We start from the raw sequence: 52,995 nt of genomic DNA, 5'->3' as shown, positions 1-52,995 counted from the left end.
CATAGCGTGGGGGAAACGCCCGGTCCCATCCCGAACCCGGAAGCTAAGGCCCACTGCGCCGATGGTACTGCACACTGGAGTGTGTGGGAGAGTAGGTCGCCGCCGGACACTATTTGGTAGAGAGGGTATCAAGCCCGGTCCCCTTCGGGGGACCGGGCTTGACCTGTATCCAGGGTAGGAATCACGGTCCGCGTCGGAAGAACAAGGCTGCAGCGAGCAGCGATATCTTCCATCGGCAGAGCCCACTTTTACCAACAGCTTTTCGCATTCATTGCGGATCATCATGGCCGTCCGGAGATTCCTCCGGCACGGCCTTTTTTTGTTTCTACGCCGGCCCGATACGTGGTCGCACCGTCCTCGACCTGCGCTTCGCGTCCACAGCAGCTGCCAGGCGTCCTTCACCGCTCAAGGCGGTATCCTGGGATGGCCCTGCGCACGTAATCCAAGGAGAACCACGAACCTATGCATGACGAGTCCTACGGAGACCGCCCAAGGCCCCCGCGCAATCCGCGCGACCTCCGCCGGTCCAACAGCGACGATCGCACGCGTTCTCCTGAGATCGATGAGGATGTCACGGGCAAGGAGCTGGACCGCGCGGCCCTGCTGCAGCTGCGCACCCTCGACGACACGAACCGCCCCTGGGTTGCCAAGCACCTCGTGATGGCGGGCCGACTTGTCGACATCGCTCCTGAAGTTGCTTTCCAACATGCACTCGCCGCCTCCCGCCGCGGGGGACGCCTCGGCATCGTCCGCGAAGCTGTGGGCCTGACTGCCTATGCCGCGGGAGACTTCGCTGAAGCGCTGCGCGAACTGCGCACCTACCGCCGAATCAGCGGAGACCAGACACACCTGCCCGTGCTTGCGGACTGCGAGCGTGGACTCGACCGGCCTGAGAAGGCCATCGAGCTCTCCCAGTCCGAAGAGGTCGCTGGGCTCACCGGTCCCGTACGCGCCGAGATGGCGATGGTCGTCTCCGGGGCCTACACCGACCTCGGTGACCACGCCTCGGCCGTGACCGCGCTGGAGGTTCCGGAGCTGGACATCAACCGCGCCTTCAGCTTCTCCCCACGGCTGCTCACCGCATACGCCGCGGCACTCGAGACCGTGGGCCGCGACGAAGAGGCCCAGCGTTGGCGCGAACAGGCCTTCGCGGCGGAACGAGCACTGGGCTCTGGGGCCTTTGAAGACCCGGAGATCCTCGACTTCGACGACGAACCCGCTGATCTGCCGAAGGTCAAGGACGTGCTCGGCCGCTCCAAGGGACGCCATCAGGACCGCGATCAGGACCGCGGCCGCGGAGGACGTGGATGAGCCTGGGGCTCATCGACTCCTACGACGGGGTCCTCTTCGACCTCGACGGGGTCCTCTACGCGGGACCATCGGCGATCCCCGGCGCCGCGCGGGCCGTGGACGAGCTGGTCCGCCGGGGCATCCCGCGCGGTTACGTCACCAACAATGCGTCTCGCTCCGCTGAACAGGTCGCCGCCCACCTCAATGAGCTCGGGATCCCCGCGCTGACGGAAGAGGTCGTGGGTTCCGCCCCCGCAGGGGTCACCCTGCTGGGAGCGGCGCTCGAGCCCGGGGCGAAGGTGCTGGTCACCGGCAGCGAGTACCTGCGGAACCTGGTGGGGGAGGCCGGCTTCACCGTCGTCGACTCTGCCGCCGAGAAGCCCGCCGCTGTAATCCAGGGATTCGACCCGGGACTGTGCTGGGCCGACCTCGCTGAGGCGGCCTACGCCGTCAACGACGGGGCCCAGTGGTTCGCGACCAACCTTGACCTCAGCATCCCCCGGGAACGCGGGATCGCCCCGGGCAACGGCGCCCTCGTCGAAGCAGTGGGGCGTGCCACCGGGAAGACCCCGACCGCCGCCGGCAAACCAGAACCGGTGATGTTCACCCAGGCCGCGAACACGCTCCAGATACAGCGTCCACTGGTGATCGGAGACCGCCTGGACACTGATGTTCTCGGCGGCAACCGGGCCGGGTTCGACACAGCCCTGGTGCTGACCGGCATCGACACCGCCGCCTCGGCCGAGCAGGCACAGGACGGTATGCGGCCCGACTGGATCCTGACGGACCTCGCACAGATCTTCGACGGGACCCACCGCGCGCTGCAGGAGCGCGTCGGAGCATGACCGGGCAGCCGCCGCACCATGCCATGTCCGAGGCCAGCGTCAGCCCCGAACCGATCGTCAGCCCCGAACCGATCGTCAGCCCCGAACCGATCGTCAGCCCCGAACCGATCGCCGGCGCTGAACGTACCGCGGGTCTGAGCTCTCCGCGCGGCCCGGAGCTGACCATCGAAGAGCTCGAGTCCGAGATCGCCGAGTCCGAGGCGCTGGTCCAGAACCTGAATCAACGGCTGAAAGAAACCGCCGAGGGCGCTCGATGAACGAGTCACTCCGCCTGGACAAGGCCATGGTCGCCCGCGGCCTGGTTCCCAGTCGCACCCGCGCAGGGCAGCTGATCGCCCAGGGACAGGTCAGCGTGGACCGGACCGTCATCCAGAAGGCCGCCACCAGCGTGGCCGGGCATCAGACCATCGAGGTCCGCGACCAAGATCCCTGGGTCAGCCGGTCCGCACACAAGCTCGACGGCGTGCTGGTCGCCTCCCCACAGATCCAGGTGCAGGGCCGCCGCTGTCTCGACGCCGGAGCCTCCACCGGCGGCTTCACCCAGGTGCTGCTCGAGCGCGGGGCCCAGCAGGTGGTGGCCGTCGACGTCGGCCATGATCAGCTGCACCCGCAGCTCGCCGCAGATCCGCGGGTGCAGAACCACGAGGGCCTGAACCTGCGCCACCTGAATCCACAGGACCTGGGGGAGCCCTTCGACCTGATCGTCGCCGACCTCTCCTTCATCTCCCTGCGCCTGGTGCTCCCCGCCCTGGCCGGGCAGGCGAGCAAGGACGCGGATCTGCTGCTCATGGTCAAACCCCAGTTCGAGATCGGCCGCGAGAGGCTGGGCCGCACCGGAGTGGTCTCCAGCCCGCTGCTGCGCCGCGAGGCCGTGGAGGCCGTGCTCACCGCCGCCGAGGCCCAACGGCTGCAGCTGGTCGAGATCCACCGCTCCGGACTGCCCGGCCAGGACGGCAACGTGGAGTTCTTCCTCCACCTGCGCAGCACCGAACATGCTGCCCCCGCCTCCGCCGAGGCAGACACCCTCAGGAGCGATAGGCTGGGCTCGGTCGAGTTCGACTGAAGGAGGCTCCATGACCAGAGAGATCCTGCTGCTGGCCCACACGGGTCGGCGCGACGCCGTGGAAGCGGCTGTCACCGTCGCTGAACGGCTGCACAGCGCGGGGCTGCGCCCCGTGATGATGGAGCGGGACATCGCCTCCTTGAACCATGTCATCGGGGACCGGCTGCGTGGCGTGCCGCTGGCGGTGGCCGAACGCGAGGTGCCCCTGACTGACTGCGAAGTCGGCATGGTGCTCGGCGGTGACGGGTCCATCCTGCGCGCCGCAGACCTGGTGCGCGGAGCCGGACTCCCGCTGATGGGCGTCAACCTCGGCCATGTGGGCTTCCTCGCCGAATCCGAGCGCACCGAACTCGATGCCTCCGTGCAATGGGTGGTGGACCAGAACTACACCGTGGAGCGCCGGATGGCGCTCGACGTCCAGGTCTGGCACGCCGGACGCCACGTCGGCAGCAGCTGGGCGCTGAACGAGGCCAGCATCGAGAAACAGTCCCGCGAACGCATGATCGACCTGATCATCGAGATCGACGGCCGGCCCGTCTCCGCCTTCGGCTGCGACGGGGTCGTGATGGCCACCCCCACCGGTTCGACCGCATACGCCTTCTCCGCCGGCGGCCCGGTGGTCTGGCCCGAGGTCCAGGCCCTGGTGATGGTGCCCATCTCCGCCCATGCGCTCTTCTCCCGGCCGCTGGTGGCCGATCCCGACTCCATCATGGCTGTCGAGGTTCTGCAGCGTGAGGACGAACAGGGCGTGCTCTGGTGCGACGGGCGCCGCTTCATGGAGCTGCCGCCCGGCTCCCGCGTGGAGGTCACCCGTTCCGCCGAGCCGGTGCTGCTGGCCAGAGTGCACCAGACTCCTTTCTCCGAACGACTGGTGGACAAGTTCAACCTCCCCACCACCGGGTGGCGCGGACCGGTCGACCCGGCGAACCAGGTCGAGACCCCCGACGCGTTCCATCGCGGAGAGGCGACCCAGCGGTGATCGACTACGTCACCATCAGCGACCTCGGCGTGATCGAACACGCCGAGCTCCCGCTCAATGCCGGACTCAACGTGGTCACCGGTGAGACCGGCGCGGGCAAGACCATGGTGGTCACCGCGCTGGGACTGCTGCTGGGCGCCCGCGCCGAAGCCACCGCGATCCGCTCCGGAGCGCCGCAGGCCGTGGTCGACGCAGGCCTCACCGTGCCTGCGGGTCACCGCTGCGTGGGACTGGCCCGTGAGGCCGGTGCCTGGCTGCAGACTCCCGAAGATACGGCGGATACGGCGGATACGGCAGACGCGGCAGACACGGCGGGGGCGGAGCCCCCGTCCTCCGGAGACCGCGGCGCCCTCGAGGCGGCAGAAGCATCGAGCCCGCAGCAACAGCGCGGCGAGGTCGAGATCCTGCTCGGCCGCACGCTCAGCGCCAAGGGCCGCAGCCGCGCCAGCGTGAGCGGACGCAATGTGCCGATCGCGCTGCTCGGCGAGATCGGCAGCTCCCTGGTGACCGTGCACGGGCAGAGCGATCAGCTGCGGCTGCGCTCGGCCACCGCCCAGCGCCGCGCCCTGGACCGCTACGCCGGCGCCGAGTTCGCCGCTCAGCTCGCCCAGTACAAGCAGAGGTTCACCGGCTACCAGGCCAAAGTCGCCGAGCTCGAAGAGATCACCACCAACGAGCGTGAACGCCTCCGCGAGGCGGAGCAGCTCCAGCTCGCGCTGGAACAGATCGACGCCGTGGAGCCCCAGCCCGGAGAGGACCACGAGCTCAAGACCGAATCGCTGAAGCTGGAGAACGTCGAGTCGCTGCGCGACGCCGCCCGCTCCGCCCAGCTCTCACTCTCCGGCCCCGACGCCGCCGAGGCGCTGGACGACGTCCCCCATGCGGTGGCCCTGGTCGAATCCGCCGCCACCGCGCTGGCCGCCGTGCAGGACCAGGACCAGGAGCTGGGCCAGATCGCCGAGCAGATCTCTTCGGTCTCCAGCCTGCTCAACGACGCTGCGTCAGAGCTCGGCATCTACGCCGCGCACCTGGATGAATCCGGCCCCGAACGCCTAGCCGCGGTCCACCAGCGCAGAGCAGACCTCGAACGATTGATCAGGCTCTACGGACCCGACATCGATGCGGTGCTGGGCTGGGCGCAGGAGGCCCGCGCCCGGCTGCACAACCTGCAGTCCGACTCCGACCGGATCGAGGAGCTCAGCGCCGAGATCGATGAGCTGCAGGCACGGCTGTGGACCGAGGCCGAGGAGCTGCGTCGTCGTCGTGCGGAGGCGGGGGAGCGGCTGGGAGCCGCCGTCGGTGCGGAGCTGGCCGCCCTGGCCATGCCGCGGGCGCGGATGGTCCTGGAGGTCACCGCGACCGACGAGCTGGGACCCGAAGGTGCGGACACCGTGGCGATGCTGCTGGCCCCGCACCCCGGGGCGGATCCGCTGCCGCTGGGCAAGGGCGCCTCCGGAGGTGAGCTCTCCCGAGTGATGCTGGCCCTGGAGGTGGTCCTCGCCGAAGGTTCCGACACCGAGACGTTCATCTTCGACGAGGTCGACGCCGGAGTGGGCGGCAAGGCCGCCGTGCAGATCGGACGCCGACTGGCGATGCTCGCGAAGCACCGCCAGGTCATCGTGGTCACCCACCTGCCCCAGGTCGCGGCGTACGCGCAGAACCACATCCGGGTGTTCAAGTCCTCGGTGCGCGATGATTCAGCCTCCGGGGGCTTCACCGCCTCCGATGTCACCGCCCTGGACGAGGAGCAGCGGGTCAGCGAACTCGCCCGGATGCTCGCCGGCCAGGAAGACTCAGAATCGGCCCGCGCCCACGCCCGGGAGCTCATCAGCGGCGCGGCTGCGCCGTAGCTCACGTCCGTGGCACTACATCCACCTCTCGTTGACTGTTAGGATCGAACTCCGTGGTGCAGAGAAACAGTTCCAGGAACCAGAACAGCCTCCCTACTAGTCGACAGATCTTTGTCACGGGGGGTGTGGTCTCCTCCCTCGGCAAGGGTCTGACCGCCTCCTCCCTGGGGCATCTGCTCCGGGCCCGTGGCCTTTCAGTGGTCATGCAGAAGCTGGATCCCTATCTCAATGTGGATCCCGGCACGATGAACCCGTTCCAGCACGGCGAGGTCTTCGTCACCGAAGACGGCGCCGAGACGGATCTGGACATCGGACATTACGAGCGCTTCCTCGATGAGAACCTCGATGGGCTCAACAATGTGACCACCGGTCAGATCTACTCAACCGTCATCGAGAAGGAACGCCGCGGCGATTATCTCGGCGACACCGTGCAGGTCATCCCGCACATCACCAACGAGATCAAGCGCCGGATGCGGCTGCCCGCCGAGGGCAAGGACGCCCCGGACGTGATCATCACCGAGATCGGCGGCACCGTCGGTGACATCGAGTCCCAGCCCTTCCTCGAAGCGGCCCGCCAGGTCCGTCAGGACATCGGCCGGCAGAACGTCTTCTTCCTCCACGTCTCCCTGGTGCCCTACATCGGCCCCAGCCAGGAGCTGAAGACCAAGCCCACCCAGCACTCGGTGGCCGCGCTGCGCTCGATCGGCATCCAGCCCGACGGGATCGTGCTGCGTAGCGACCGTGAGCTGCCGGCAGAGATCCGCGGCAAGATCTCACGGATGTGCGACGTGGCCGAGGACGCGGTCATCAACTGCCCCGACGCCCCGAGCATCTACGACATCCCGCGGATCCTGCACCGCCAGGCCATGGACGCCTACGTGGTCCAGGCGCTGGACCTGAAGTTCAAGGACGTGGACTGGTCGAAATGGTCCAAGCTGCTCAACGTGGTGCACAACCCCGACCATGAGGTCGAGGTCGCGCTGGTCGGAAAGTACATCGATCTGCCCGACGCCTACCTCTCGGTCACCGAGGCGCTGCGCGCCGGCGGCTTCGCGCACAGCACCAAGACCAAGATCCGCTGGGTCGCCTCCGACCTGTGCGCTTCCGAGGAGGGCGCGGCCAAGGCGCTCGACGGCGTGGACGCGATCTGCGTGCCCGGCGGGTTCGGCGTGCGCGGACTCGACGGCAAGATCGGCGCGCTGCGCCATGCCCGGGAGCATGGCATCCCGGCGCTGGGCCTGTGCCTGGGTCTGCAGACCATGGTGATCGAATACGCCCGCAACGTGCTGGGCCTGAGCGAGGCGAGCTCCACCGAGTTCGACCCGCAGACGGCCTACCCGGTGATCGCCACCATGGCCGAGCAGGAGGCCATCGTCGACGGCGCCGGCGACCTGGGCGGCACCATGCGACTGGGCTCCTACGCGGCGAAGCTGACCGAGGGCTCCGTGGTCGCCGAGACCTACGGCAGCACCGAGATCACCGAACGGCACCGGCACCGCTACGAGGTCAACAACGCCTACCGCGGGCAGCTCGCCGAGGCGGGGCTGGTCTTCTCCGGCACCTCCCCGGACGGCACGCTCGTGGAGTTCGTGGAGCTGCCCAGGGAGACGCACCCGTACTACGTCTCCACCCAGGCGCACCCGGAGCTGAAGTCCCGCCCGACCAACGCCCATCCGCTCTTCGCCGGTCTCATCCGGGCAGGGCTGGACCGGCAGCTCGCGCAGGGCGGACGCGGCTAGAGTCATGCCCGCCCAGGACGGGTCCACCGCTCCTGATCAGGCACGGGAACGGCACCTCCAGCGACGCGCGGAGGTGCCGTCCTCGTCTGTGGGCGCGGAGATCGAGGACTACCTCACCCATCTGCGGATCGAGCGCGGCTCCGCGGCGAACACGCTGAGCTCCTACCGCAATGACCTGCTGCGCTACGGCGCATTCCTGCTCGAGCGTCGGATCACCGCGCTGCCCATGATCGATGAGACCCTGATCGGTGATTTCCTGCAGCGGCTGAGCACCGGCGACGACGGCGGATCGGCCCTGTCCCAGCGTTCGATGGCCCGGGTGCTGGCCTCGGTGCGCGGGGCGCATCGGTACTGGGCGGGGGAGGGCCGGACCACCCACGACCCGGCCAAGCATGTCGCGGCACCCAAGCCGCGCCAGTCCCTGCCCAAGGCGCTCAGCGTTGACGAGGTGTCACGGCTGCTCGACGCGCCGAGCCGGGACACCGAGCTCGGCCGCCGCGACCGGGCGCTGCTGGAGTTCCTCTACGCCACCGGAGCCCGGATCACCGAGGCGGTGAGCCTGGACGTCGATGACATCCACGAGGTCCGCGCCGCCCCGTCGGGTCTCGCGGACGCGACGACGGACGGGCTGGTGATCGTGCGGGTGACCGGCAAGGGCGACAAGCAGCGGATGGTCCCGGTGGGGCGCTATGCCCAGCAGGCGATCAACGACTACCTCACCGCGGGTCGTCCTGGCCTGGCCGCGCGGATCGGGCGGCGCGCGCCGTCGCCTGCTCTGTTCTTGAACAAGCTCGGCGGCAGACTCTCCCGGCAGTCGGCCTGGACCGTGCTGCAGACCCACGCGACCGCCGCCGAGATCACCCAGGAGGTCTCCCCACACACGCTGCGCCACTCCTGCGCCACCCACCTGCTCGAGGGCGGCGCCGGGATCCGGCTGGTCCAGGAGATGCTGGGGCACGCATCGGTGACCACCACGCAGATCTATACCAAGGTCACCGCCGAGGCGCTGCAGGAGAGCTACGCCACCGCCCACCCGCGGGCGCGCTAGGGGGAGCACCCGCAGGAGCCGCTCGCAGGCGGGCGTAGGCTCAGAGGTGGCGCTCGTCCGGACCGTTATAGGCGCTCAGCGGGCGGATCAGCGCGTTGTCGGCGCGCTGCTCGGCGATATGCGCCGTCCAGCCGGTGATCCGTGCGGCGATGAACAGCGGGGTGAACATCTCGGTGTCGAAGCCCATCAGGTGATAGGTCGGCCCGGCGGGATAGTCCAGGTTCGGCAGGATGTTCTTGGCCTCGCCCATCGCCGCCTCGAGCCCGTCGTAGAGCCCCATCAGCTCACCGCGGCCGTAGTACTCGACCATCGCGTCCAGGGCCTGCTTCATGGTCGGCACCCGGGAGTCACCGGACTTGTACACCCGGTGGCCGAAGCCCATCACCTTGCGCTTCTCGGCCAGAGCCTGCTCCATCCACGCCTTGGCGCGGGCGGCGGCGTCCTCGCGGGTCTCGGCTGTGTCGATGCCGATCTCCTCAAAGGTGTGCATCACCGCTTCATTGGCACCGCCGTGCAGCGGACCCTTCAGCGCGCCGATCGCCGCGGTGACCGCCGAGTGCAGGTCTGCCAGCGTGGAGGTCACCACCCGGGCGGTGAACGTGGACGCGTTGAAGGAGTGCTCGGCGTAGAGCACCATCGAGACCCGGAAGGCGTCGACCACCTCCTCGGGGGCCTCCTCGCCGAAGGTCATCCAGAGGAAGTTCTGCGAATAGTCCAGATCCTCGCGGGGCTCGACGAGCTCCAGCCCACGACGCCGGCGCTGGTCATAGGCGACCACGGCGGGGAATGCGGCGAAGAGCTCCTTGGCCTTGGTCAGCTCCGCCTCAGGGGAGGAGTCTTCCGAGAGCGGGTGGTTCGCGCCGAGCACCGACACCGCGGTGCGCCCGACATCCATCGGGTGGCAGTCCAGCGGCAGCAGGTCGATGGCTGCCCTGACCCGAGGGTCCAGGGCGCGGTGGGACCGCTCGAAGGCGCGGAACTCGTCCTTCTCGCCCGTGCTGGGTAGTTCGCCGTTCCAGAGCAGCAGCGCCACCTCCTCGAAGGAGAGCTTCGCGGCCAGCTCCTGGACCGGGTATCCCCGGTAGAGCAGCGAGTTGGATTCGGGGTTCACCTTCGAGACGGCGGTGTGATCGGCGACCACACCAGCCAGTCCCTTATAGATCTGCTCGGTCATGAGTGACCTCCTCAGGTCATTGCGGGGTCTTTAAGAGTTCTTGCCGTGCACGTCGGGGACATCGAAGTTGAAGATTCCGGTGTCGAAGGCGTTGTACGCCTCATAGTCGACCAGTTCGTAGAGCCGTGCCCGGGTCATCATCTGATCCACCGCGCCCTGCTGGGAACCTTCGGCGGCCAACACGTCCAGGGTGCGCTCGATCGCGCCCATGGCGGAGCGCAGCGAGGTCACCGGATAGATCACCATGGCGACGCCGGTCTCGGCCAGCTCCTCGCGGGAGAACAGCGGAGACTTGCCGAACTCGGTCATGTTGGCCAGCACCGGCACATCCACCGCCGCGCAGACGGCGGCGAACTCGCTGAGGTCCTTCATCGCCTCGGGGAAGATCGCGTCGGCCCCGGCGTCGACCAGGGCCTTGGCCCGCTCGATCGCGGCGTCAAGACCTTCGACTGCGCGCAGGTCGGTGCGCGCCATGATCAGGAAGTTCTCGTCTCGTCTTCCGCGAGCGGCTGCGGCCACCCGCTGGGTGGCGGTCTGCAGGTCCACCAGGTTCTTCCCATCCAGGTGGCCGCAGCGCTTGGGGTTGAACTGGTCCTCGATGTGGCAGCCCGCGAGCCCGGCGTCCTCGAGCTCCTGGACCGAGCGTGCCACGTTCATCGGTTCGCCGAATCCGGTGTCGGCGTCGACCAGGGCCGGCAGATTGGTCGCCCGCGCGATCTGGCCCGCCCGCTGGGCGACCTCGCTCAGCGTGGTCAGCCCGATGTCGGGCAGACCCAGCTCGTTGGCCAGCACTGCGCCGGAGATGTAGATCCCGTCGAAGCCCTTCTGCTCGATCAACGGAGCCGAGAGCGGGGTGAAGGTGCCCGGGAACTGGCGCGCCGCCCCGGGGGTCAGCATGGCGCGCAGGTCGAGGCGCTTCTGCGCGGGGGTGATGGTGGAGTAGAGCATGGCCTAGAACAGTCCCTTCGGTGCCGCGGCCGGATCGATGACCCCGGTGGCCGCGAAGACGTTGAGCTGATCGAGCTCACCGGAGGCCAGCGTCTCCAGGGCCTCGACCGCGCCGAGGAACCTTTCGATCTCCGCGTCGGCGATGACCCCGTCCGCCAGGGTGCGGAACTTGGCGATGTACTGCTCCCGGGAGAAGGGCCGCGCACCCAGCGGGTGGGCGTCGGCGACGGCGATCTCATCGGTGATCACCTCGCCGTCGTGCAGCCGGATCTCCACGGACCCGCCGAAGGCCTTCTCGGCGATGTCGGTGGAGTGATAGCGCCGGGTCCACTCCGGATCCTCCTCGGTGGTGACCTTGTGCCACAGCGCGACGGTGTCCTCGCGCTGCGCGCGCTCGGGGGTGTAGGAGTCCACGTGGTGCCAGGCGCCGTCCTGCAGCGCCACGGTGAAGATATACGGGATGGAGTGATCCAGCGTCTCGCGGGAGGCGGTGGGGTCATACTTCTGCGGGTCGTTCGCCCCCGAGCCGATCACGTAATGGGTGTGGTGGCTGGTGCGGATCAGCACCGACTCCACCAGCGCGGGATCGGTGACCTGCGGGTGCGCGTGGTGCAGCCGGCGGGCGAGGTCGATCCAGGCCTGCGCCTGGTACTCCGCCGAGTGCTCCTTGGTATAGGTGTCCAGGATCGCCCGCTTGGGCTCCCCGCTGGCCGGCAGCGGAACGTCGTAGGAGGCGCTGGGCCCGTCGAGCATCCAGGCGATGACGCCGTCCTCACCTTCATAGATGGGCACCGGCGAGGTCTGTCCGCGCATCGCCCGGTCCACTGCTTCGACTGCCATCTTCGCGGCGAAGGCCGGGGCGTGGGCCTTCCAGGTGGAGATCTCGCCCTTGCGGGACTGCCGGGTGGCGGTGGTGGTGTGCAGCGCCTGGCCCACGGCCTGGAAGATCGTCTCGGCATCCAGGTCGAGCAGGGTGCCGATGCCTGCGGCCGCCGAGGGGCCGAGGTGGGCCACGTGGTCGATCTTGTGCTTGTGCAGCGAGATCGCCTTGACCAGGTCCACCTGGATCTCGTAGCCGGTGGCGATGCCGCGGATCAGCTCGGCCCCGGAGGCTCCGGTGTGCTGTGCCGCTGCCAGCACGGCAGGGATGTTGTCCCCGGGGTGGGAGTACTCCGCGGCCAGGAAGGTGTCGTGGTAGTCCAGCTCGCGGACCGCGACGCCGTTGGCCCAGGCCGCCCATTCGGGACTGGACTTGGTCTCGATGCCGAAGATCGAGGCGCCGGAGCCGTTTGCGGAGACCGAATGGTCCAGCGCCTGGGCGCGGGCGGCGATGATCGGGGCGCGGTTCAGCGAGGCCACCGCCACAGCCGCGTTGTCGATGATGCGGTTGATCACCATCTCGGTGACCTCCGCGTCCACTTCCACCGGGTCGACGGCGACCTGGGCGATCTTCCAGGCGAGCTGGTCCTGTCGGGGAAGGTTCTCGTCGCTGCGGTAGACCCGTACGTTGTGGCTGATCATGCTGGTGGTTCCTCTCGATTGGGAGTCAGGCTTCGGTGCTGCTGTGCGGACTGGGCTGTCTCGTGCTGGGCGGTGATGTAGGCGAGGCTGCGGCGCAGATGGATCAGCATCGCGGCACCGGCGGTCTCGGCGTCTCCGGACGCGATGGCGGTGCAGACCTCGCGGTGTTCGCGGGCTGAGGCCGCGAGCCGCTCGGGCTCATGCTGAGCCAGCCTGCGGGCGCGGACCAGGTGGGCGCGCATGCTGCGCAGCGAGTGGCTCAGATAGGGATTGGCCACGGCGTCGGAGACCGCCTCATCGAGCTCCTCGGTGAGGGCGTAGTAGTGCTCGTCCTCCTCGGCATGGTCCTGGGTGTGGTCCCGCTGGCGCTCTCGCGACCGCAGGATCTTCTCCGCCGCGCTGAAGCGTTCCGCGAGCGCGCTGAACCGGCGGGGGTCTCCGCGCTCGGCGGCCAGCCGCGCCGACTGGACCTCCAGCGGGAGGCGGAGCTCGAAGAGCAGGTCGACGTCGGCCGCGGAGATGGAGCTGACCAGCGTGCCGCGCCCCTTGGTCTGATCGGCGAGCCCGTCGGCGATCAAGCGGGACAGCGCCTCGCGCAGCGGGGTGCGGGAGAGGCCCAGCCGTTCGGCCTGATCGACCTCGCCGAGCAGGGTCCCCGGGGTCAGCACCCCGTCGAGGATCTCCTGCCGCAGGGTGTCGTAGGCACGGTCACTGGCACGCATGATTTGAGTGTATACAACGAGGGGTGCTCTGTGGAGTCTTTCGGGAGAATATTCCACTATCTAGTCAACTATGTATACATAGGGCTTTACCTTCTGTGATCCAGCTCATATCCTTGGATGTGTCACGCGTCCACGCCGATGAGCAGGAGCACTCCCATGACCGGTACGTCCTACCGCGAGCTGCACGCACGATCACTGGCCCAGCGTGAGGAGTTCTGGCTCGCCGCCGCCGAGCAGATCCACTGGGACCGCGCGCCGGAGCGCGCACTCGACGACTCGGCGGCCCCGATCTACCGCTGGTTTCCCGAGGCGGAGCTGAACCTGAGCTACAACTGCCTGGACCGCCACGTCGAGGCCGGCCGTGGGGAGCAGACCGCGCTGATCTATGACTCCGCCGTGACCGGGACCGTCCAGAGCTACAGCTACGCCGAGCTCACCGCCGAGGTGGCCCGGTGTGCCGGAATGCTGACCGAACTCGGCGTGGGTGCCGGAGACCGGGTCATCATCTACCTGCCGATGATCCCGCAGGCGCCCATCGCGATGCTCGCCTGCGCCCGGATCGGAGCGGTGCACTCGGTGGTCTTCGGCGGCTTCGCCGCAAAGGAGCTGGCCTCACGCATCGACGACGCGTCCCCCGACGTCGTGCTCACCGCCACCGGAGGCATCGAACCCACCCGCAAGGTGGAGTACCTGCCAACCGTGGCCGAGGCGCTGCGCCTGGCCACCCACGACGTCCGCCACGTGGTGGTCCAGGAGCGCGAGGGCTTCGCCCACAGCCTCGGAGAGGTCGCCGCGGACGCAGGGACGAGTGTGACTGCGCAATGGCACGACTGGTCCTCCCGGTCAGCCCAGGCTGCGCCCGCAGCCCCGGTCACGGTGCGCGCCACCGACCCGCTCTACATCCTCTACACCTCCGGGACCACCGGCCGGCCCAAGGGCGTGGTCCGTGACCAGGGAGGCACCGCCGTCGCGCTGAGCTGGTCGATGCAGGCGATCTACGACGTCGGCCCGGGGGAGACCATGTTCACCGCCTCCGACGTCGGCTGGGTGGTCGGGCACTCCTTCATCGTCTATGGACCGCTGCTGGTCGGAGCGACCACCGTGCTCTACGAGGGCAAACCGGTCGGCACCCCTGATGCGGGCGCCTTCTGGCGGATGATCCAGCAGCACCGGATCACCGCGCTGTTCACCGCACCCACGGCGCTGCGCGCGATCCGCAAGACCGACCCGGAGGCCGCGCTGGTCGGCGACTACGACATCTCCTCGCTGCGTCACCTCTACGCCGCCGGGGAGCGGCTCGACCCGGTCACCCAGCGCTGGATCACCGACGCCCTGCAGGTGCCGGTGATCGACAACTGGTGGCAGACCGAGACCGGCTGGCCGATCGCGGCCAACCCGGTGGGGATCGAGGCGCTGGAGGTCAAGGAAGGTTCCGCCACGCTGCCGATGGCCGGCTACGACGTGGTGATCCTCGACGCGACCGGGGAGGAGCTCCCGGCGGGGGAGGAGGGCAACATCGCGCTGCGACTGCCCATGCCCCCGGGCACCCTGCCCACCCTCTGGGGCGACGACCAGCGCTACATCGATTCGTATCTCGACGCCTTCCCCGGGTTCTACGCCACCGGGGACTCCGGCTACCTGGATCAGGACGGCTACCTCTTCGTGATGGGCCGCACCGATGACGTGATCAACGTGGCCGGTCATCGGCTCTCGGCCGGTTCCATCGAAGCCGTGGTCGCCTCCCACCCGGCAGTGGCCGAATGCGCGGTGATCGGACTGCAGGACGAGCTCAAGGGTCAGCGCGCCTCGGGATTCGTGGTGCTCAAGGCTGGACGAGAGGACGACCCGAAGACGCTGCAGGCGGAGCTGACCGCCCTGGTGCGCCGAGACATCGGACCGGTGGCGGACTTCAAGACCGTCGCGGTGGTCGCCGCGCTGCCGAAGACCCGGTCGGGCAAGATCCTGCGCAAGACCATGCGCCAGATCGCCGACGGCGAGCAGGCGCGGGTGCCCTCCACCATCGAGGACGCCTCGGTGCTCGATGACCTGATCCCGGTGCTGCGACCCCAGCGGTAGGCTTGTCGGCGGCGCGCGACCGCGCGCCGCACAAGTCTCCGCGGCGCCAGCGCGCCGCGGACGTGTCGCGTGCAGCTGCTCCCCGGCTGACGCAGGGGGAGAGCGATGGACCTCGCGCTGTTGGCCGTCGAGCTGCTGGGCACCTTCGCCTTCGCCGTCTCCGGGGCGCTGCTCGCCGCCCGCAAGGGCTTCGACGTGGTGGGCTCGCTGCTGCTGGCCTCCATGGCCGGACTCGGCGGCGGCGTCACCCGGGACATCATCATCGGCGAAGGACCCCCGGCCGCCTTCCTGCAGCCGATCTACCTGGCCCCGGTGCTGGTGGCAGTGATCCTGGTGCTCACCGGGCTGCTCCATGAGACCCGGCTGCGCCGGACGCTGCTGGTCTTCGACGCCGTCGGACTCTCGCTGTTCTGCCTCACCGGCACGGTCATCGCGTTCAACGCCGGGCTCAATGAGATCGCCTGCGTCCTGCTCGGGGTGACCACCGCGGTGGGCGGCGGTGCGATGCGCGACGTGGTGGCCAACGAGACCCCACAGATCTTCAACCCGCGCGGCGTCTATGCGGTGCCGGCGATGTTCGGCGCGGGGCTCATCGTGATCGTGCTGAGCTTCGAGCTGCCGCTGATCTGGGCGGGACTCGTGGTCTCCTGCCTGGTCTTCACGCTGCGCATGATCTCGCTCAAGCGCGGCTGGCGAGTGCCGCTGGCCGGACGCCGGTCCAGCGGCAGCGCAGCAGCCTGACCCTGCCGCCCGAGCCTGACGCGATGGCGAGGCGAACCTTCGAGTGCTACTTGGCCTGCACATCTTGCCTCGATGAGGACACGGGGTAACCTGGATAAGTTGTTGTCCGCAGGAGGAAGTTGAGGGATCACGTGAGCGAGCCGGGTGCCCGGATGGGCGAAACGCCTGACCGGGAGGTCAACGCGTCGCACAGCGATCAGCCGACCGAACTCTTCACCATCTACGGCGACGCGATCATGGGCCCCACGGGCCGGCCGAAGCATGACTTCGCCGAACCCGCGCCGCTGAGCAGCCACGGCCCCGCGCGAGTCATCGCCATGGTCAACCAGAAGGGCGGAGTCGGCAAGACCACCTCCGCGATCAACCTGGGCGCCGCGCTCGCCGAATACGGCCGCCGCGTGCTGATGGTGGACTTCGACCCGCAGGGCGCACTCTCCGCCGGCTTCGGCACCAGCCCGCATGAGCTGGAGACCACGGTCTACAACGTGCTCATGGAGCGTGAGGTCAAGACCCGCGACGCCATCGTCTCCACCCACGTGGAGAACATCGACCTGCTGCCGGCGAACATCGACCTCTCCGCCGCGGAGGTGCAGCTGGTCAACGAGGTGGCCCGCGAACAGGTCCTGGACCGCGCGCTGCGCCAGGTCCGGAACGACTACGACGTCATCATCATCGACTGCCAGCCCTCGCTGGGGCTGCTCACCGTCAACGCGCTCACCGCCGCCCACGGCGTCGTCATCCCGCTGGAGGCTGAGTACTTCGCGCTGCGCGCCGTGGCGCTGCTGGTCGACACCATCGAGAAGGTCCAGGACCGGTTGAATCCGGACCTGGAGATCGACGGCGTGGTGGTCACCATGGTCGATCTGCGCACCCTGCACGCCCGCGAGGTCATCGCCAGGATCGTCGAGGCCTTCGGCGACAAGGTCTTCGAGACCGTCATCAAACGCTCGGTGAAGTTCCCCGACGCCACCGTGGCCGCGGAACCGATCACCGCCTACGCGCACAAGCACGAGGGCGCCAAGGCCTACCGCCAGCTGGCCCGCGAACTGATCCTCCGAGGTGGATCGCCCTAGTGGCGCACCCGGCAGCCGGCGCCGCGGCGCTTCAGCATGCCGACGCCGCCGCGAATCTCGAGAGCCTCGAGGCAGACGCCCGGCACGATTCCCCCACAGCGACCGGGTTCACGGTCTCGCTGGCGAACTTCGACGGCCCCTTCGACCTGCTGCTCGGCCTGATCGCCAAGCGCGAGATGGACGTCACCGCGGTGGCGATCTCCGCGGTCACCGACGAGTTCATCAGCTATGTCCGAGGCCTCTCCCACCACCAGGCGTTGGACGAGTCCTCGAACTTCATCCTGATCGCCGCCACCCTGCTGGACCTCAAGGCCGCGCAGCTGCTGCCCGGGGGCGAGGTCGAGTCCGAGGAGGACCTCGCCGCCCTGGAGGCCCGCGACCTGCTCTTCGCCCGACTGCTGCAGTACCGGGCGTTCAAACACATCGCCGGGCACATCGCCGAGCAGATCCAGGAGCACTCGGACCGCTTCCCGCGCCAGCCCGGCACCCACCCCGAGCTGGCCCAGCTGCTGCCCGAGCTGGTCTTCAAGACCACCCCGGCGGACCTGAAGGCCATCGCCGAGCGCGCCTTCGCCCGTCCGGCGATGGAACCGGACCACATCAGGTTCGAGCACCTGCACTCCCACGCGGTGGACATCCGGACCGAGATGGCGGTGATGACCGCTGCGCTGCGCGAGGTCGGCGCGGCCAGCTTCACCGAACTGGTCCGCGAGGCCGGGAGCCGGCTCGTCGTCGTCGTGCGGTTTCTCGGTCTGCTGGAGCTCTACCGCGACCGCGACGTCGCGTTCGAACAGGATGCGCCGCTGGGGGAGCTGCGAGTCATCTGGTCCGGTCCTGCCAGCGGTGAGATCGCGGCGCTGGACCGCGCGGCTGCCGAATGGGCCGATCCGGCCGGCACCGGGGTCGACACCCCTGCGCCCGACATCTCCTCGCCCGACACCCCCGCGCCCGAGAAGGAGGATCCCGATCATGGCTGAGCCGATCAGCGAGGACCTGCTCGCCGCCGCCGAGGCCGTGCTGATGATCATCGAGGAGCCGGTCTCCGCGCTGGAGCTGGCCCAGGTCCTGGAGATCCCCGAGCACCAGGTCATCACGGTGCTCGATGCGCTGCGCCTGGACATCGACGGGATCAGCGAGGGCTCCCGGCGCCGCGGCTATGAGCTGCGTGAGATCGCCGGGGGATACCGCTACTACTCCCGCGCCGACTACGCCGAGCAGGTCTCCGCCTTCGTCCTCGGCGGCGCGACCACCCGGCTCTCCCAGGCCGCGCTGGAGACCCTGGCCGTGATCGCCTACCGGCAGCCGGTGGCCCGCTCCCAGGTCGCCGCGATCCGCGGGGTCAACGTCGACGGCGTGGTGCGCACCCTGGTCCACCGCGGTCTGGTCGACACCGCCGGCACCGATCCGCTCACAGGAGCCACCCTGTATGTCACCACCGCGGACCTGCTGGAACGCCTCGGGATCAACTCCGTGCAGGAGCTTCCACAGCTCTCCCCACACCTGCCGGGCATCGAAGCAGCCGGAGAGCTGGGCCCGGAAAGCTGAGTGGCCGGAAGGATTGGACACTCCCCATAGAATGGAGATCATGAAATCTTCGGGCCCAGACCGCCGCGCGCGCGAGGCGCAGCGGCGGGAGCCACGCGCTGCCACCGCAGCACGCACCCCGAAGGCCGGTCAGTCCGGGGGGCCCTTCTCCTCCGAGGACCCCCAGCGGATGATCTCCACCGGTCCGAGCCGGGCCAAGCCCCGCCGTGACGAGGCCGAGGAGAACTTCGCGGCAGTCCATGACCCCGAGGGTGTGCGGCTGCAGAAGGTGCTCGCCCAGGCCGGCGTCGCCTCCCGGCGGGTCTGTGAGGCGCTGATCGCCGAGGGTCGGGTGTCGGTGGACGGCAAGGTCATCATCGAACCCGGCATCCGCGTGCAGCCCGACGACGTCAGCATCCATGTCGACGGCGTGCGCATCCAGCTCAGCGTCGAACACCAGTATGTGATGTTCAACAAGCCCACCGGCGTGGTCACCACGATGTCGGATCCGCACGGCCGGCCCTGCATCAACGACTACCTCACCGAGGAGATGAAGGCCGCCAGGCTCTTCCACGTGGGCCGCCTCGACGCCGAGACCGAGGGCCTGCTGCTGCTCACCAACGACGGCGAGCTGGCCAACAAGCTCACCCACCCCTCCTACGAGGTGCCCAAGACCTACGTGGTCGAGGTCGCCGGACCGGTGTACAAAGAGGTGGGCAAGAAGCTGCGCGCCGGCATCGAGCTCGAGGACGGGCCCATCGCCGTGGATGACTATCGGCAGCTGGGCAGCGACGGCCGCCGCACCATGATCCAGGTGACCCTGCACTCAGGACGCAACCGGATCGTGCGCCGCATCTTCGACCACGTCGGACACCCGGTGCTGCGCTTGGTGCGCACCGCCCTGGGCGAGATCACCATCGGGGACCAGCAGCAGGGCACCGTGCGCCCGCTGGGCCGGCTGGAGCTGGGCCACCTGCTCGACCTGACCAGCCGCGACGACCCGGCTGCCAGCGACACGACCAGCAGCGACACGACCAGCCGCGACGACCCGGCTGCCAGCGACACGACCAGCAGCGACACGACCAGCAGCGACACGACCGGTGACACCGCCGGCAGCGACGGCGGAGCGCGATGAACCTCTTGACCGCCACCCCGACCAGCGTGCGCCAGACCCCCACCGTGCTCATCCGAGGCACCGGACTGCTCGGCGCCAGCATCGGGCTCGGGCTGCGCGCCGACGGCCACCAGGTGCTGCTCTCCGACCCCTCCGCCACCGCCCAGGCCATCGCCGCCGACATCGGCGCAGGCACCATCCTTGAGAAGGCCCCCGCGGGGACCACCCCGGAGATCGTCATCGTCGCGGCACCCCCGGAGGCCACCACCGTGGAGGTGGCGGCCGCGCTGGTGCGGTATCCCGACGCCGTCGTGCTCGACATCGCCTCCACCAAGGCCGAGATCCTTGACGGCCTGCTGAACCTCACCGAGGACGACGACGCCGCGCTCACCCGGGCCGACCTGACCCGCTATGTGGGCACACACCCGATGGCGGGCCGGGAGAAGTCCGGCCCCGTGGCCGCCCGCGGCGAGCTCTTCACCTCCATGCCCTGGGTCATCTGCCCCGCGGTGGACCCGAACACCGGAGACCAGCTCTCGGCACGTGAGGCCGTGGAATGGGCCGGGGAGGTGGGACGTCGACTCGGCGCCACCGTGCACCACATGAACCCCGTGCGCCACGACGAATCCGTGGCGCTGATCTCGCACCTGCCCCAGATCGCCGCCTCGCTGGTGGCCTCCCGGCTGCAGGACGCGCCGGTCTCGGCCCTGGCGCTGGCCGGCAACGGGCTGCGCGACGTGACCCGGATCGCCGCCTCCGACCCTGGACTGTGGGTGCAGATCCTCTCCTCCAACGCCCGGCCGGTGGTGGAGATCCTCTACGGGCTGCGCCAGGACATGGAACGGCTGATCAGCACCCTGGAGGAGCCGCGGGCCCCGGGCGGGCAGGCCGACATCGCCCAGCTCATCGCCGAGGGCAACTCCGGGGTCACCCGGGTGCCCGGCAAGCACGGCGCCCCGCCGCAGTCCTTCGCGGTGCTCACCGTGATCGTCGACGACAAGCCGGGACAGATCGCCGCGGTGCTCAACGACGTGGCCACGGTCGGGGTCAACGTCGAAGACCTGCGCATGGAGCACTCCGCCGGCCACCAGGTCGGCATGGTGGAGCTCTCCGTGCTTCCCGGACGGCGTGACGAGCTCGCCGAAGCCATGACTGAATTTGGATGGAAGGTAGTGCTCTCGTGAGTCAAGGACAGCGCCTGATCATTGCGGTGGACGGACCCTCAGGGTCCGGAAAGTCCAGCGTCTGCCGCGCCGTCGCCAGCCAGCTCGGCGCCGCGTATCTGGACACCGGGGCGATGTACCGCGCCGCCACCTGGTACTGCCTGGCTCAGGGAGTGGACCTCGCCGATGAGCAGGCCGTCGCCCTGGCCGTGGAGGAGGTGCCGCTGACGATCTCCACCGACCCCGCGCACCAGATCATCGCCGTGGGGCAGAGCGACGTCACCGCGGCGATCCGAGAGACCCGGATCTCCGAGCGGGTCTCCGAGATCGCGACCAACCGAGCGGCCCGCGCGCTGCTGATCGCCGCCCAGCGCAGGATCATCGACAACGCCGGCTTCATCGTGGCCGAGGGCCGCGACATCACCACCGTGGTGGCTCCCGACGCGCAGGTGCGCGTGCTGCTCACCGCCTCCGCCGAGGCCAGGCTGCGTCGCCGCGGCCTGCAGCTGGGAGGCACCGAGACCGCCGAGTCGCTGCGCCGCCAGGTGATCGACCGCGACGCCCGCGACTCCACCGCGTCGAACTTCACCGAGGCAGCCGACGGCGTCGCCGTGCTGGACTCCTCGGACCTGACCTTTCAGGAGACCATCGACGCGCTGATCCAGCGCGTGGAACAGGTCTCCGCCGAACCACTCTCGATCCCATCTGCAGGAGCATCCCGTGGCGAATAACGCTGACACCTTTCCCTCCGACTCCCCGGAATACATTCCGGCCGTGGAGGACGATCGACTGGCCGAACGGCTGGCCGCCATCACCGAGGAGGAGGCCGCCGCGCGCGCCGCCGCGCTGCGCGCGGGACTCTCCGACTACGAGCTGGCCGAGGAGGACGCCGCCGTCCTCGACTATGACGAGGACGACGAGGACTACGAGCCCTACGTCGCCGCCCCACCGGCGCTGGCTGTGATCGGGCGCCCCAACGTGGGCAAGTCCACGCTGGTCAACCGGATCACCCGCTCCAAAGAGGCCGTGGTCGAAGACGTGCCCGGCGTGACCCGCGACCGCGTGTCCTATGACGCGGAGTGGAACGGCAAAGACTTCACCCTGGTGGACACCGGAGGCTGGGAGCAGGACGCCCGCGGGATGCACAAGCGGGTGGCGGAACAGGCCGAGATGGCCGTGGACGAGGCCGACGCCGTGATCTTCGTCGTCGACGGACTCGTCGGCGCCACCGCCGTGGACGAGGCCGTGGTGCGGATGCTGCGGCGCAAGAAGAAGCCGGTGCTGCTGGTCGCCAACAAGGTCGACGCCCCCTCGCACATGAGCGAGGTCTACGGCCTGTGGAACCTCGGCCTCGGCGAGCCCTACCCGGTCTCGGCGCTGCACGGCACCGGCACCGGCGACCTGCTCGACGCCGCCGTGAAGGCGCTGCCCGAGTTCGCCGAGCACGGCGGAATGATCCCCACCGGCGGTCCGCGCCGGGTGGCCCTGGTGGGACGCCCGAATGTGGGCAAGTCCTCGCTGCTGAACAAGCTGGCAGGCTCCGAGCGCGTGGTCGTGGACGCCGTGGCCGGCACCACCATGGACCCGGTCGATGAGTTCATCGAACTCGGCGGACAGACCTGGCGCTTCGTGGACACCGCCGGGATCCGGCGTCGTCAGCACATGGCGTCGGGGTCTGAGTACTATGCGATGCTGCGCACCCAGCGCGCCCTGGACAAGGCCGAGGTCGCTGTCGTGCTGCTCTCGGTGGAGGAGCCCGTCTCGGAGCAGGACGTGCGCATCATCCAGATGGCCGTGGACTCCGGCCGCGCCCTGGTGGTGGCCTACAACAAATGGGACCTGATGGATGAGGAGCGCCGCTACTACCTCGAGCGCGAAGTCACCCGGGACCTGGCGCACATCGCCTGGGCCCCGCGGGTCAACGTCTCCGCACTGACCGGCTGGCACAAGGACAAGCTCGCACCGGCCCTGGACACCGCGCTGACCAGCTGGGGACGGCGCATCTCCACCGGACGGCTCAACGCCTTCCTCGGGGAACTGGTCGCGGCCCACCCGCACCCGGTCCGCGGCGGCAAGCAGCCCAGGATCCTCTTCGCCACCCAGCCCTCCACCAAGCCCCCGCGCTTCGTGCTCTTCACCACCGGGTTCCTGGATCCGGGCTACCGGCGCTACATCACCCGCCGGCTGCGTGAGACCTTCGACTTCACCGGCTCGCCGATCGAGGTCTCGATGCGCGTGCGCGAGAAGCGCAAGCGCAAGTAGGCATCCTGGTCCGGCCCAGCAGGCCGGACCGGCTGGCCACACCTCGAGGTCGCCCAATACTGCAACTCTCAGTACAGGGCGGCCTCGACGTCTCTGGTGAGGGTGTTGATCGAGTCCCAGTCCGACCCATCGGACATGATGCTCAGCACGTAGGTGCCCTCCGGGTGCCGCACGATGCCGGTGTCGTTGAGGTAGCCGTCGATGAAGCCCACCTTGTTCAGCACCGACCCGGCGCTGCCCGCGTCGATGCCGTCGCGGAAGATGTTGGACTCCAGCGCGTCCAGCAGACGCGAACGGCCCTCAGCGCTGATGTCCAGCGAGCCGGACTCCAACCGGGTCATGAATGCGGTGAGGTCATTGGCCGAGCTGCGTGCGTAGGCCGGGATGAAGTCCGTGGCCGGGCCTCCGGTATCGGCGGCGATGTCACGCAGGCCTTCCCAGCCGAGCTCCCCGCGGAAAGCGTCGGCACAGGGGTTGTCGCTGACCGAGATCATGTCGGCGAAGCAGGTGGCGCGATCGCGTCCGCCCTCGATCGGGTCATCCCAGTCCATCTCACCGGACTCGACCCGGCTGAGGATCCCGTAGGCGACGTAGACCTTATAGGTGCTGGCGCTGACCCGGGACTCCGCACCTGCGGACGATCCGGTCCGCCCCTGGCCGCCCAGCTCGGCGACGCTGATCGAGATGTCCCCGGGGTGGAAGGCGACGAGCTCGTCCAGATAGCTGTCGAGATCACCGGTGAAGCTGGGGGTGTCCGCCGGTGTCGCAGGCTGGGACTGCTCGGGGTCTTCCGGGGCTGCATCTGAGTCTTCTGAGTCTGGGTCTTCGGGGGTTTCAGGATCGGGGTCTTCGGGGGTTGAGCCTTCTGGAGTCGATTCGTCCGGAGCGGGCGCCGCCCGGAGATCCTCCTCGTCAGGGGCTTCGGCTTCTGCCTGGTCTTCATCCTCCACCGGATCCTCGGCGTCGGCTGATTCCTCTTCGTCGGTCTCATCCTCCAGGCGCTGCCGCTGGGCCTCCGCCTCGGCCTGTCCACTCGCGAGCCGCTCCTCCTCCGCGACGAGCGCACGCAGCGGGTGATCGCCGGGCGCGGCACTGGACCCGGCGTCCTGGGTGGAGACAGGGTGGAAGACGGCGGGGCTGCAGGCGGTCATCAGGAGTGCGGCAGTGGCAAGCCCGAGGGCGCGGTACGCGAAGCCGTGCCGAGCGGGTCTGCCTCCCGGTCCGCGATGGGGAAGGTTCTCGCGAGGAAGCATGGGTTTGATCGTATCCACGCATCATCAGCTGATCTGGGAGTTCAATGGTTCGCGCAGGTCGCGATTCGGCAAACCAGCCCCATCATGACGTCCATGCAGACGGTGCGGGATGCCGGGTCAGGGTGTGCGGAAAGGGGATTCATCCTGGTGCGCCGCGGCCTGTGCACGCTGCTGCGGAGTCAGTCGCAGCAGCGTGTTGGAGCCCGTGTCGAAGAAGGCCAGCTGGGTTTCGGCGATCACGCATCGCGTGCCGTCCACGCCGTCGCGGACCTCATAGGCCAGGGTGAGCCCCGCGCCCTTGAGCTTGGTCACCCAGACGTCGATCTGGGCGGGGACATCCCGGTACTCCAGACTCGCCAGGTACCGCACCCGGTGTTCGACGACGAGCGCCTGCGCATCCCGAGGAAGCTCGTTGAACAGCGGGGCCAGCGGCTCCCCGACGGGGCTGCCCGTATGGGCCGGCGACCCGAAGGCGCGGATGCGCGCCTCTTCGAGCAGCCGCAGCACCTCCACGTTGTTGATGTGGCCGTAGGCGTCCATATCGCCCCAGCGCAGCGGCACCAGGGTCCGCAGGCGTGGGTTGACGCGGTGGGAGGTGCCGCTGGTGCTGGGGATCGCGGTGGCACTCTGGGTCGCGGCGGCGTCGCGGGAAGGCACGGTCATGCTGGCCAGCTTAACCCGAGTGCCTCACTGGGGAAGGGGAGTGTTGTTCAGCCGCGTGAGACGCGGCCGCGCAGCGCGCCGAAGGCCAGCGTGAAGCTCACCGCCCCCACGATGCCGATCGCCAACAGGCCAGGCCAGAGGTCTGCCCAGACCCAGCCTTCGGAGAGCAGGGACCTCAGTGCGGCGAGCAGATAGGTGATCGGGTTGTAGTCAGCGATCGCTGCGAGCCACCCGGTCAGCGCCTCCTGCGGAAGAAAGGACGTGGTGAGGAAGGCGAAGGGGAAGAACAGCAGGAAGGAGGAGTTCACCGCGGCCGGGCTTCCCGTACGCAGCGCGATGGCATAGGGGAAGCCCGTGAACGCAAGGCCCCAGAGCCCCCCGATGATGACGAAGGCGACGACGCCGGGACCCCATCAAGGACCGCTCGAATACCGCACGTCTCAGCGAGAAAGACCGCGAAAGGGCATTAACCCGATCAGGCACAGAAAAACCTGTACGCCGGACTTGAACACTGATCAGTCACGAATATCGTGACGTGTCCTCGAGTCGATACAGAACACCGTTTGATTCTCAGTGCGCTTGTTCTACTCCCCGCGTGTACTGCGCTCCCACTTACAACACTCATATGGCATGGGCGAAGGATTCGCTTACGGGTGGTCACTCCACGTCTGATATACCCTGAGCCTCACCGCAGACAGATTGGACTCACCGTGACACACCTACCAGCCGTTGATCCGAAATTGCACTCGCTCGTGGAATCCGTCGAGACAGCAGGAATAGGTCCCAAAGTTCGTGTGCAGACGGCGGCTGGCGTCATATCCGGCACACCAGTCTCGACAGCTAGGTTCGACGAAGTTTCCTACGAGCAGCTCCGGATCCTCGCCGTACCCGAGTTCCGGACCCGGCCTGTCGACGACTCAGAGACCGCCGAGATTGCAAGGGAACAGATGGGCTTCTTCGAGCGGCGTGACGATGACGGACTAACTGTGCTCAGCCTTATCGACGTAGTCCAAGACAGCCACGTCGGTTACTCATTGGAGATTCCTGCCATGAGGATTCCGTTGCAGCACGTGCTGGGATGGTGGGTCTCAAGTCACAATGTGAAGCGTCCAAAGACCGGCCTAATCGGTGCAGGTGTCAGCTTCTGAAGCGAACCCTACTCACCCACAGGCGATAAGGGGGATCCCTCGACGGTGCCGCAGTAGGAACAGAGTGAGCTCGGCAGCGCAGACGTACCACCCTGTTGGCCTACTTGACACCGTAAAGCAACGATCGAATTCCTAACATCTCGACCTGTAGGATGTGTGGGAATTCACTCAATGGAACCTTGGAGGATATTTCATGGCCCGAAAAAACAAGGCCGGGGCGACAGCTGTCGACCAATCTGAACCGAAGAAGAAGAAGCCATTCTTCAAGCGCGTGTGGTTCTGGCTGCTCGTAATCGTGATTGTCATTATCGCCGCTGTATCCGGCGGAGGAGAAGACGAGGACGAGGCTACGGGTGCTGACGTAGAGGACCAGACACCTGAACAGCAGTCTGAGCAGGAAGAGGCTCCTGCGGAGGAAGAAGAAGCCGCACCTGCGGAGGAAGAAGAGGCCGCACCTGCGGAGGAAGAAGAAGCCGAGGGGGGCGACACCTTCTCCATTGGGGATCAGTTCGCGGTTAACGACTGGTCGATCACGATCACAGGCGTTGGAGAACGTACCGACACTATCGGCGATGAGTTCCTCAACACCCAGGCTCAGGGCGAGTTTTTGCCTGTTGACCTGATCGTAACCAACGACGGTGACAGTGCTTCTTACTTCTTCGCGAGCGACTTTGTCGCGGTAGACGACCAGGACCGGGAGTTCAACTACTCATCAGATGCCACGCTATACGGTGCCGCTGATGGTGCCGTGTCTCTCCTGGATGAGATCAACCCGGGCAATTCCATCGAAGGTAGGCTCTACTTCGACGTTCCCGCGGACGCAGAGGTCAGTGCACTCGACATCAACGCTGGGTTCCTGTCGGATCCAGTGCGCGTCTCGCTCGACTGAAATCGAACGAACAAGCACTTGTAGAGCCGGGGGCTCTCCCACAAGGGGAGAGTCCCCGGTTTTTTTGTGCGCACACGTGAAGGTGAAAAGACAAAGAACCGTTTGTGAGACGACCAGGGAGTCCTCGAAGGTCTGCCTATCTGAACGCTCAAGGAATGGGAGCGGTTCCCAGGTAGGCAGACGCTGCCTAATCTGCATCATCGCGCTCCACCTCTTTCTTCAATCTCTTCTGACGACGCGACCGGTGACGGAGGCCATCCGTCCAGTCAGTCAGGTGTCCCTCCATACGGTCAAGCGCTTCATAGCCCCCCCGACACGTAATGCCCGATCATGGGGAACCGGTCCCCGCGGCCCTCCGCGATCTCAGCCAGTGCACTCTGGAGTTCCTCAGGCGCAGGTCGACGCTCGAAGCGCGACATCGCCTCATCAATAGTGGAATGGGCGAGTCCGCGGGTGATCGCCACCCCGGACGAGGGGTGACGATCCGACTCATCGCTTGCGCGCTCCGGAAGACGGAGGTAGATCTCGCGCCACAACACCGCGATCGGCGTGAACGTGGGAGACCCCTCTACCGCCGTATATTCCCCTCGTTGGATGTGCCACCGTCGTGTCCAGCTCGACTTTTGAAGACGATTGGTTCGGCCAGCAACACCCACGTAGCCCCTGAGCACGATCTTCCCGTTGAGTGAGTTCTCCAACAGGTGAGGCATCACGCTCCAGTAGTCGAGAAGAAATGTGACTCGTGCGTAGGGTTCAAGTCGAAAGACCGTGAACCGCACTGGGATTGATGGAGACTCTGGTCTGTCTCGGGTTTGGTGGCGTCGGAATTTCTTGGTTCTCATGCCGCATTGATGATCCGATTGTGTTCATATTCTATCGGCGTGACCCAGCCGAGCCGGCCGTGACGACGTTGACGGTTGTGCCAGATCTCGAGGTACTCGAAGATCGCGTTGGCCAGTTCCACACGCGTGTTCCAGAGACGGGTATCCAAGAGTTCGGCCTTGTAGTAACCGTTGGCGGTCTCGGCGAGAGCATTGTCATAGCTATCCCCGACAGTTCCGATTGAAGGAGTGGCCCCGATTTCGGCCAGTCTCTCGCCGTAGCGAATGGATGTGAATTGAGATCCTGCATCGCTGTGGCACCGTAGCTGCTCGTGGCGCGGGCCTCGCGACCAGCGGGCCATTTCGATGGCATCGAGCACCGTCTCGGTACGCATCGTAGAAGCAACCCGCCAGCCTACGATCGTTCGGCTGAAGGCATCGATGATGAAGCAGACATAGGCCACACCGGCCCAGGTCGGAGAGCGGGCGGTGGAAGATCACGACGCCATCATGCCGAGAGGCTATGACGTGAGGTGTGGCGCGTCCCTTGTCTGCATGAGGTGAGACATCTGCTCCATCGCCTTCTGAACCGCGGGTCCGTACTTGGACCGGTAGCCGCGGGTCACCTGACGAGAGTTGTGCCCCACGATCTCCATGATGATGGGCTCTGGCACCTCGGGGATGTAGCGGTTGCGAACCCTTAGCCTGAGCCGAGCGTCTAATGGTACGTAGCTCCGGCAATCTGTCGACCATAGATGGTCATGCGCGAGAATCGCTGCTTCACACTAAAGTCACTTGCAAAGTCACTAGTAGCTCGATGTGGAATGCCGCGGGCGTTCGTCTCAGAATAGCGAAAGAACCTCCGCTTCCCTTGTTCTACAAGGAAGCAGAGGCTCTGCATGTTTGTCGGGCTAGCGGGATTTGAACCCACGACCTTCCGTCCCCCAGACGGACGCGCTACCAAGCTGCGCTATAGCCCGAAATTCTTCCAACAAACTCGCCGGAAGCACCAGGAAAGTCTACCGCATGATCTGGCTCATGGTCGCATCGGGTGAAGCGGCGGGCGAGGGAGCGGGTTCATCGGGTGGTGCGGCGGGTGGAGCGCGGACGCATCCGCCGCACCACCCGCCGAGCACACCCCTCCCGTCGCACCAGGATCAGCTCTGGGTGCTCCTGCGGGCCGAGCCCCAGATGTCGATGCCGGCGTCGACGGCGTGCTCATCGACGGCGTCCAGTTCTTCCCTGGTGAAGGAGCGCTGGTCCAGCGCGGCCAGGTTGCTCTTGAGCTGTTCGGGCCGGCTGGCGCCGATCACCAGGGAGCTCACGCGGTCATCGCGAAGCGCCCAGGCCAGCGCCATCTGTGCGAGGCTCTGTCCCCGCGCGGAGGCGATCTCGTTGAGCGCCCGGATGTGCCCGAGGTTCTCCTCGGTGAGGAAGTCGTCGCGGAACGAGCCCTTGGTCGCCGCGCGCGAGTCGGAGGGGACCCCGTCGAGGTACTTGTCGGTCAGCATGCCCTGCGCGAGTGCGCTGAAGCCGATGACCCCCGCACCGACCTCTTCGACCGCATCGAGCAGACCCTCGGTCTCGATCCAGCGGTTGAGCATCGAGTAGGAGGGCTGGTGGATCAGCAGCGGGGTGCCCAGATCCTTCAGGATCGCCGCGGCCTTGATCGTGTCTTGAGCGGAGTAGGAGGAGATCCCGGCGTAGAGCGCCTTGCCGGATCGTACCGCCGTGTCCAGCGCGGACATGGTCTCTTCCAAAGGGGTGTCGGCATCGGGGCGGTGGGAGTAGAAGATGTCCACGTGGTCCAGGCCCATCCGGCTCAGCGACTGGTCCAGGCTGGAGAGCAGGTGCTTGCGGCTCCCGGTGGGACCGCCGTAGGGGCCGGGCCACATGGTCCACCCGGCCTTGGTGGAGATGATCAGCTCATCGCGCAGCCCGGCGAAGTCCTCGCGCAGGATCCGCCCGAAGTTGATCTCCGCCGACCCTGGGGGAGGCCCATAGTTGTTGGCCAGGTCGAAGTGGGTGATGCCGTGATCGAAGGCCAGGTGGATGATCTCGCGCTGGTTCTGCAGGGCGAAGTCGTCGCCGAAGTTGTGCCAGAGCCCCAGGGAGAGCGGCGGCAGCACCAGGCCGGAGCGGCCTACGCGGCGGTATTCCGCATTGTCGTAGCGGTCTTCAGCGGGAACGTACATGGTGGCTCCTGGAGATCAGAGTGTCAGTGATCAGAAACGCCCGTGTTCAGAACATCGGGTCAGGCCCACCCGCTCAGACAGGAGGCGGACCCTTGATCACCTTACGCCTGCGCCACCGGTCCAGGGCGGGCGCCAGCGATGTCCTGACGATCAGGGTCCGGTGGGCAGCGCCGCGGCGGCGCGGGACAGGTCCTGCGGGGTCACGGAGTCCCCGAAGCTGAACCGCACCGCGGTCTGAGCCACCTCCTCCGAGTAGCCCATGGCGCGCAGCGCGGGGCTTGGCTCGCTGGAGCCGGCCGCACAGGCTGAGCCCGAGGAGCAGAAGATCCCCTGCCGTTCCAGGTCCAGCAGCACCGACTCCCCGCTGCGCCCCGGAAGCACGAAGGACGCGTGTCCGGCGAGCCGGCGGGTGCGGTGCCCGGTCAGCTGCGCGCCGGGGACCCGGGCCAGCACGGCGTCGATGAAGTCATCGCGGCGCCGGGCGAGCTCCCGGACGTCAGTCTCGGCAGCCAGCCGCAGCGCCGTCGCCAGCCCGACCGCTCCGGCGACGTTCTCGGTGCCCGAGCGCAGGTCTCGCTGCTGTCCGCCGCCATGGATCAGTGGTTCGAAAGGTGTCCGACGACGCAGGTACAGCACGCCGGTGCCTTTGGGGGTGCCGAGCTTGTGCCCGGCAAGGCTCATCGCGCTGACCCCGAGCTCCTGCACATCCAGGGACAGGGTCCCGGCGGCCTGGACCGCGTCGGTGTGGAACGGAACGCGGTGTTCCGTGCAGAGCGCCGCCAGTGCGGCGACGTCCTGAACGGTGCCGACCTCGTTGTTCGCGTAATGGATCGAGACCAACGTGGTGTCGGTGCGCAGCCTCGCTGCCAGCGCCTCAGGGGTGACCACACCCTCCGCATCCACCGGCACGGTCTCCACCTCGTAGTCCAGCCGGCCCAGCCAGGCCGCGGACTCGCTCACGGCAGGGTGTTCCAGTGCGGAGATCAGCACATGGCGACCTCTCGGATCCGCGAGCGCGATGCCCTTCACCGCGGCATTGTCGGACTCGGTGCCGCCGGAGGTGAAGATGATCTCCGCCGGCCGGGCGTTCAGGTGCCGGGCCACCTCGGCGCGCGCCGTCTCCAGCGCCCGTGATGCCGCGGCCCCGGGCTCGTGGACGCTCGAGGGATTCGCATACCCGGTCAGGTGTGGCCACATGGCCTCGAGCACCTCGCGCCTGACCGGGGCGGCGGCGGACTCGTCCAGGTAGAGCATCAGCCCGAGGTTCCCGGCCCGTCCACATCAAGCCCGCCAGCCAGAGCAGCGTCGACCTCGACGTGGATACCGGCCCCGAGATCCATGTCCAGCCCCAGGTCCAGGGCGCGGGCACCCTGGGTGAGCGCACCGACGCTGATCAGGTCCACCCCGGTGCCGGCGATCGCTGCGATGGTCTCCAGGCTCACCCCGCCGGAGGCCTCCACCAGGGCGGCCCCGTCGATGAGCTCCACCCCGCGGCGCAGGTCCTCACACGTGAAGTTGTCCAACATGATGGTGTCCGCCCGGCCGGCCAGCACCGGCGCGATCTGCTCGACCCGATCCACCTCCACCTCGATGTGGGTGGTGTGCGGCAGGCGCTCGCGGGCAGTGAGGATCGCCGTGGTCAGCGCCTCGGGGGAGTCGCCCACCAGCGCGAGGTGGTTGTCCTTGGCCATCACCGCATCGGAGAGTGAGAATCGGTGGTTGTGCCCACCCCCGCAGCGCACCGCGTAGCGCTCCAGCGCGCGCAGCCCCGGGGTGGTCTTGCGGGTATCGGTGACCCGCACCCCGGTGCCGGCGACGGCGGCGACATACTCGCTGGTCAGCGTGGCCACCCCGGAGAGTCGCTGGATCAGGTTCAGCGCCGCCCGCTCGGCGCCGAGGATCGCCCGGGCGGGGCCCTGCACGCTGGCCAGCACATCCCCAGGACCGAACCGTGCGCCGTCGTCGGTCTGGAGACTCACGACGACGCCGGGGTCCAGCGCGGCGAAGGTGCGGGCGAAGATCTCACCACCGGCGAGGACACCGGGTTCCCGTGCCACCAGCTGGGCGTGCGCGCTGGCATCGGCCGGGACGAAGGCGACGCTGGTGAGATCCCCGAAGGGGATGTCCTCGGCCAGCGCGAGGGTGATGACCGCGTCGATGTCGCGGGCCGAGAGCTGCGTGTCCACGGTGTCCCTTCAGGCTTTCGGCTTCGCGGCGAGCATCCGGTCCAGCGCGACCTTCGCGTGCACGGAGACCGCGGCATCCACACTGATCTGGTTGTTCACGCGTCCGGCCACCAGCTCCTCCAGCACCCAGGCCAGGTAGCCCGGGTGGATCCGGTACATGGTGGAGCACGGGCAGATGACCGGGTCCAGGCAGAAGATGGTGCGGTCCGGGTACTGGGCGGCGAGCCGGTTCACCATGTTGACCTCGGTGCCGATCCCGATGGTGTCCCCGGGGGAGGAGGCCGCGATGAACTTCTGGATCGCGTCGGTGGAGCCGGCGGCGTCGGCGGCGTCGACCACCTCCATCGGGCACTCGGGGTGCACGATGATCTTCACCTGCGGGTCCGCGGCGCGGGCCTGGGTGATCTGGTCCACGGTGAAGCGTCGGTGCACCGAACAGAAGCCGTGCCAGAGCAGGACCTTGGCCTCGCGCAGCTGCTCGGCAGTGTTCCCGCCCAGGGCTTTGCGCGGGTTCCACAGCGGCATCTGCTCCAGTGGGACCCCCATGGCCTTGGCGGTGTTGCGGCCCAGGTGCTGGTCCGGGAAGAACAGCACCCGGTGGGCGCGTTGGAAGGCCCATTCCAGCACGGTCGCGGCGTTGGAAGAGGTGCAGACGATCCCGCCGTGGCGGCCGCAGAACGCCTTCAGTGCGGCGGAGGAGTTCATATAGGTCACCGGGAGGATCGGGACCTTGCCCTCGGCGTCGGGCGTGATGTTCTCCGGGTCCACCCCGTATGTTTCGCAGATCTCCTCCCATGCGGTCTCCACCGAGGATTCATCGGCCATATCCGCCATGGAGCAGCCGGCGGCGAGGTTGGGCAGGATTACCGACTGCTCAGGAGTCGAGAGGATGTCCGCGGTCTCGGCCATGAAATGGACTCCGCAGAAGACGATGGTCTTGGCTTCTGGCTTGCTCAGCGCGGCATTGGCCAGCTGGAAGGAATCGCCCACGAAGTCGGCGTGCTGGATGACTTCGTCGCGCTGGTAGAAGTGGCCCAGGATGACCAGCTCCTCGCCGAGCGTCGCCTTCGCGGCCACGATCCGCTCGTACAGCTCGGCCTCGGGCATCAGCTGGTAGCGCTCGGGCAGCTGACCGGGGCGGGAGACCGGGTCAGGGAGTCGATCGGCCTGCGAGGAGCCGGGCCCGTAGCCCGGGACGGTGTCGAAGTCCCAAGGCCCGGCGGCCAGCTTCGTGTTGCAGCTGTCCTTCGGGGTCAGGGTGATCAGGTCATGGACCGAGGCGGTCATGGTGTCTCCTGGATGGTGAGGGTGTAACGGGTGCGGTGGGGGTTGGAGCGGTAGAGCCGCGGCGGGCGGTGCGCCGTGCCGGTCATGCGCTCGCCGGTGTCCTCGACGGTGCCCTGGGCAAGGATCTGGCGGCGGAAGTTCGACGGATCCAGCGCCCGGTTGAGGATCGCCTCATAGACCCGGCGCAGCTCGGCCAGCGGGAACCTCTCGGGGAGGAAGGCGTGGGCGATGGGGGAGTAGGTGACCTTCGCGCGCAGCCGGTCCAGGGCGTAGGCGAGGATCACGCCGTGATCGAAGGCCAGCACGCCGGCCTCCTCGGCGATGTCATCGGCGGGGAACCATTCCAGGTTCTCGCCCTCCACAGCGTCGGTGTCCTCGTCCTGGCGCACCAGCGCCCAGTAGACGATGGACACCACCCGGGTGCTGGCCGGGGAGCGGTCCACATCTCCGAAGGCGTAGAGCTGTTCCATGTGCCGCGGAGCCAGACCGGTGGTCTCCAGCAGGGTGGCGCGCGCGGAGCTGACCAGGTCCTGGTCGGGTTCCAGGGGGCCTCCGGGGAGTGCCCACTGGCCCAGGAAGGGTTCGCGGATGCGGCGCACCAGCGGCAGCCAGAGCGTGAGCTCCCCGGTCTCCGGGTGCGGACGCAGCGCGAAGACCACCGTGCTCACGGCGAGCTCGGTCTGCAGGTTCGACGGCGCGGCCATGGCGAGGCCTCCTTAAGGTGACAGTGACACTATGGTCCAGTTCATATGGTCACGTCAACCTGAAGGGGTCCTCAGGGGTGGGCTGGGAGGTTGCCGTCGGCGTCGCGGTGATGTCAGATCATCAGCACCCCGGCGGGGGCTGCTGATCTGATCGAGGGAGAGGAACTGTGATGGCACTGTCTCTGTGGCTTGCCGATGGTCTTGCCATGCTCACGCAGAAGGCGCCGGGTTCATCGAGGGTGAAGGGGCCAGCAGCCTTCACTGATATACCGGCGGTGACCGAGGAGATCTCGATCCCCACCCGGCACGGAGAGCTCCGCGCGATCCCGTACTCACCGCCGGGAGGGCCCGTCGCAAGGGGTGTGTACGTGAACCTTCACGGCGGAGGCTTCGTGATGCGCCACCCCGAACAGGATGACGCGCTCTGTCGGTTCATCGCCTTCCATGCAGGGGTCACGGTCCTCAATGTCGACTACATTCCCGCTCCGCAGTCACGCTTCCCAGGTCCGGTGGAGCAGGCCTACGACGTCGCGGTCTGGGGTGCCACGCTCGAGCGGAGGTGGGAGGGCCGGAAGCTGGCTATGGGGGGCCAGTCAGCAGGGGGTGCGCTCGCGGCAGGCGCCGCGCGGCTTGCCCTGGAGTCAGCTGCTCCGCGGATCTCCCTGCAGGTGCTGATGCACCCGGCATTGGATCTGACCATTCCCGCCGCGAAGAAGTGGTCGGCTGGACAAGAGAAGTTCCTCATCCGGCTGGGCCCGGTGTTCAACGTTTCGTACTGTCCGAACATCGACCAGCGCAAGGACCGGCTCGCGTCACCTGCCGGCGAGCACGACGCCGGCCCGATCACCGGCATCGCGCCGGCGCTGGTGGTCTCGGCTGAGAAGGACCTGCTCCGTGGGGAGGCAGCCCGTTACGCCGAGCGGCTTCGCGAGGCAGGAGCTCTGGTCGACCACCTCGACCTCAAGAGGGGTGGGTCACGGATTCAACATTCTCGGGGCACAGCTCGAGGTGGTGCTGCCGGTCTACGAAAGGATCGTGGACTCGACCCGGGCGGCATTCCAGGTCTAACACCATCGGTCAGAGGAGAAGGCAGGGGTGGCGCCGTTGACTCCTGTGAGTCTCCGCTGACGTCTCAGTCGGCGAGGCCTTCTTGAACTTCGTCGATGAAACCCGGGATCTCGGTGAGCTGGCGTGCGAACTTGCTCGCGCCCTGGGGTGCGAGATGGATGGCATCCCGGCTGTCGCCATCGCCCCACCAGGGGCCGAACTCATCCACCGGGAACAGCTGGACGTCATGGGGGGCGGTCAGAGACTGAGCCGAGTCCTGCCGGCGGGCGTCGTAGTCGCGTCCTGCCTCTTCGAGGTTCGCCTGGTGGACAGGCGTATACGGAATCTCGAAGGCGAGCACGGTCACGCCATGACTGCGCAGCAGATCTGCGACGCTCCCGAAGTCGGCGACAGCTTCATCGTGCACCGTCGGAAAACCTGGAAATCCGCGCTCCATCCGGGTGTCGCTGATCTCCTCGGCCTCGGCCGCGCTGACGCCGGGATGGACCATGAAACCGTCAGAGCGCAGCCTGCTGCCCTCGTTGATCCGCAGGCTGGTCTGCGCCGGCAGACCTTCCTGAGCCCGCGCCACCTGTTCCCCGCCGACACGGAACCGGAACAGCGGGTCGGCGACGTCGCGCTCGCACCGCGCGGCGTCCTCTTCGTCCCAGGTGTCACTGATGGGTCGGTCGCATCCCTCCACCATCGATGAGAACGCTGACTTCGAGCCCTCCGACTTGTAGAAGTCGTCACGCTCCGCCGCGCGGGTGGAGATGCCCATCAGTGCGACCGACGGCAGGTCGTCGAGACTGACCATGTAGCGGGCCAACAAGAGGTTCATCCCCCAGCGCGCCCTGCTGCTTGCGCCATTGAAGACGGACACCTCGTCACCGGTCGCCGCAGACAGGAGCTGGCCCAGCTCGGTGGGGTCCAGTCCCTGCTGGGTCATGGAGTCACCGAAGATGACCACATCGGGGGCCGGATCCGAGGCTCGCAGAGCATTCGTCATGGTCTCGAAAGCGCCCCCGTGGGCCGGTGCCACGGGCAGGAGGCCTCGATCCGACCAGTCTTCGAGCTGCGCCGACGTCACGTCCGCCGTCAACGATTGATTGAACTTGACGGTGGGGAAGCTGTCTGGCCCCGCATCGGCAGATTGCGGGCCCTCCGTTGGTGAGCCGCTGCCGCATGCTGTAAGTGAGAACAACATGGCAGCGCAAACGAGGGTGACACGAGAGGGCATGGTCAAAGGCTAGCAGGCAGCCGACCAGCGATCAGCGTGCGCAGATGGGAGAGATCGGCGCCGATGCACGAAGTCGCCTCCCCTTCTCGGAAGGCGGTCAGAACGGAGACGGATGTTCGAGAGATTCTGAGTCATGCGGCATCACATGGTCGACGAGACGACGACGTTCCGCCTGCCACGTTGCTGCCCATGCTGCCTGGAGCGCTCGTCGATGTCCCTGCCGAGGCGGCGCGGTATGAAACGAGACCGAGCGGGCCACGGACAGGGCGAGAGCTGTTCGCTCCCAGATGGAGGTGACGAGGGACGTGAGCGGGGTCAATGCCCGGATCTCCGCCCCGATGGCCTCTTATCCTTTCTTGATGGCTGGGAAAATTCGCTGTTCGTCGGGAGCCACGCCGACGGCACCGGAGGCACTGCTCTACACCCATGGCAAGGTGGTCACCACCCCCGGGGGTGATCCAGCCGAGAGCGGTCGGCAGCTGGGCGTCCCGCAGAATGACCGACCAGGACTTCAGAGCAGGAGAGCATGATGACAGCCCATACCACCGAGAAGACTGAGAGCACCGGGACCACCGGGTTCGATGCCGGGCCGAGCGCCGCCGAGATCGACGCGGGCCGCCGGGCCTACGAGCTGGACCGCAGTCACGTCTTCCACTCCTGGAGCGCGCAGGAGCCGCTGACCCCGATGACCGTGCTCGACGCCGAAGGCTCCTGGATCTGGGACGGTGAGGGCAACAAGCTCCTGGACCTGACGTCCCAGCTGGTCTTCACCAACGCCGGACACAAGCACCCCAAGATCATCGAGGCGATCAAGGCCCAGGCGGAGAAGCTGTGCACGGTGGCCCCCCAGCACGCCAACGAGGCCCGATCCGAAGCAGCCCGGCTGATCACCGAGCTTCTCCCTCAAGACATCAACCACGTCTTCTTCACCAACGGCGGGGCCGACGCCAATGAGCATGCGGTGCGGATGGCGCGGCTGCACACCGGTCGGCGCAAGGTGTTCTCTGCCTACCGCTCGTACCACGGCGGCACCCACCTGGCCGTGAACCTGACCGGTGACCCGCGAAGGATAGCCTCCGACGACGACGCCGGCGTCGAGCATTTCCTGCCCGCCTACACCTACCGCTCCTACTTCAACGCCGCCGATGAGGCGCAGGAGGCCGAACGCGCGTTGAATCACCTGCGCGACCTGGTGCTGCTGGAAGGGCCGGGACAGGTCGCGGCGATCATTCTGGAAGCGATCCCGGGGACCGCCGGGATCTACCTGCCTCCGGCGGGCTACCTGCAGGGAGTGCGGGAGCTGTGTGACGAGCACGGAATCGTCTTGATCATCGATGAGGTCATGTCAGGCTTCGGCCGTGCGGGCAAGTGGTTCGCCCACCAGCACTACGGGATCGAGCCCGACATCGTGACCTTCGCCAAGGGGGTCAACTCCGGCTACGTGCCGATGGGCGGCGTCGCCATGGACGATGCGATCTACGCGAGCTTCGCCGAGCGGCCTTATCCGGGAGGACTGACCTACTCCGGGCACCCGCTCGCCGCCGCCGCCGCGGTGGCCGCGATCAGCGCGATGCGCGAGGAGGGCATGGTGGAGAACGCGCTGAAGCTGGGAGAAGACGTGATCGGACCCCGGCTGGCCGCGCTGAAGGACAGGCACCCCAGCGTCGGAGATGTGCGCGGGGTCGGGATGTTCTGGGCCATCGAACTGGTCAAGGACAAGGAGACCCGCGAACCGCTGGCTCCCTATGGTCAGACCCCCGCGGTGATGAATCAGCTGGTCGCCGAGGCCAGACGCCGCGGAGTGCTGCCCTTCATGAACATGAACCGGCTGCACATCTGCCCGCCGCTGAACACCACGGAAGGGGAGCTGATCTTCGGGATCGATGTGCTGGACCAGGTGCTCGATCTCGCGGACGAGTCGATCCGCCGCACGTGAGAGCCCGGCCGTCCTCGTCCCGAGGAGGGAGGTCTCGGACGGCATAAACGTGAGACAGATAGCTGGGGGGCCCGTTCGCCGGGTCGTTCAAGAGGGTCTGCACCGGATCAGCGCTGTGACGGTGGCCTCACGGCCCGGGATGGATTAAACTCTCTCCCCGCGGAAGCGTAGAGTCAGAGGCGTGATGGAAGCAGACACGAAGCAGATTCTGGACGAGGCCTTGTCTCGCCGCACCATCGCGGTGATCTCGCATCCCGATGCGGGCAAGTCCACGTTGAGTGAGGCGCTGCTGCTTCACTCGAACGCGATCACCGAGGCTGGCGCGGTCCACGGCAAGGCCGGACGCCGCGGCACCGTCTCGGACTGGATGGAGATGGAGAAGGCCCGCGGGATCTCGGTGAGCTCAGCCGTGCTCCAGTTCACCGTGGGTGATGCGATCGTGAACCTGGTGGACACCCCCGGGCACGCTGACTTCTCCGAAGACACCTTCCGCGTGCTGGCGGCCGTGGACGCGGTGATCATGCTCATCGACGCGGCCAAGGGCATGGAAGCCCAGACCATGAAGCTCTTCGAGGTCTGCAAGGCCCGCGGGCTGCCGGTCATCACCGTGATCAACAAATGGGACCGCCCGGGCCAGGACGCCTTGGAGCTGGTCGATGAGATCCTCACCCGCACCGGGATGCGCTCGATGCCGCGCAACTGGCCCGTCGGAGACTCCGGGCACATGCTCGGACTGCTGCACCCCGACGAGATGACCATGAACCGTTACACCCGCGCCCCCGGCGGCGCGAAGAAGGTCCTCGCTGAAAGACTCTCCGCCGAGGTCGCTCAGGCCGAGTACCCGGTCGAGTTCCAGACCGCGGTGGAGGAGTCCTCGCTGCTGGAGGTCGACGACGAGTTCTACGACCGCGACGCATTCCTGGCCCAGGAGGCGACCCCGCTGTTCTTCGCCTCGGCGGTGCAGAACATCGGCGTCGAAGAGCTGCTGCACTTCATCATGGAGCAGGGTCCGCCCCCGCAGGCCCGCCCGGACGCCGACGGCACCCCCTATTCGCTCACCTCCGACTTCAGCGGCTACGTCTTCAAGGTCCAGACCGGTATGGACAAGGCCCACCGCGACCGGATCGCATTCATGCGCATCTGCTCCGGAGTCTTCGAACGCGGCATGGTCGCCACCCACGCGCAGTCCGCGAAGCCCTTCCCCACCAAGTACTCCCAGCAGGTCTTCGGCCGCGACCGCACCACGGTGGACACCGCCTGGCCCGGCGACGTCGTCGGCCTGGTCAACGCGTCCACGCTGCGCCCGGGCGACACCCTCTACGCGGGCCAGTCGGTGATGTTCCCGCCGTTCAAGCCCTTCGCCCCGGAGCACTTCCGGGTCGGCAAGACCGGGGACGCCAGCAAGCACAAGCAGTTCCGCAAGGGCATCGAGCAGCTGGACCGCGAAGGCGTCATCCAGGTGTTCTACTCCGAGCGCCGCGGCCAGCAGCGTCCTGTCCTGGGCGCCGTGGGCCCGATGCAGTTCGAGGTCGTCTCCGCCCGCATGGAATCTGACTTCGGTGCCTCGGTCTCCTTCGACGCGCTGGACTACTCGGTCGCTCGTGACATCGACGAGGATGCCGCAGCGATCCTGCGCGAACGCCAGGACTGCGAAGTCCTCCACCGCAACGACGGCACCCCCGTGGCGTTGTTCAGAGACCCGTGGAGGTTGCGCACCGTCCAGCGCGACCATCCGAACCTGCTCCCGGATCCTCCGGGCAGCATCAACGCATCGGTCTCCGCACGGATGTGACCGATCGCCGAGGGCTGCGGGCACCCCATGCAGAACCCTCTTGGAAGGAACACCATGCACGCTGTCACCCGAGTTGAAGTCGTCGAAGCTGTCAAGACCGCATTCACGCTCACCGCCCAACCGACCGTCCCGAAGGATCTGGTGGCGGCAGCCACCGCCTCAGGTGCTCGGCCTGCCGTCGTCTCCGTCCTCGAAGGGCTCGACGATGACCTGCAGTTCCGCAGACTCCGCGAACTCTGGGAGTACTTCCCGCACATGCCGGTCAACTCCGTCGACGCCGCCTGAGGGCACGCACCGGCTGAGCTCCACGGGCGTGTCAAGTCACGCGCCGGGGCAGGTCCGCCGACGGCCAGGGCTGGCAAGCGAGCACCAGCGGCGTAGGCTCGAGCCCATGGTCAGGAGTCACAGCACCGCAGCGATCGAACGGACCACCCGACGGGCCTGGGCGCAGTGGGTCACCGCCCTCGACGACGCCGGAGCTGCTGCCCTCCCGCACCGCGAGATCGTCGGAATCGTCTATGACCATATGCCGATGGACGTGGAGAACCGTGGCTGGTGGGCCCAGAGCGTGGCGGTCGCCTACGAACAACACCGTGACCTGCGCCGCCCGGGGGAGTCTCGTACCGGTGAGTTTCAGGCCTCGGTCTCCAAGACCTATCCGGGTGACATGGACGCCGCGCTGGGGGCATGGGTCGCTCTCGTCGGCGGGCGTGACTCTTTCGGCGGTGTCGCGCTCCAGGGAGAGCCCGGCACCTCCTCCACCGACCGCTGGCGCTACTGGCGCGCCGGGCTGGTCGACGGCTCCCGGGTCGCGGTGACCATCTCGGGGAAGTCCGCAGGGAAGTCCTCGCTCGGCGTCGGACACACCAAGCTGCGCTCGCCCGAGGAGGTCCAACACTGGAAGGTGATCTGGCGGGAGCTGCTGGGCCAGCTCTAGGTGTGACTTCCCCTGACGGGTCGAACGGCAGCAGGCATTGGTGTCGCGAGACCTACAGTGGCGAGGTGTTCTGCGCGGTCACTGGTTCGGTCCGGGAGCCCCACAGCTGGGTCTTCGTGTGGGTCGCCGTCGGAGACTCGGCGAGGAGGACCGCAGCGGCGAAGACACCAAGAGTGATGAGGAAGAGTGCCAGTCCCATCAAACCGTAGATGTTGAGCCATGCTGAGATGTTCATGCTCAGGACCGCGGCGAGACCGGTGACCAGAAGAACGAGTCCGCCGTTTCTGCGCCGCGCCCCATGAAGGGTCAGTCGCCAACTGCCCTGGATCAGCGTGACTAGAACGATGCCTGCGAGATTGGCGATCATGGCGACCCAGACCGGATGGGTTCCGAGGAAGAAGTCCGTGGCACTGAACCCCGAGAGCGCGTACCAGCCGAGTCCCGCGCTGAATCCAGCGAGTAGTGCGGTCAGCGCCGCGGAGCGGGTGGCGAGCGGCCAGAAGAACGCCGCGAGAACCGGAGCGAAGGTAGCGCCGTTGCGCAGAGTCCATGCCATCACATTCCACCAGGCTGACTCCTCGGCGCGCAGGAGACTGAAGATCACCATCAGGACAGTGAGCCCCACCAGCGCGATCCGCGTGTAGCGCACCAGCTCCACCTGGGTCGCTCGGGGACGAAGCGCGCTCCCGAGGTCCCGGCCCAGCGAGGTAGCTCCAGAGAACTGGCAGGGTCCCGCCCAGCCCAGGGCGCAAGCCCAGAGTCCCACGAAGAATACGGCCGCAGCCCAAGCAGGAAGGGAGCCGGCGATGTACTCGGCGATGCCCACCAGGGGCAGCGATGCATCCGGGACCACAATCGAGGCGGCGACGCCGACGACGATTCCGAGAAGGATCAGGGGCATGCCGATGATCGCCGCGAGGAAGAGTCCCTTCTGGCCGTCTTCCGGGCTCCGCGCCGACATCGACATCTGAAAGGCGGCCTGAGCCAGGGGAACATTGACGATGAAGGTGCCGAACCAGGCAACGATCAGCGATATGCCGGCGTTCGAGACATCGAACATCTGTGGCTGCTCCTCAGCCAAGGTCTCGAGACCGCTGGGCCCGGGTGAGACCAGGAACGCCCAGATGCCCACGATGAACATCACGAAGATCATCAGGACATTCATGGTCTGGGAGAATGCGACGGAGCGCATGCCGCCGAAGGTCAGGAAGGCGAGCAGGATGATCGCTGTCAGAGCGATGCACTGCCACAGTGGGATCTCCGTGACCGCGAAGAGGGCGGACGCGAAGGCGATGCTGGTGGCCACTGAATACATCGGAAACGTCAGACCGGTGATCACAGAACTGATGGCCTGGGCTCCGCGGCCGAATCGGTCCCCGATGATGCCGGTGACCGTCACCACGAGCTTCTCTCGCAGGGGCTTGACCAGCAGGAGCGCGATCAGCAAGATCTGCACCGTTTCGGCCACGCCGTACCAGACGGCCGACACACCTGTTCGGTAGCTCAGCTCGACGATCGCGATGTAGGAGGATCCCGAGAACAGTCCCGTGATGCAGAACGCGACGGTCCAAGGGCTGAAACTGCGACCGCTGACGAAGAATCCTCCGTGTCCCGAGCGGCCCACAGCGATGCGGCTTCCGAGTATGAGCCAGGCGGTGTATGCGAGTGCCAGGCCGATCGTCCAGAGTCCGACCGTTGTCATGCGTTCACCCCGGTCACATCTGACGTGGCATCAGCATTGATGATCTCGAAGATCAGACTCCCGACGTTGGGGTCCCCGTCCACCTCGTAGCCCCAGGCATGATTCGCCAGAGCTTCGGCGAGGCCAGGGGAGTTCTTGTGCACGAATGCCCACGCGACTTCCAGGTCGATGTGCGCGTCGCGCAAGAGATTGATCGCGGGGCAGATGTGTTCGGCCCACTGGGCGAAGTCTGTCAGGACAGAGGAGTCCTGTTCGCTGGTCTCTACGACCAGCTGCAACCGGTACACGTAGAAATAGGGTTGCACATCTGCTTGCCCAGCCAACCCGCGAGTGTCCTGACGTGCCAGGGTGTATGTGGAGATGTCGGTGAGGGGCAGGGCCCGCCGATGGGCCAGCTGTTCGACCGCGACGGCGATGCAGCTGCTGACACCGCCGATCAGGTACTCCATCGGTGCGGGGCCCTGATCGCTGCCGCCGCGCACCACAGGCTGGTCAGAGACGAAGCTGAAGTCCCGGACGGTGAGTTCGGTCCGTACTGGGCCCGACCACGTGCCAGCGACCCGCAGAGTCTTCGAAGAGGTGCGCAGGGGCGCCTCGGTGTACCTCGGGTTCAACTTGATCTCTGGTTGGCGAGAACACGCTTCAGGCATGGAAGATTTCACCTTTCATCGTTCCCAGCGGTAGCACCTGCTCACCCTGAAGGGTGGGGTTGCTGCGACGTCGTTGAGCTAGGTCTCTCAGTCGCTCTGGATGATTCGTTGTCTGCTGAAACCTAGAGCTGTCCGACAAAAGATGCAAACCAGTGAACAATTGTTACGTGGGCGCCCGCCGGTTCATTCGTCGCTCCAGACGGTCCTCCCCAGGTCACGCCGGAGGTCCGATTGGTCCCTAGAGGCTCAGAACAGGTGCGGCATCTCGTCGCGAAGCTTGGCATCCAGCAGCGGCGCCATCGATTCGATGTAGTGGTTGGAGAGGTGGCTCTGGTCGTAGTAGACCGCGATGTTGCCGATCACCGCCGGACAGATCTCCTCGGAGCAGAGGTGTTCGGTCATGTCCAGGGTGTAGAGACCATCCGGCAGGTCCGGCTCGGTGAGCGGGTTCGTGTCCTGGTAGCTGATGGGGTCCATTGCGCAGGTCTCGGCGTCCCCGCCCGCGGCGAGGCAGTCGGCCACCGAGTCTTCGCGCCGTGGCGTTCCGCGCATGAGCAGCACCTCGGGGCCGCGGTCCATGATCTGCTGCCACTTCTCCGGGGCCCCCCAGTAGATGTTCTCCGGGGTGCCGTCGGCGGGCACCCGGGTGCCCGCCGTGAACACCAGGTCAGGCTTCCGTTCAGTGATCACGTCGAGCAGGTTGAGGTTCCATTCATGGCACTGATTCTCCTCAGGGTCGGAGCCCGCGGTGAGCACGCACGCGGACTTGTCCGCGATCAGCAGCTCCCAGTTGTTCTCGGCGGCCAGGATCCTCCAAGCATGGTGCCACTGCCCGGCGTGTGAGCCTCCGGTGATCATCACCCTCAGATCCGGTTGGGCGGGCTCTTCAGGGTCTTCACACACCAGTACCTCACCGCGGTTCTCACCGTCGCCGCTCTCCTGTCGGCATCCCCAGTCGTAGTAATCCGGCCGGCTCTGCGCCAGCGTCTGCGGGTCTGGGATGAAATCCACACCGTCGGGGACTTCGGTGCCCTCCAGCGTGGCCAGCGCCCCTGGATAGTCACTACGGTCGACCTCGGCCAGGGATGGGGCTTCACTGCGCTGGGTCTGGATCTGGTGGATCCCGTAGCTGCTCACGGAGCCACCGATCAGCAGCACCGTCGCCGCGATGGCCAAGGGCACTCGGGGAGCGATGCGTGCTGAGGCACGGTTCACCGGCAGCTCCACCCATCGGTTGGTCAGAATGGCCAGCACCAGTGCGGCGGCCAGGATGATCAGCGCGCCACGCGCACCGAGCGTGGAGTATTCCCTGATCTCGAGGTAGAAGATCAGCAGCGGCCAGTGCCAGAGGTAGAGGGCATATGCATGATCGCCGATCCAGGTGAAGGGGTGCGTGGAGAGGATCCGGGTCGCCGTCGCGGCGGGGTCCTGTGTGCCTCCGCCGGGTCCAGCGGCCGCGAGCACGAGCGCCAGGCCCATCAGCGGCCACAGCGCCCAGGGGCCGGGGAACAGAGCCGCGCCGTCGAAGACGAAGCCTGTGGCGATGATCAGGACGACGCCGGCCCAGCCCGCCGCGAGCCGCCAACGGCGCGGCAGCGTCAGCGCGGAGCCCAGCAGGGCCAGCAGCCCGCCGAAGCCGAGCTCCCAGAAGCGGGTGCGAGTCATCAGGTACGCCTCGTCCTGGTTCACCCCGCCCATGTAGACGGCGTAGCCGAACGACGCCGCCACGATCAGCCCGGTCATCACCCCCATCACCAGGATCGGACTGCGTCGGGTCCGCTTGGCCACCAGCACCGCAGTCAGCGCAACCAGCGGCCAGAGGAGGTAGAACTGGCCCTGCACGGAGAGGGACCAGAAGTGCTGGAACGGACTGGTCTCCGGGCCGGCCGCCCCGTAGGTCAGCTGGGAGGTGATCAGTTCGAGGTTCTCGAAGTAGAGCAGTGACGCGCGGGCCTCGGCGAGCAGCTGAGAATGTCGGGTCTCCGGGAAGACGAGCAGCCCGGCCAGGGTCGTGACCAGGATGACCAGGGCAGCAGGGGGAAGCAGCCTTCTGGCAAGCCTGGCCAGATACCGCCCGACCCGGATCGTACCGCCGCTCTCCACCGCCTCGCGCAGAAGCATCGCGGTGAACAGGAATCCGGAGATGGCGAGGAAGATGTCGATGCCGCCGGAGACTCGGCCCGCGCCGAAGAGGTGGAAGAGCACCACCCCGAGAATCGCTAGACCACGCAGACCGTGGATCTCCGGTCGGTACCGTCGCTCGGGGGCCACCCGTGAGGAGCGATGGTCAAGAGTCGGAGCGTGATTGCTGGCCGGAGAGGGTTGGCGCAAAATGGTCCTGCCGTAGGTCCGGGTCTTAGGATGCCGACTCGCGGAACGCAATGTTCTTCCAGTCGGCACGTCGTGACTCAGTGCACCCCAGTCGCGCCGATTTGGCAACTCGAGGCAACAGTCGCTAATGCTCTCTGACCAGGATTTATTCGATCAATCAGAGGTTTCGGGAGGGGGCTTGGGAGCTACCAGCTCAGCAGCGGATCGGACCCTCTAGGTCCTGCCCCAGGACCCCTCGGCTACGGGGTGACCCCAGCCTGGTAGCGACTCGTGGACCCAGCCTGATAGCGGCCCAGGGTGGCGTCGCGGAACTCGTAGAACCGGCCCTGTTCGATGCTGGCCCGGATGTCATCGACCATCTTGATCGTGTAGTGCTCGTTATGGATGGTGCACAGCGTGTTGTAGAGCATCTCCTTGGCCTTGAAGAGGTGATGCAGGTAGGCCCGGGTGTAGTTCTGACAGGTGTAGCAGGTGCACTCCTCATCGATGGGGGAGAAGTCGCGCTTGAAGCGGGCCTGCGGGATGTTGTAGCGACCATCGGGGTGATAGACCCGTCCGGTCCGCGCCACCCGAGAGGGGGAGACGCAGTCGAAGGTGTCTGCCCCGTTCTCGATAGCGGTGAAGAAGTCTTCGGGCTCGGAGATCCCCAGCAGGTGGCGCGGCTTGTTCTCCGGGAGCTCCTCGGCCATCCAGCTCACGATCACCCCGAGGTTCTCCTTGTCCAGGGCGCCGCCGATTCCGAAGCCGTCGAAGCTCTGCCCCTCGATCTCCATAGAGCCCAGATCCTTCGCGGCCTTGCGCCGCAGATCCTCGTACTGGGCACCCTGGAGCACCCCGAAGAGTGCCTGGTAGGGGCGGTGGCTGCGCTCGGCGGTGAGGCTGCGGTGCGCGGAGAGGCAGCGCTCGGCCCAGAGCCGGGTGCGCTCCAGGGAGGTCTCCTGGTAGTCGCGGGTGTTGAACAGTGTGGTCAGCTCGTCGAAGGCGAAGATGATGTCCGCGCCTATCTCGTGCTGCAGCTTCATCGAGATCTCCGGGGTGAACCGGTGGGTGGTGCCGTCGATATGGGACTTGAAGGTCACGCCGTCGTCGTCCACCAGGGCAAGGCGCACCTTCTTCGGGGCGACGGCCGCGTCATCGGGGACCACCGAGGCGTCCATGGTGATGACCTTCTTGAACCCCGCGCCCAGACTCATGACCTGGAATCCGCCGGAGTCGGTGAAGGTGGGCAGCGGCCAGTTCATGAACCGGCCCAGCCCGCCCGCGGCGTCAATCACATCGGTGCCCGGCTGCAGATTCAGGTGATACGCATTGGCCAGGGCGGCCTGGGCGCCGATCTCGAGCATCTCCTCGGGGCGCACGGTCTTGATCGTGGCCTTGGTGGCCACCGGGATGAAGGCCGGGGTCTTGATGTCCCCGTGGGGAGTGCGGATGGTGCCGGTGCGGCCCAGCGCCCCCTCGATCCGGGCCTCGACCTCGAAGCTGAAGGCCTCGCGGCCCGCCTGCGGGTGCGGCGCTGACTCCTGCGGCCTTGCATCCTGCTGTGCGGCCCCCGGCTTCATCGACTCATGCGGAGCGGCGGTCGGGGTCTCGGTGTTCAGCTGATTCGGCACCCGCTCAGTCTAGGCCAGTGGTCCTATGCTTATCCGGTGCCTCCACTAACCGCCCTGACCTCCAACCTGACCTCGCGGCTGACCCGGCTCTGGCGCCAGACCGCGGAGATCCTCCCCGGCGCGGCGTTGGCTCTCATCTTCGCGATCGCCGCGCACCGGCTGATCGCTGAGCAGATTCCGGTGATCTCCGGGCTGCTGGTCGCAGTCCTTGCCGGCATCGCGCTGCGCAGCCTGGGCTGGGTGCCGTTCTGGGCCGAGCGTGGTCTCGGCTGGGCGGCGAAGAAGCTGCTCCGGGTGGGCATCGTGCTGCTCGGCCTCCAGCTGGCGCTGGGTGACCTGCTCGGCCTGGGGTGGGCGGTCCTCGCGGTCGTCGTGCTCACCGTGGGGGTGACCTTCTTCGGGATGCTGGCCCTCGGGCGGCTGCTGGGCGCACCGAAGGGGATGACCACGCTGCTGGCCGCCGGCACCGCGATCTGCGGGGCCTCAGCCGTGGCGGCAGCCGCCGCGGCGATCGACCGAGGCGACGGCAAGGACGACGACGGCGCCCCGGTCCAGGCGGCCGCTGCGGCCGCCGTTGCGGTGGTCACCCTCTACGGCACCCTGGCGCTGCTCGCGCTGCCGGCGCTGGGAACCCTGCTCGGCCTCGGCGAGGAACAGATGGGCGTCTGGATCGGCGCCAGCATCCATGAGGTCGGACAGGTGGTCGCCGCCGGCGGAGTGGTCGGGGCGGTGGCGCTGGCCACCGCGACCCTGGTCAAGCTCGCCCGGGTGGTGCTCCTGGCGCCGGTGATCGCCGGCATCAGCCTTGCCGGGCGTCGCCGCCGGGCGGTCGGAGCTGCGCAGGGAGCCGGGGAGGGCGTCGAGGAGGGCGCTGGATCGCGGCCGCCGCTGATCCCGCTCTTCGTGCTGGGCTTCCTGGTGATGATGGTGCTGCGCTCGGTCACCGATCTGCCCGAGTCCACCCTGGACTTCTCCGCGGACGTGACCACGATGCTGCTGACCACCGCGATGGTCGGCGTCGGCGCCTCGGTGGACCTGCGTCGCCTGCTGCGCCAGGGAGGACCGGCGCTGCTGCTCGGCGCCGGCGGCACGGTGCTTGCGGTGGGAACCGGGCTGGGCGGGGTCCTGCTGCTGGTGAGCTGAGGCTGGTGCCCCGGGCCCAGTCAGGTGTCCGGGAGTTTCAGCGCGCCGGGCCTCGAGGGCGAGTCCATCTCGACAGGCATTCGAAAGTATGTTCGAATAACCGTATGAGGTGGCAGGGACAGGCAGTGCAGGAGGGTGAGGGTGCGGCCCTCATCCCGCTCAAGGGACTCCTGCGCTCGGTGCGCACCCCGGAGTTCGAAGGCGTGACCTTCCACGAGGTGGCGGCGAAGACCGCGCTCAACAAGGTGCCTGGCCAGTCGAACATGCCCTTCTCCTGGACCGTGAACCCCACCCGCGGATGTCTGCATCAGTGCGTGTATTGCCTGAGCCCCGAGACGCTGATCCTGATGGCCGACGGGCGGCAGAAGCTGCTGCGTGAGGTCAGGGTGGGCGACGTCGTCGTCGGCACCGAGCTCGACGGCAGGAATCGCCGGTTGGTCCGCTCGGAGGTCTCAGCGAAATGGGGGACCGAGAAGCCCGCATTCCGCATCACGCTTCGCGATGGCACTCAGATCGTGGCCAGCGGCGACCATCGCTTCCTGGCAGAGCGCGGGTGGAAGTACGTGGCTCGCCCGGAGGGTGGGTCACCGCGCCCATGTCTGACGGAGCACGACCGGCTCATGGGATTCGGACTCGGAATGTCTCCTGAGCTGGATTCCGAGGCGGAGGAGTCCGCTCTCGAAGCGAGCGTGCTGGGAGGTGCGGTCGGGACCACCGAGGCTCTGCGCATCACCGGCATCGAAGCGCTCGGTCGCAGCGAGCCGCTGATCGACATCACCACCAGCACCGGGGACTTCATCGCGAACGGTGTGGTCAGCCAAAACTGCTTCGCGCGGAAGACGCACGAGTACCTGGACCTGGACGCGGGCAGGGACTTTGATACGCAGATCATCGTGAAGACCAATGTCGCCGAGGTGCTTCGCGCCGAACTGAATCGGCCGTCCTGGAAGCGCGAGCACGTGGCCCTGGGGACCAACACCGACCCCTATCAGCGCGCGGAGGGTCGCTACCAGCTGATGCCCGGGATCATCAGGGCGCTCGCGGATTCTGGGACGCCCTTCTCCATCCTGACCAAGGGGCCGCTGCTCAAGCGCGACCTCCCGCTGCTGCAGGAGGCCGCCAAACAGGTGCCGGTCTCGGTCGCGGTGTCCCTGGCGGTCATGGATCCGGAGCTTCAGCAGAAGGTGGAGCCGGGCACCCCGGATCCCCGGGCACGGCTGAATCTGATCCGCTCCATCACCGACGCCGGACTTGAATGTTCCGTGCTGGCCATGCCGATCCTGCCCTGGCTCACCGACGGCGACGATCGCATCGACACCCTCCATGCCGCACTGGCCGACGCCGGTGCGAGCTACGTGACCACCGGTGCGCTGCACCTGCGCCCCGGCGCCCGGGAATGGTTCATGGCTTGGCTGGCCCGCGAGTACCCGGCGCTGGTGGCGAAGTATCGTCGGATCTACGGCGGCGGCTCCTACGCCTCCAAGGAGTATCGGCTCTGGCTCGCCGACTCCGCCCGCGCCGCCCGGCGTCGTCATGGCTTCGACAAGCCGGTGGACTTGATGTGGCGCGAGCGCAATGACCCGGACTCCCCGGTGGCCCAGCAGGGAGCATCGGCACCGGCCGCGGCCGGTCCTGCCCAGCCGGCGCTCTTCTGACCCCGCTCATCCCGTAGGCTGGTTTGCAAAAGCAACTAATGCGGCGGGTGGGTGTCCTGCTCGATCGTCGCGTCGACGCCTCAGGAGTGCCCATGACGTTCACCCATGCCGAGACCTTCACCACCAGGCCCACCCTGGAGGGTCACTTCGGAATGACCGCCTCCACGCACTGGCTCGCCACGGCCTCCTCGCAGGCGGTGCTGGAACGCGGTGGCAACGCCTTCGACGCGGCCGTCGCCGGGGCCTTCGTCCTGCATGTGGTGGAGCCGCACCTCAACGGTCCCGGCGGTGACATGGTCGGGATCTTCGCGACCGCCGGCGCACCGTCGACGCCGCAGGTGCTGATGGGCCAGGGGCCCGCACCCGCAGGGGCCCTGATCCAGCACTATCGTGCGCTCGGGCTCGTGAACGTCCCGGGTGCCGGTGCCCTCGCGGCCGCCGTCCCGGCCGCCGTCGACGCCTGGCTGGTGCTGCTGCGCGACCACGGCAGCTGGGACCTCGCCGAGGTGCTCGCCTTCGCCATCGACTACGCCGAGGACGGGCATCCGATCCTGCCCGGGGCGGTGCGGGCGATCCGGGCCGTCGCCGAGCTCTTCCAGGAGCACTGGCCGACCTCCGCCGCGCTGTGGATGCCCGAGGGCAAGGTCCCCGAGCCCGGGCAGAGCATCCGCAACCCCGAGTATGCGCAGGTGCTGCGCGACCTCATCGCCGCCGGGCAGGGTGCTTCGAGCCGGGTGGCGCAGATCGAAGCCGCACGCAGTGAGTGGAAGACCGGACGCGTCGCCGAGGCTGCGGCGGAGTTCGTGAAGACCCCGCATCGGCACTCCGACGGCGGCGACTACGCCGGGGTGATCACCGCCGAAGACTTCGCCGCCCACAGCGCCGGATACGAAACCCCGGTCTCAATCGAGTTCCGCGGCCACACCATCGCGAAGTCCGGCGCCTGGGGCCAGGGCCCAGCGCTGCTGCAGGCGCTGAAGATCCTCGAAGGCTACCCGGACGAGCAGCTGGACCCCGGCACCGAGATTGGCGCCCACCTGATCCTGGAGGCGCAGAAGCTGGCCCTCGCGGACCGAGACACCTACTACGGCGATGTCCCGGTGAACCTGGAGCACCTGCTCTCGGATGAATACGCCGCGCAGCGTCGCGAGCAGATCAGCGAGCGAGCCTCCGCAGAGTTCCGCCCGGGGAAGGTCCCCGGCGCCGACCAGGTGCTGCCTGCCCTGGTCAACGTGGCCGACGCCGTCGCCGGAGCCGGTGCGGGCGAGCCGACCGTTTCCAAGGCCGGGGAGACCAAGGGGGACACCTGTCACCTCGACGTGGTCGACCGCTGGGGCAACATCGTCTCCGCAACCCCCTCCGGGGGGTGGCTGCAGTCCTCACCGGTGATCGAGGGGCTCGGCTTCTGCCTGGGCACCCGGCTGCAGATGACCTGGCTCGATGAACGTTCCTCCTCTCGGCTGGAACCGGGGAGGCGTCCGCGCACCACACTGACCCCTACGCTGGTGCTCAAGGACGGCGCTCCGCTGATCGCCCTGGGCACCCCGGGCGGAGACCAGCAGGACCAGTGGCAGCTGCCCATGCTGCTGCGCATGCTCATCGGAGGACACACCGCCCAGCAGGCCATCGACGCCCCCACCCTGCATACGACGTCGATGCCCGGCTCCTTCTGGCCGCGCGCATGGGAGCCCGGCGGGGCCGTGGTGGAGGACCGGCTCGGTGCCGAGCTCATCGAAGGACTGCGTCGCCGTGGACACCAGGTCACCACGGCGGGGGACTGGGCGCTGGGACGACTCTCCTGCGTCACGCGGGACCCGCAGACCGGGCGGCTGCGCGCCGCGGCCAACGCCCGTGGCGCCCAGGGCTACGCGGCGGGACGATGACAGCGGCGCGGGCTCCGCGGCACGAGGCTGCCGTCCCGAGCTCACCGTGGATTCGCGCGGCTGCTGTTGCGGACGCCGCTGACTTTGCGAAGATGGCCCTATGAGCATCATCAAGATCAACGCCATCACTGTCCCTGCCGACTCCGGCGATGAACTCGGCAAGCGGTTCGCCGCTCGCCGCGACTCCATGGAGGGCACCGAAGGCTTCGAGGGCTTTGAGCTGCTCAAGCCTGCCGACGAGCGCACGACCTGGCTGGTCATCACCCGCTGGGCCACGGAGGAGGCGTTTGAGAACTGGCGCACCTCGCAGGACTTCCAGAAGTCCCACAGCGGCGGCGAGTCCGGTTCCGGGGAGTCGCCGAAGAAGCGTGTGGGGATGTCCGCGGAGCTGTGGAGCTACACCACCTCGGTGACCGGCTAGGTGGAACCGGTGCGGTGCTGGTAATCTGAATCGGTCAGTTGCTCGAGGAACTCGGTTCCTTGAATTGCACAGCTGGCGGGCCTCCGTAGCTCAGGGGATAGAGCGTTGGTTTCCGGTACCAAAAGTCGTGGGTTCGATTCCCGCCGGGGGCACACAGAGAAATCAGGTCCGCATTCTTGTCTCGGCAAGGATGCGGGCCTTTTTTGCGCCTTGGCCGAGGATCTCGCCGCGCGGGACCAGGCGAGGGTTATAGGAACAAATGTGTGTATAGCCCCGGCGTGTCACGGCCTTCCTGCCCATCCTGAACGGCCCCAGAGACCCTCCTCAGCAATCGCAGCCGTGCCGTAGGTCGCAGGTCCGATAGGTGCTT

The 52,995-nt window shown here is 67.4% G+C and carries 45 protein-coding genes, 2 tRNA genes, 1 rRNA gene, 1 pseudogene and 1 riboswitch; of the genes and pseudogenes, 30 read left to right on the top strand and 19 right to left on the bottom strand.

Annotated elements, in window-relative coordinates:
* The 9 genes from rrf to LSI54_RS12205 all read left to right on the top strand — a co-directional run.
* Nucleotides 1-108: ribosomal RNA gene (rrf, locus tag LSI54_RS12245) — 5S ribosomal RNA — on the top strand; the annotation flags it as partial.
* A 354-nt stretch (nt 109-462) separates the two neighbouring features.
* A complete protein-coding gene (locus LSI54_RS12240; RefSeq protein WP_241478493.1) occupies nt 463-1,311 on the top strand; it encodes a hypothetical protein in 849 nt (282 codons plus the stop codon).
* On the top strand, nt 1,308-2,135 hold the full coding sequence (locus LSI54_RS12235; protein ID WP_241465063.1) for an HAD-IIA family hydrolase: 828 nt from the start codon (nt 1,308-1,310) through the stop codon (nt 2,133-2,135). Before LSI54_RS12240 ends, LSI54_RS12235 begins: the two co-directional genes overlap by 4 nt.
* Nucleotides 2,132-2,392 (top strand): hypothetical protein, encoded by a 261-nt coding sequence (locus LSI54_RS12230; protein ID WP_241478492.1) that lies wholly within the window; start codon nt 2,132-2,134, stop codon nt 2,390-2,392. The genes LSI54_RS12235 and LSI54_RS12230 overlap by 4 nt, the downstream gene beginning before the upstream one ends.
* Nucleotides 2,389-3,198 (top strand): TlyA family RNA methyltransferase, encoded by an 810-nt coding sequence (locus LSI54_RS12225; protein ID WP_241478491.1) that lies wholly within the window; start codon nt 2,389-2,391, stop codon nt 3,196-3,198. The genes LSI54_RS12230 and LSI54_RS12225 overlap by 4 nt, the downstream gene beginning before the upstream one ends.
* A gap of 10 nt (nt 3,199-3,208) precedes the next feature.
* Complete coding sequence (locus LSI54_RS12220) at nt 3,209-4,177, top strand: NAD kinase (RefSeq protein WP_241478490.1); 969 nt, start codon at nt 3,209-3,211, stop codon at nt 4,175-4,177.
* Nucleotides 4,174-6,027: a DNA repair protein RecN gene (recN, locus tag LSI54_RS12215; RefSeq protein WP_241478489.1), complete on the top strand. Its 1,854-nt coding sequence runs from the start codon at nt 4,174-4,176 to the stop codon at nt 6,025-6,027. Before LSI54_RS12220 ends, recN begins: the two co-directional genes overlap by 4 nt.
* Before the next feature lie 35 nt (nt 6,028-6,062).
* The gene (locus LSI54_RS12210; protein ID WP_241465115.1) at nt 6,063-7,766 is read left to right on the top strand and encodes a CTP synthase; all 1,704 of its coding nucleotides are present in this window, start codon (nt 6,063-6,065) and stop codon (nt 7,764-7,766) included.
* 4 nt (nt 7,767-7,770) lie between these two features.
* Nucleotides 7,771-8,814, top strand: coding sequence for a site-specific tyrosine recombinase XerD (locus LSI54_RS12205; RefSeq protein ID WP_241478488.1), 1,044 nt, complete (start codon nt 7,771-7,773; stop codon nt 8,812-8,814).
* A gap of 40 nt (nt 8,815-8,854) precedes the next feature.
* Here the strand turns inward: LSI54_RS12205 and LSI54_RS12200 are convergent, their stop codons facing one another.
* The 4 genes from LSI54_RS12200 to LSI54_RS12185 are packed head-to-tail and all read right to left on the bottom strand — an operon-like array spanning nt 8,855 to nt 13,179.
* On the bottom strand, nt 8,855-9,988 hold the full coding sequence (locus tag LSI54_RS12200; protein WP_241465057.1) for a bifunctional 2-methylcitrate synthase/citrate synthase: 1,134 nt from the start codon (nt 9,986-9,988) through the stop codon (nt 8,855-8,857).
* Between the two features lie 30 nt (nt 9,989-10,018).
* Nucleotides 10,019-10,936 carry a methylisocitrate lyase gene (prpB, locus tag LSI54_RS12195; RefSeq protein ID WP_241465056.1) on the bottom strand — a complete coding sequence of 306 codons (918 nt, stop codon included), beginning with the start codon at nt 10,934-10,936 and terminating at the stop codon, nt 10,019-10,021.
* A gap of 3 nt (nt 10,937-10,939) precedes the next feature.
* Nucleotides 10,940-12,457 (bottom strand): MmgE/PrpD family protein, encoded by a 1,518-nt coding sequence (locus tag LSI54_RS12190; protein WP_241465055.1) that lies wholly within the window; start codon nt 12,455-12,457, stop codon nt 10,940-10,942.
* The gene (locus tag LSI54_RS12185; RefSeq protein ID WP_241465054.1) at nt 12,454-13,179 is read right to left on the bottom strand and encodes a GntR family transcriptional regulator; all 726 of its coding nucleotides are present in this window, start codon (nt 13,177-13,179) and stop codon (nt 12,454-12,456) included. Before LSI54_RS12185 ends, LSI54_RS12190 begins: the two co-directional genes overlap by 4 nt.
* Nucleotides 13,180-13,335: 156 nt before the next feature.
* Between LSI54_RS12185 and LSI54_RS12180 the strand changes: the two genes are divergently transcribed.
* From LSI54_RS12180 to der, 9 genes are all read left to right on the top strand, one after another.
* The gene (locus LSI54_RS12180) at nt 13,336-15,255 is read left to right on the top strand and encodes an AMP-binding protein (protein ID WP_241478487.1); all 1,920 of its coding nucleotides are present in this window, start codon (nt 13,336-13,338) and stop codon (nt 15,253-15,255) included.
* Between the two features lie 105 nt (nt 15,256-15,360).
* Entirely contained in the window at nt 15,361-15,996 is a 636-nt protein-coding gene (locus LSI54_RS12175) for a trimeric intracellular cation channel family protein (protein ID WP_241478486.1), read from the top strand.
* 236 nt (nt 15,997-16,232) lie between these two features.
* Nucleotides 16,233-17,069, top strand: a complete 837-nt coding sequence (locus LSI54_RS12170) for a ParA family protein (RefSeq protein WP_241465114.1) — start codon at nt 16,233-16,235, stop codon at nt 17,067-17,069.
* Nucleotides 17,069-18,046 (top strand): segregation and condensation protein A, encoded by a 978-nt coding sequence (locus LSI54_RS12165; protein ID WP_241478485.1) that lies wholly within the window; start codon nt 17,069-17,071, stop codon nt 18,044-18,046. The genes LSI54_RS12170 and LSI54_RS12165 overlap by 1 nt, the downstream gene beginning before the upstream one ends.
* Complete coding sequence (scpB, locus tag LSI54_RS12160; RefSeq protein WP_241478484.1) at nt 18,039-18,614, top strand: SMC-Scp complex subunit ScpB; 576 nt, start codon at nt 18,039-18,041, stop codon at nt 18,612-18,614. The genes LSI54_RS12165 and scpB overlap by 8 nt, the downstream gene beginning before the upstream one ends.
* Before the next feature lie 40 nt (nt 18,615-18,654).
* Entirely contained in the window at nt 18,655-19,728 is a 1,074-nt protein-coding gene (locus tag LSI54_RS12155; RefSeq protein WP_241478483.1) for a pseudouridine synthase, read from the top strand.
* Complete coding sequence (locus LSI54_RS12150) at nt 19,725-20,891, top strand: prephenate dehydrogenase (protein WP_241478482.1); 1,167 nt, start codon at nt 19,725-19,727, stop codon at nt 20,889-20,891. Before LSI54_RS12155 ends, LSI54_RS12150 begins: the two co-directional genes overlap by 4 nt.
* Nucleotides 20,870-21,601 (top strand): (d)CMP kinase, encoded by a 732-nt coding sequence (cmk, locus tag LSI54_RS12145; RefSeq protein WP_241465047.1) that lies wholly within the window; start codon nt 20,870-20,872, stop codon nt 21,599-21,601. The genes LSI54_RS12150 and cmk overlap by 22 nt, the downstream gene beginning before the upstream one ends.
* 43 nt (nt 21,602-21,644) lie before the next feature.
* Nucleotides 21,645-23,132 carry a ribosome biogenesis GTPase Der gene (gene der / locus LSI54_RS12140; RefSeq protein WP_241471079.1) on the top strand — a complete coding sequence of 496 codons (1,488 nt, stop codon included), beginning with the start codon at nt 21,645-21,647 and terminating at the stop codon, nt 23,130-23,132.
* A gap of 68 nt (nt 23,133-23,200) precedes the next feature.
* Here der and LSI54_RS12135 read toward each other — a convergent pair whose 3' ends face one another.
* The 3 genes from LSI54_RS12135 to LSI54_RS12125 all read right to left on the bottom strand — a co-directional run bounded on the left by LSI54_RS12135 (nt 23,201) and on the right by LSI54_RS12125 (nt 25,356).
* Entirely contained in the window at nt 23,201-24,385 is a 1,185-nt protein-coding gene (locus LSI54_RS12135) for a serine hydrolase (RefSeq protein WP_241478481.1), read from the bottom strand.
* Between the two features lie 117 nt (nt 24,386-24,502).
* Nucleotides 24,503-25,048 (bottom strand): acyl-CoA thioesterase, encoded by a 546-nt coding sequence (locus LSI54_RS12130; protein ID WP_342357721.1) that lies wholly within the window; start codon nt 25,046-25,048, stop codon nt 24,503-24,505.
* Nucleotides 25,049-25,095: 47 nt separating this feature from the next.
* Entirely contained in the window at nt 25,096-25,356 is a 261-nt protein-coding gene (locus LSI54_RS12125) for a hypothetical protein (RefSeq protein WP_241470933.1), read from the bottom strand.
* Nucleotides 25,357-25,701: 345 nt separating this feature from the next.
* On the opposite strand from LSI54_RS12125, the gene LSI54_RS12120 reads away from it, so the two are divergent.
* Both LSI54_RS12120 and LSI54_RS12115 read left to right on the top strand, forming a co-directional pair.
* Complete coding sequence (locus LSI54_RS12120) at nt 25,702-26,196, top strand: hypothetical protein (protein ID WP_241470934.1); 495 nt, start codon at nt 25,702-25,704, stop codon at nt 26,194-26,196.
* A gap of 193 nt (nt 26,197-26,389) precedes the next feature.
* Nucleotides 26,390-27,085: a DUF4352 domain-containing protein gene (locus tag LSI54_RS12115; RefSeq protein WP_241470935.1), complete on the top strand. Its 696-nt coding sequence runs from the start codon at nt 26,390-26,392 to the stop codon at nt 27,083-27,085.
* 838 nt (nt 27,086-27,923) lie between these two features.
* Here LSI54_RS12115 and LSI54_RS12110 read toward each other — a convergent pair.
* The 7 genes and pseudogenes from LSI54_RS12110 to LSI54_RS12080 all read right to left on the bottom strand — a co-directional run.
* Nucleotides 27,924-28,385 (bottom strand): annotated as a pseudogene (locus LSI54_RS12110) (IS3 family transposase); the annotation flags it as partial.
* A 427-nt stretch (nt 28,386-28,812) separates the two neighbouring features.
* Nucleotides 28,813-28,886, bottom strand: a tRNA-Pro gene (locus tag LSI54_RS12105).
* A 177-nt stretch (nt 28,887-29,063) separates the two neighbouring features.
* Complete coding sequence (gene mgrA, locus LSI54_RS12100) at nt 29,064-30,101, bottom strand: L-glyceraldehyde 3-phosphate reductase (protein ID WP_241478480.1); 1,038 nt, start codon at nt 30,099-30,101, stop codon at nt 29,064-29,066.
* A gap of 150 nt (nt 30,102-30,251) precedes the next feature.
* On the bottom strand, nt 30,252-31,355 hold the full coding sequence (locus tag LSI54_RS12095) for a cysteine desulfurase family protein (protein WP_241478479.1): 1,104 nt from the start codon (nt 31,353-31,355) through the stop codon (nt 30,252-30,254).
* Nucleotides 31,355-32,287 carry a carboxylating nicotinate-nucleotide diphosphorylase gene (gene nadC, locus LSI54_RS12090; protein WP_241465041.1) on the bottom strand — a complete coding sequence of 311 codons (933 nt, stop codon included), beginning with the start codon at nt 32,285-32,287 and terminating at the stop codon, nt 31,355-31,357. The genes LSI54_RS12095 and nadC overlap by 1 nt, the downstream gene beginning before the upstream one ends.
* Nucleotides 32,288-32,296: 9 nt before the next feature.
* Nucleotides 32,297-33,574, bottom strand: coding sequence for a quinolinate synthase NadA (gene nadA / locus LSI54_RS12085; RefSeq protein WP_241465040.1), 1,278 nt, complete (start codon nt 33,572-33,574; stop codon nt 32,297-32,299).
* Nucleotides 33,571-34,278 (bottom strand): NUDIX hydrolase, encoded by a 708-nt coding sequence (locus LSI54_RS12080; RefSeq protein ID WP_241478478.1) that lies wholly within the window; start codon nt 34,276-34,278, stop codon nt 33,571-33,573. Before LSI54_RS12080 ends, nadA begins: the two co-directional genes overlap by 4 nt.
* 170 nt (nt 34,279-34,448) lie before the next feature.
* On the opposite strand from LSI54_RS12080, the gene LSI54_RS12075 reads away from it, so the two are divergent.
* Complete coding sequence (locus LSI54_RS12075) at nt 34,449-35,432, top strand: alpha/beta hydrolase fold domain-containing protein (RefSeq protein WP_241478477.1); 984 nt, start codon at nt 34,449-34,451, stop codon at nt 35,430-35,432.
* Here LSI54_RS12075 and LSI54_RS12070 read toward each other — a convergent pair.
* The gene (locus LSI54_RS12070) at nt 35,411-36,334 is read right to left on the bottom strand and encodes a hypothetical protein (RefSeq protein WP_241478476.1); all 924 of its coding nucleotides are present in this window, start codon (nt 36,332-36,334) and stop codon (nt 35,411-35,413) included. The genes LSI54_RS12075 and LSI54_RS12070 overlap by 22 nt on opposite strands.
* Before the next feature lie 760 nt (nt 36,335-37,094).
* Here LSI54_RS12070 and LSI54_RS12065 point away from each other — a divergent pair.
* From LSI54_RS12065 to LSI54_RS12050, 4 genes are all read left to right on the top strand, one after another.
* Entirely contained in the window at nt 37,095-38,501 is a 1,407-nt protein-coding gene (locus LSI54_RS12065) for an aminotransferase class III-fold pyridoxal phosphate-dependent enzyme (RefSeq protein ID WP_446740432.1), read from the top strand.
* Between the two features lie 184 nt (nt 38,502-38,685).
* Nucleotides 38,686-40,293 carry a peptide chain release factor 3 gene (locus LSI54_RS12060; RefSeq protein WP_241478474.1) on the top strand — a complete coding sequence of 536 codons (1,608 nt, stop codon included), beginning with the start codon at nt 38,686-38,688 and terminating at the stop codon, nt 40,291-40,293.
* 54 nt (nt 40,294-40,347) lie between these two features.
* Nucleotides 40,348-40,578 carry a hypothetical protein gene (locus tag LSI54_RS12055; RefSeq protein WP_241465036.1) on the top strand — a complete coding sequence of 77 codons (231 nt, stop codon included), beginning with the start codon at nt 40,348-40,350 and terminating at the stop codon, nt 40,576-40,578.
* 106 nt (nt 40,579-40,684) lie between these two features.
* Nucleotides 40,685-41,230 carry a hypothetical protein gene (locus LSI54_RS12050; protein WP_241478473.1) on the top strand — a complete coding sequence of 182 codons (546 nt, stop codon included), beginning with the start codon at nt 40,685-40,687 and terminating at the stop codon, nt 41,228-41,230.
* A gap of 52 nt (nt 41,231-41,282) precedes the next feature.
* On the opposite strand, the gene LSI54_RS12045 is transcribed toward LSI54_RS12050, so the two are convergent.
* From LSI54_RS12045 to tgt, 4 genes are all read right to left on the bottom strand, one after another.
* Complete coding sequence (locus tag LSI54_RS12045) at nt 41,283-42,932, bottom strand: sodium:solute symporter family protein (RefSeq protein ID WP_241478472.1); 1,650 nt, start codon at nt 42,930-42,932, stop codon at nt 41,283-41,285.
* Nucleotides 42,929-43,582 carry an OsmC family protein gene (locus LSI54_RS12040; RefSeq protein WP_274617637.1) on the bottom strand — a complete coding sequence of 218 codons (654 nt, stop codon included), beginning with the start codon at nt 43,580-43,582 and terminating at the stop codon, nt 42,929-42,931. The genes LSI54_RS12045 and LSI54_RS12040 overlap by 4 nt, the downstream gene beginning before the upstream one ends.
* Before the next feature lie 12 nt (nt 43,583-43,594).
* Nucleotides 43,595-43,689, bottom strand: a riboswitch (SAM riboswitch).
* A 139-nt stretch (nt 43,690-43,828) separates the two neighbouring features.
* Complete coding sequence (locus LSI54_RS12035) at nt 43,829-45,853, bottom strand: acyltransferase family protein (protein ID WP_241478470.1); 2,025 nt, start codon at nt 45,851-45,853, stop codon at nt 43,829-43,831.
* A 299-nt stretch (nt 45,854-46,152) separates the two neighbouring features.
* A complete protein-coding gene (gene tgt / locus LSI54_RS12030) occupies nt 46,153-47,472 on the bottom strand; it encodes a tRNA guanosine(34) transglycosylase Tgt (protein ID WP_241478494.1) in 1,320 nt (439 codons plus the stop codon).
* An 87-nt stretch (nt 47,473-47,559) separates the two neighbouring features.
* On the opposite strand from tgt, the gene LSI54_RS12025 reads away from it, so the two are divergent.
* The 5 genes from LSI54_RS12025 (at nt 47,560) to LSI54_RS12005 (ending at nt 52,777) form a co-directional block, all read left to right on the top strand.
* Nucleotides 47,560-48,666, top strand: coding sequence for a YeiH family protein (locus LSI54_RS12025; protein WP_241478469.1), 1,107 nt, complete (start codon nt 47,560-47,562; stop codon nt 48,664-48,666).
* A gap of 104 nt (nt 48,667-48,770) precedes the next feature.
* Nucleotides 48,771-50,321: an Rv2578c family radical SAM protein gene (locus LSI54_RS12020; RefSeq protein ID WP_241478468.1), complete on the top strand. Its 1,551-nt coding sequence runs from the start codon at nt 48,771-48,773 to the stop codon at nt 50,319-50,321.
* 92 nt (nt 50,322-50,413) lie between these two features.
* On the top strand, nt 50,414-52,204 hold the full coding sequence (locus LSI54_RS12015) for a gamma-glutamyltransferase family protein (protein WP_241478467.1): 1,791 nt from the start codon (nt 50,414-50,416) through the stop codon (nt 52,202-52,204).
* 100 nt (nt 52,205-52,304) lie between these two features.
* Nucleotides 52,305-52,625 carry an antibiotic biosynthesis monooxygenase family protein gene (locus LSI54_RS12010; protein WP_241478466.1) on the top strand — a complete coding sequence of 107 codons (321 nt, stop codon included), beginning with the start codon at nt 52,305-52,307 and terminating at the stop codon, nt 52,623-52,625.
* A gap of 79 nt (nt 52,626-52,704) precedes the next feature.
* Nucleotides 52,705-52,777: transfer RNA gene (locus LSI54_RS12005), tRNA-Arg, on the top strand.
* Nucleotides 52,778-52,995 lie beyond the last annotated feature (218 nt).

Origin of the sequence: Nesterenkonia sp. AY15 (assembly GCF_022565855.1) — a bacterium.
Taxonomy (GTDB): Bacteria; Actinomycetota; Actinomycetes; order Actinomycetales; family Micrococcaceae; genus Nesterenkonia.
The sequence above is the reverse complement of the archived record's forward strand: the minus strand, read 5'-3'. Positions and strand labels throughout refer to the sequence as shown.

Bases quoted from the DNA above. Each gene is read 5' to 3' on its own strand.
- LSI54_RS12240 (WP_241478493.1), top strand. From the start codon at position 463: ATGCATGACGAGTCCTACGGAGACCGCCCAAGGCCCCCGCGCAATCCG.
- LSI54_RS12235 (WP_241465063.1), top strand. From the start codon at position 1,308: ATGAGCCTGGGGCTCATCGACTCCTACGACGGGGTCCTCTTCGACCTC.
- LSI54_RS12230 (WP_241478492.1), top strand. From the start codon at position 2,132: ATGACCGGGCAGCCGCCGCACCATGCCATGTCCGAGGCCAGCGTCAGC.
- LSI54_RS12225 (WP_241478491.1), top strand. From the start codon at position 2,389: ATGAACGAGTCACTCCGCCTGGACAAGGCCATGGTCGCCCGCGGCCTG.
- LSI54_RS12220 (WP_241478490.1), top strand. From the start codon at position 3,209: ATGACCAGAGAGATCCTGCTGCTGGCCCACACGGGTCGGCGCGACGCC.
- LSI54_RS12205 (WP_241478488.1), top strand. From the start codon at position 7,771: ATGCCCGCCCAGGACGGGTCCACCGCTCCTGATCAGGCACGGGAACGG.
- LSI54_RS12200 (WP_241465057.1), bottom strand. From the start codon at position 9,988: ATGACCGAGCAGATCTATAAGGGACTGGCTGGTGTGGTCGCCGATCAC.
- prpB (WP_241465056.1), bottom strand. From the start codon at position 10,936: ATGCTCTACTCCACCATCACCCCCGCGCAGAAGCGCCTCGACCTGCGC.
- LSI54_RS12190 (WP_241465055.1), bottom strand. From the start codon at position 12,457: ATGATCAGCCACAACGTACGGGTCTACCGCAGCGACGAGAACCTTCCC.
- LSI54_RS12185 (WP_241465054.1), bottom strand. From the start codon at position 13,179: ATGCGTGCCAGTGACCGTGCCTACGACACCCTGCGGCAGGAGATCCTC.
- LSI54_RS12180 (WP_241478487.1), top strand. From the start codon at position 13,336: ATGACCGGTACGTCCTACCGCGAGCTGCACGCACGATCACTGGCCCAG.
- LSI54_RS12175 (WP_241478486.1), top strand. From the start codon at position 15,361: ATGGACCTCGCGCTGTTGGCCGTCGAGCTGCTGGGCACCTTCGCCTTC.
- LSI54_RS12170 (WP_241465114.1), top strand. From the start codon at position 16,233: ATGGGCCCCACGGGCCGGCCGAAGCATGACTTCGCCGAACCCGCGCCG.
- scpB (WP_241478484.1), top strand. From the start codon at position 18,039: ATGGCTGAGCCGATCAGCGAGGACCTGCTCGCCGCCGCCGAGGCCGTG.
- LSI54_RS12155 (WP_241478483.1), top strand. From the start codon at position 18,655: ATGAAATCTTCGGGCCCAGACCGCCGCGCGCGCGAGGCGCAGCGGCGG.
- LSI54_RS12150 (WP_241478482.1), top strand. From the start codon at position 19,725: ATGAACCTCTTGACCGCCACCCCGACCAGCGTGCGCCAGACCCCCACC.
- cmk (WP_241465047.1), top strand. From the start codon at position 20,870: ATGGAAGGTAGTGCTCTCGTGAGTCAAGGACAGCGCCTGATCATTGCG.
- LSI54_RS12135 (WP_241478481.1), bottom strand. From the start codon at position 24,385: ATGCTTCCTCGCGAGAACCTTCCCCATCGCGGACCGGGAGGCAGACCC.
- LSI54_RS12130 (WP_342357721.1), bottom strand. From the start codon at position 25,048: ATGACCGTGCCTTCCCGCGACGCCGCCGCGACCCAGAGTGCCACCGCG.
- LSI54_RS12115 (WP_241470935.1), top strand. From the start codon at position 26,390: ATGGCCCGAAAAAACAAGGCCGGGGCGACAGCTGTCGACCAATCTGAA.
- mgrA (WP_241478480.1), bottom strand. From the start codon at position 30,101: ATGTACGTTCCCGCTGAAGACCGCTACGACAATGCGGAATACCGCCGC.
- LSI54_RS12095 (WP_241478479.1), bottom strand. From the start codon at position 31,355: ATGCTCTACCTGGACGAGTCCGCCGCCGCCCCGGTCAGGCGCGAGGTG.
- nadA (WP_241465040.1), bottom strand. From the start codon at position 33,574: ATGACCGCCTCGGTCCATGACCTGATCACCCTGACCCCGAAGGACAGC.
- LSI54_RS12080 (WP_241478478.1), bottom strand. From the start codon at position 34,278: ATGGCCGCGCCGTCGAACCTGCAGACCGAGCTCGCCGTGAGCACGGTG.
- LSI54_RS12075 (WP_241478477.1), top strand. From the start codon at position 34,449: ATGGCACTGTCTCTGTGGCTTGCCGATGGTCTTGCCATGCTCACGCAG.
- LSI54_RS12070 (WP_241478476.1), bottom strand. From the start codon at position 36,334: ATGACGAATGCTCTGCGAGCCTCGGATCCGGCCCCCGATGTGGTCATC.
- LSI54_RS12065 (WP_446740432.1), top strand. From the start codon at position 37,095: ATGACAGCCCATACCACCGAGAAGACTGAGAGCACCGGGACCACCGGG.
- LSI54_RS12060 (WP_241478474.1), top strand. From the start codon at position 38,686: ATGGAAGCAGACACGAAGCAGATTCTGGACGAGGCCTTGTCTCGCCGC.
- LSI54_RS12055 (WP_241465036.1), top strand. From the start codon at position 40,348: ATGCACGCTGTCACCCGAGTTGAAGTCGTCGAAGCTGTCAAGACCGCA.
- LSI54_RS12050 (WP_241478473.1), top strand. From the start codon at position 40,685: ATGGTCAGGAGTCACAGCACCGCAGCGATCGAACGGACCACCCGACGG.
- LSI54_RS12045 (WP_241478472.1), bottom strand. From the start codon at position 42,932: ATGACAACGGTCGGACTCTGGACGATCGGCCTGGCACTCGCATACACC.
- LSI54_RS12040 (WP_274617637.1), bottom strand. From the start codon at position 43,582: ATGCCTGAAGCGTGTTCTCGCCAACCAGAGATCAAGTTGAACCCGAGG.
- tgt (WP_241478494.1), bottom strand. From the start codon at position 47,472: ATGAAGCCGGGGGCCGCACAGCAGGATGCAAGGCCGCAGGAGTCAGCG.
- LSI54_RS12020 (WP_241478468.1), top strand. From the start codon at position 48,771: ATGAGGTGGCAGGGACAGGCAGTGCAGGAGGGTGAGGGTGCGGCCCTC.
- LSI54_RS12015 (WP_241478467.1), top strand. From the start codon at position 50,414: ATGACGTTCACCCATGCCGAGACCTTCACCACCAGGCCCACCCTGGAG.
- LSI54_RS12010 (WP_241478466.1), top strand. From the start codon at position 52,305: ATGAGCATCATCAAGATCAACGCCATCACTGTCCCTGCCGACTCCGGC.